This window comes from Pseudomonas oryzagri (genome assembly GCF_020831405.1).
Lineage (GTDB): Bacteria > Pseudomonadota > Gammaproteobacteria > Pseudomonadales > Pseudomonadaceae > Geopseudomonas > Geopseudomonas oryzagri.
In genome coordinates this window covers 1-55119 of sequence record NZ_JAJHPU010000025.1, presented here as the reverse complement: position 1 = coordinate 55119, position 55119 = coordinate 1, and the positions used below count along the sequence as shown (strand labels likewise).

Genomic DNA, 55119 nt, shown 5'->3' with positions numbered 1-55119 from the left:
CGGCTTCCTCGGCATGATGTACTACTTCGTGCCCAAGCAGGCCGAGCGTCCGGTCTACTCCTACCGCCTGTCCATCGTCCACTTCTGGGCGTTGATCACCCTGTACATCTGGGCCGGCCCGCACCACCTGCACTACACCGCCCTGCCCGACTGGGCCCAGTCCCTGGGCATGGTGATGTCCGTCATCCTGCTGGCTCCGAGCTGGGGCGGCATGATCAACGGCATGATGACCCTCTCCGGTGCCTGGCACAAACTGCGCCATGACCCGATCCTGCGCTTCCTGGTGGTTTCCCTGGCCTTCTACGGCATGTCCACCTTCGAAGGCCCGATGATGGCGATCAAGACCGTCAACGCCCTGTCCCACTACACCGACTGGACCATCGGCCACGTGCACGCCGGCGCCCTCGGCTGGGTTGCGATGGTGTCCATCGGCTCGCTGTATCACCTGCTGCCGAAGGTGTTCGGTCGCAAGGAAATGCACAGCACCGCCCTGATCAACGCCCACTTCTGGCTGGCCACCATCGGCACCGTGCTGTACATCGCCTCGATGTGGGTCAACGGCATCACCCAGGGCCTGATGTGGCGCGCGGTCAACGAGGACGGCACCCTGACCTACTCGTTCGTCGAAGCCCTCGAAGCCAGCCATCCGGGCTTCATCGTGCGCATGATCGGCGGTGCCTTCTTCCTCTTCGGCATGCTGCTGATGGCCTACAACACCTGGCGTACCGTGCGCGTGGCCAAGGCCTCTGAAATGACCGCTGCCGAGCAGTTCGTGGTTCAAGGAGCCCATTGATGAACAAGCACGAAATCATCGAGAAGAACATCGGTCTGATGACCCTGCTGATGGTGCTCGCCGTCAGCATCGGCGGCCTGACCCAGATCGTCCCGCTGTTCTTCCAGGACGTGGTCAACACCCCGGTGGAGGGCATGAAGCCCTACACCGCCCTGCAGCTGGAAGGCCGCGACGTCTACATCAAGGAAGGCTGCGTGAGCTGCCACTCGCAGATGGTGCGTCCGTTCCGCGCCGAAACCGAGCGCTACGGCCACTACTCCGTTGCCGGCGAGAGCGTCTGGGACCACCCCTTCCTGTGGGGTTCCAAGCGTACCGGTCCGGACCTGGCCCGCGTCGGCGGCCGCTACTCCGACGACTGGCACCGCGCCCACCTGTACAACCCGCGCAACGTGGTGCCCGAGTCGAAGATGCCCTCCTACCCGTGGCTGGTGGAGAACAAGCTGACCGGCCAGGACACCGCCGCCAAGCTGCAAGCCATGCGCACCCTGGGCGTGCCGTACACCGATGCCGACATCGAAGGTGCCCGCGACGCGGTCAAGGGCAAGACCGAAATGGACGCCCTGGTCGCGTACCTGCAGGTCCTCGGCACCAGCATCAAGAACAAGCGCTGATGCGCGGCCTTAGCCAGGAGTAAGCATCCATGACAGGCTTTTGGAGTTTTTACGTCACCCTGCTCACCGTCGGCACCCTGGTGGTGCTGTGGTGGCTGATCTTCGCAACCCGCAAGGGCCAGCGCCCGGACACCACCGACCAGACCATGGGCCACTCCTTCGACGGCATCGAGGAGTACGACAACCCGCTGCCGCGCTGGTGGTTCCTGCTGTTCATCGGCACCCTGATTTTCGGCGCCCTCTACCTGGTGCTCTACCCGGGCCTGGGCAACTGGAAGGGCGTCCTGCCGGGCTACGAGAATGGCTGGACCCAGGTCAACCAGTGGAAACGCGAGATGGATCGCGCCGATGCTGAGTACGGCCCGCTGTTCGCCAAGTACGCCGCCATGCCGGTGGCCGAGGTGGCCAAGGATGCGCAAGCCCTGAAGATGGGCTCGCGCATGTTCGCCTCCTACTGTGGCGTCTGCCACGGCTCCGACGCCAAGGGCAGCTACGGCTTCCCCAACCTGACCGACAGCCACTGGCGCTGGGGCGGCGAGGCCGACACCATCAAGACCACCATCCTCGGTGGTCGCCATGGCATGATGCCGGCATGGGGCGCCGTTATCGGCGAGGAAGGCGTGAAGAACGTCGCCGCCTACGTGCGCAGCGATCTGGCCGGCCTCAAGCAGCCGGAAGGCGCCGAAGGCGATGCCGCCGCCGGCCAGAAGATCTTCGCCGCCAACTGCGTCGCTTGCCACGGCCCGGCCGGCAAGGGCACCCCGATGATGGGCGCCCCGGATCTGACCGCCAGCACCGGCTGGATCTACGGCTCCAGCCTGAGCCAGCTGCAGCAGACCATCCGCAATGGCCGCCAGGGCCAGATGCCGGCCCAGGAGCCCTACCTTGGCAACGACAAGGTGCACCTGCTGGCCGCTTATGTGTACAGCCTGTCGCAGAAGGCTCCGCAACAGCAATAAACAGGATGGGGCCGCGCAATGCGGCCCCATCCTTTCTTCCGTCGAATTCCCCTTCCTTTTATGCGACCGAGTGTCGCACCTATCCCGAAGCTTTCTTCACAGCCACCCCTGGCGGGATTAAGCTCTCTCCAAGTCGTACGCAGTTACAAAAACAATGCGACATCACACCTTGCGGCGTCTTTCGAGACACCGTTCCGCGCCCAACCGACAATGTCGACAGGTCTGTGAAAAGTACCGCCACGATGCCGCCGAGCCCTTGACTGACAGGCGCTCGCGTTGCAATGGCCCCCTCCTTTCTCCATACTTGCCGCCGTTTTTTTGTCCCGAAAGTCCATAACCGTGGAACCCCTGAAATGAGTACAGCAATCAGTCCGACTGCTTATAACTACAAGGTGGTCCGCCAGTTCGCCGTCATGACGGTAATCTGGGGGGTCATTGGGATGGGTCTAGGTGTGCTGATCGCCGCCCAACTCGTCTGGCCGAGCCTGAACTTCGACCTGCCGTGGATGAGCTTCGGTCGCCTGCGCCCCCTGCACACCAACGCGGTGATCTTCGCCTTCGGCGGCTGCGCCCTGATGGCCACCTCCTTCTACGTGGTCCAGCGCACCAACCAGGCTCGCCTGTTCAGTGACACCCTCGCCGCCTTCACCTTCTGGGGTTGGCAAGCAGTCATCGTTCTGGCCGTGCTGACTCTGCCGCAAGGTCTCACCTCCTCCAAGGAGTACGCCGAGCTGGAGTGGCCGATCGACATTCTGCTGGCGATCGTCTGGGTTTCCTACGCCGTTGTGTTCTTCGGCACCATCCTGAAGCGCAAGACCAAGCACATCTACGTGGGCAACTGGTTCTTCGGCGCCTTCATCCTGGTGACGGCGATGCTGCACATCGTCAATAACATGGAGATCCCGGTCAGCCTGTTCAAGTCCTACTCGCTGTATTCCGGCGCCACCGACGCCATGGTGCAGTGGTGGTACGGCCACAACGCCGTGGGCTTCTTCCTGACCACCGGCTTCCTCGGCATGATGTACTACTTCGTGCCCAAGCAGGCCGAGCGTCCGGTCTACTCCTACCGCCTGTCCATCGTCCACTTCTGGGCGCTGATCACCCTGTACATCTGGGCCGGCCCGCACCACCTGCACTACACCGCCCTGCCCGACTGGGCCCAGTCCCTGGGCATGGTGATGTCCGTCATCCTGCTCGCACCGAGCTGGGGCGGCATGATCAACGGCATGATGACCCTCTCCGGTGCCTGGCACAAACTGCGCCATGACCCGATCCTGCGCTTCCTGGTGGTTTCCCTGGCCTTCTACGGCATGTCCACCTTCGAAGGCCCGATGATGGCCATCAAGACCGTCAACGCCCTGTCCCACTACACCGACTGGACCATCGGCCACGTGCACGCCGGCGCCCTCGGCTGGGTCGCCATGGTGTCCATCGGCTCCATCTACCACCTGCTGCCGAAGGTGTTCGGTCGCAAGGAAATGCACAGCATCGGCCTGATCAACGCCCACTTCTGGCTGGCCACCATCGGCACCGTGCTGTACATCGCCTCCATGTGGGTCAACGGCATCACCCAGGGCCTGATGTGGCGCGCGGTCAACGAGGACGGCACCCTGACCTACTCGTTCGTCGAAGCCCTCGAAGCCAGCCATCCGGGCTTCATCGTGCGCATGATCGGCGGTGCCTTCTTCGTCACCGGCATGCTGCTGATGGCCTACAACACCTGGCGCACCGTGCGCGTGGCCAAGGCCTCTGAAATGACCGCTGCCGAGCAGTTCGTGGTTCAAGGAGCCCACTGATGAAGAATCATGACATTGTCGAGAAGAACATCGGTCTGATGACCCTGCTGATGGTGCTCGCCGTCAGCATCGGCGGCCTGACCCAGATCGTCCCGCTGTTCTTCCAGGACGTGGTCAACACCCCGGTGGAGGGCATGAAGCCCTACACCGCCCTGCAGCTGGAAGGTCGCGACGTCTACATCAAGGAAGGCTGCGTGAGCTGCCACTCGCAGATGGTGCGTCCGTTCCGCGCCGAAACCGAGCGCTACGGCCACTACTCCGTTGCCGGCGAGAGCGTCTGGGACCATCCCTTCCTGTGGGGTTCCAAGCGTACCGGTCCGGACCTGGCCCGCGTCGGCGGCCGCTACTCCGACGACTGGCACCGCGCCCACCTGTACAACCCGCGCAACGTGGTGCCCGAGTCGAAGATGCCCTCCTACCCGTGGCTGGTGGAGAACAAGCTGACCGGCCAGGACACCGCCGCCAAGCTGCAAGCCATGCGCACCCTGGGCGTGCCGTACACCGATGCCGACATCGAAGGTGCCCGCGACGCGGTCAAGGGCAAGACCGAAATGGACGCCCTGGTCGCGTACCTGCAGGTCCTCGGCACCAGCATCAAGAACAAACGGTAACGCGCCATGGATATCGGGACTCTGCGTGGATTGGGCACAGCCGTCGTGCTGATCGCCTTCGTCGGCCTGCTGCTGTGGGTATTCAGCGGCAGGCGCAAGAAGAATTTCGACGAAGCGGCCAACCTGCCCTTTGCCGACGAGCCCAAATCCGAAAAGCGTGAAGAAGAAGCTTCTAGGAGTAAGCACGAATGACCAGTTTCTGGAATTGGTACGTCACCGTACTAAGCCTCGGCACCATAGTGGCGCTGACGTGGCTGCTGTTCGCGACCCGCAAGGGCCAGCGTCAGGACACCACGGATCAGACCGTCGGGCACTCGTTCGACGGCATCGAGGAGTATGACAACCCGCTGCCCAAGTGGTGGTTCCTGCTGTTCGTCGGCACCGTGGTGTTCGCCCTCGGCTACTTGGTGCTCTACCCGGGCCTGGGCAACTGGAAAGGCGTCCTGCCGGGTTACGAGGAAGGCTGGACCGGCGTGAACCAGTGGAAGAAGGAAATGGCCCGCGCCGACGGCCAGTACGGCCCGCTGTACGCCAAGTACGCTGCCATGCCGGTGGCCGAGGTGGCTAAGGACGCGCAGGCCCTGAAGATGGGCGGCCGTCTGTTCGCCTCCAACTGCTCCGTCTGCCACGGCTCCGACGCCAAGGGTGCCTATGGTTTCCCGAACCTGACCGACAGCCACTGGCGCTGGGGCGGCGAGGCCGACACCATCAAGACCACCATCCTCGGTGGTCGTCACGGCATGATGCCGGCCTGGGGCGAAGTCCTCGGCGAAGTGGGCGTGAAGAACGTCGCCGCCTACGTGCGTGGCGAGCTGGCCGGTCTCAAGCTGCCGGAAGGTCATGATGCCGACGTCGCCGCCGGCCAGAAGATCTTCGCTACCAACTGCGTCGCCTGCCACGGCCCGGCCGGCAAGGGCACCCCGATGATGGGCGCCCCGGACCTGACCGCCAGCACCGGCTGGATCTACGGCTCCAGCCTGCCCCAGCTGCAGCAGACCATCCGCTTCGGTCGCCAGGGCCACATGCCGGCCCAGACCGAACTGCTCGGCAACGACAAGGTGCACCTGCTGGCCGCCTACGTCTACAGCCTGTCGCAGAAGGCCCCGCAGCAGTAAGTCATTCCGCGGTACAAACGCCGCTTTCCGGTCTCCGGAAAGCGGCGTTTTCATTGGTGCATTGCCTGGCGAAAACCCTCGCCCATCTGCCTCGTCATTGACCTCGGCGACTTGCACGGAATCGCGCGACCACCCGTCGCATGCAGCAGAACGTCATTAGGCGTACCATTGCAGAAAAAGTGAAATGACCCCGGACGGCCCTTACCGCCCGCGGTTCCCACTCCCCCTGCTGTGGTAGAGCCCGATGAGCGACAAGATCCCCGTTCAGGACGTAACACCCCCTGCCTTCCCTGCCAAGAAAGGCGAAAGTGTCGACCTCTACGCCAAGCGCGAACAGATCTACACCAAGGCCTTCACCGGCCTGTTCCGCAACATCCGCCTGGTCAGCGGGGCCTTCCTCTTTCTCCTGTTCTTCGGCACTGCCTGGATCAACTGGGGCGACCGTCAGGCGGTCTGGTGGAACCTGCCGGAGCGCAAGTTCTACATCTTCGGCGCCACCTTCTGGCCGCAGGACTTCATGCTGTTGTCCTGGCTGCTGATCATCTGCGCCTTCGGCCTGTTCTTCATCACCGTGTTCGCCGGCCGCGTGTGGTGCGGCTACACCTGCCCGCAGAGCGTGTGGACCTGGGTATTCATGTGGGCGGAAAAGGTCACCGAGGGGGACCGCAACCAGCGCATGAAGCTCGACAAGCAGCCGATGAGCGGCGCGAAGTTCCTGCGCAAGACCGCCAAGCACGCCATCTGGCTGGGCGTGGCACTGCTCACCGCACTGACCTTCGTCGGCTACTTCACCCCGATCCGCCAATTGGTGGTCGATCTGTTCACCTTCAACCTCGAGGGTTGGGCACTGTTCTGGGTCGGCTTCTTCACCCTGGCCACCTACGGCAACGCCGGCTGGCTACGCGAACAGGTGTGCATCCACATGTGCCCCTACTCGCGCTTCCAGAGCGTGATGTTCGACAAGGACACCCTGATCGTCTCCTACGACGCCAGCCGTGGCGAGAACCGCGGTCCGCGCAAGAAAGGTGCCGACTACAAGGCCCAGGGCCTGGGCGACTGCATCGATTGCAAGATGTGCGTGCATGTCTGCCCGACCGGCATCGACATCCGCAACGGCCTGCAGATCGCCTGCATCGGCTGCGCCGCCTGCGTCGACGCCTGTGACAGCATCATGGACAAGATGGGCTACCCGCGTGGTCTGGTCGGCTATACCACCGAGCACAACCTCAATGGCCACAAGACCCAGATCGTCCGTCCGCGCCTGATCGGCTACGCCATCGCCCTGCTGGTGATGATGGCCGCCTTCGCCGCCGCACTGGTGATGCGCCCCCTCGCCGAACTCGACGTACTCAAGGACCGCGTGCTCTATCGCGAGAACGAGCAAGGCCGCATCGAGAACGTCTATACCCTGCGCATCATGAACAAGGACCAGCGCGAGCACGTCTATACCATCGCCGTGGAAGGCCTCGACGGCCTGGCCCTCGAAGGCCAGCGCGAAGTGAAGGCAGCGGCGGGTGAAGTGATCTCGGTACCGATCGAGCTGTCCATCGAGCCGGAACAGCTGCCTTCCAGTACCAATGAGATTCTCTTTACAATTCAGGCCGCCGACCTCCCCGGCAAGACCTTCGACGCCGAAAGCCGCTTCATCGGCCCCAGCGTCCGCTGAGAGTAGAGAAAGAACATGCAACAGCCCGAGATCACCACCCGTTGGTACAAGCAGTTCTGGGCCTGGTTCATCATCGCCATTCTGGCCTTCGCCGTGATTCTCGGCGTGGGCCTGGTGATCGTCTCCGTGCGCACGGCCGATACCCTGGTGGCCGACAACTACTATGACGTCGGCAAGGGCATCAACCAGTCGCTCGAACGCGAGCAACTGGCTGCGCGCCTGGGGATGCAGGCGACCCTCACCCTCGACGAACAGAGCGGCACCGCCGAGCTGCGTCTGACCGGTATCAGTCAGCCGGCGCAGCTGGTCCTCAACCTGATTTCACCGACCCAGCCGGAACGCGACCGTCGCGTCATTCTCCAGCCGGTGGGCGGCGAGCACGGCCTGTACCGCGGCCAGATGCAGGACGCGGTGAGCGGCCGCCGCTTCGTCGAGCTGATCGGCCAGGAGGGCGGCAAGGACTGGCGGCTGTTCGACGAGTTCGTCCTGGAAGACCGTCGCTCGATCAGTCTGGCGCCCTGACGCCCTTCGTCATGGCCACTCCCCTGCCCTGCTTCCACTGCGGGCTGCCCGTTCCCGAGGGCAGCCCGTATCACGCCCACATCCTCGGCGAATCACGCGACATGTGCTGCCCCGGCTGCCAGGCGGTGGCCGAAGCCATCGTCGCCGGCGGCCTGGAAAGCTACTATCGCCACCGCAGCGAGACCGCCGCCAACCCCGAAGCCCTGCCCAAGGTCCTCGCCGATGAACTGGCGCTGTACGACCGTACCGACGTTCAGCAGGGACTGGTTCAGCACAGCGGCGAGCAGGCGGAAACCTGCCTGCTGATCGAAGGCATCAGTTGCGCCGCCTGCGGCTGGCTGATCGAGCACCACCTCAAGAAACTGTCCGGCGTCAGCCAGGCCAGCCTCAACCTGTCCAACCACCGCCTGCAGGTGCGCTGGGACGACAGCCATCTGCCTCTCAGCCAGCTGCTCGCCGAACTGCGCCGGATCGGCTACGCCGCCCATCCCTACCAGGCCGATGCCGCCGCCGAGCAGATGCAGCGCGAGAATCGCCTGGCCCTGCGCCAGCTCGGCGTCGCCGGCCTGCTGTGGATGCAGGTGATGATGGCCGCCATGGCGACCTGGCCGGAATTCAACCTCGACCTCAGCGCCAGCTTCGATGGCATCCTGCGCTGGACCAGCCTGTTGCTGACCACGCCCATCGTCTTCTATTGCTGCGGACAGTTCTTCCGCGGCGCCCTGCGCGACCTGCGAACCCGTCACCTGACCATGGACGTCTCGGTGTCGCTGGCCATCGGCGGAGCCTACGTCGCCGGCCTGTGGTCGACCGTCACCGGCACGGGCGAGCTGTACTTCGACGCGGTGGGCATGTTCGCCCTGTTCCTGCTCGCCGGCCGCTACCTCGAGCGGCGCGCCCGCGAGCGCACCGCCCAGGTCACCGCCCAGCTGGTCAACCTGCTACCGGCCTCCTGCCTGCGCCTCGACGCGCAGGAGCACAGCCAGCGCATCCTGCTCAGCGAGCTCAAGGTCGGCGACCGCGTGCTGGTGCCGCCGGGCGCGGTGATCCCCGCCGATGCGCTGATCCTCGCCGGTCAGTCGAGCATCGACGAATCGCTGCTCACCGGCGAGTACCTGCCGCAGCCGCGCGTCGTCGGCCAGCGCGTCACTGGCGGCACGCTCAACGTCGAGGGCCCGCTGACCCTGCAGGTCGAGGCGCTGGGCGACGACACCCGCCTGTCCGCCATCGTCCGCCTGCTCGAGCGCGCGCAGACCGACAAGCCACGCCTCGCCCAGCTCGCCGACCGGGTAGCGCAGTGGTTCCTGATCGCCGTGCTGCTGGTTGCCGTCGTGGTCGGCCTGCTCTGGTGGCAGATCGACAGCGAACGGGCATTCTGGATCGTCCTCGCCCTGCTGGTCGCCACCTGCCCCTGCGCCTTGTCGCTGGCCACCCCGACCGCGCTGACCACCGCCACCGGCAGCCTGCACAAACTCGGCCTGCTGGTCACCCGCGGCCACGTGCTGGAGAGCCTCAACCAGATCGACACCCTGATCGTCGACAAGACCGGTACCCTCACCGAGGGCCGCCTGACCCTGCGCGAGATTCGCGTGCTGCGCGAGCTGGATGGCCAGGCCTGCCTGAGCCTGGCCGCCGCCCTGGAAAATCGCTCGGAGCATCCGATCGCGCGCGCCTTCGGCCGCGCCCCGCGCGCTGCCGACGAGGTACACAGCGAACCCGGCAAGGGTCTCGAAGGCCGCGTCGACGGCCGCCGCCTACGTATCGGCGCGGCCGACTTCGTCGGTCAGCTCGCCGGCCAGCCGGCACCCGCCATGCCCGACGAGCCCGGCCAATGGCTGCTGCTCGGCGACGAACAGGGCGCGCTCGCCTGGTTCTGCCTCGACGACCGTCTGCGCGGCGACGCCCGCCTGCTGATCGATACCGCGCGCAGCCGAGACTGGCAGATCCTGCTGCTCTCCGGCGACAGCTCGCCGATGGTCGCCAGCGTCGCTGCCGAACTGGGCATCAGCGACGCCCGCGGTGGCCAGACGCCGGACGACAAGCTCGCCGTGCTGCGCGAGCTGCACCATCAGGGCCATCGGGTGCTGATGCTCGGCGACGGCGTCAACGATGTCCCGGTATTGGCCGGCGCCGATATCAGCGTGGCCATGGGCAGCGCCACCGACCTGGCCAAGACCAGTGCCGATGCCGTGCTGCTATCCAATCGCCTGGACAGCCTGGTGCAGGCTCTGCAGGTGGCGCGGCGCACCCGCCGCATCATCGTCGAGAACCTCGCCTGGGCCTGTCTGTACAATGGTCTGGTGCTGCCGTTCGCCGCGCTCGGCTGGATCACTCCCGGCTGGGCGGCCATCGGCATGTCGGCCAGCTCGCTGGTGGTGGTGGTCAACGCCCTGCGCCTCAGCCGGGTGAGCGGCAGCAGCCAGCCGGTGGCGACCGCCATCGGCCACGCTCCCGAAAACCTGGTCACCAGCCGCACCTGACCCGGAGGTCATCATGTCCGCCCTCTATTTGCTGATCCCGGTTGCCGTCGTGCTGGTCGCCCTGGCCATCTGGATGTTCTTCTGGGCCGTCGACAACGGTCAGTACGACGATCTCGACAGCCCGGCGCACAGCATCCTGTTCGACGACGAGGATCCCCAGCACCAGGCCGGGATCGACGAGGCCAGCGCCAAGCCGACCGATGGCCAGGACCAGCCGACCGACCGGGAGCCGCCGCGTGGCTGACCTGCTGCCGCTGCTGCTGTCCGCCCTGATCCTCGGCCTGCTCGGCGGCGGCCACTGCATCGGCATGTGCGGTGGCCTGATGGGCGCGCTGACTCTGGCCATTCCCGCCGAACAGCGCCAGCGCCGCCTGCAGCTGCTGCTGGCCTACAACCTAGGCCGCATCGCCTCCTACGGCATGGCCGGCCTGCTCCTCGGCGCCGCCGGCTGGGCGCTGGCCAACAGCCCGGCGGCTGCCGTGCTGCGCGTGGTCGCCGGTCTGCTGCTGATTGTCATGGGGCTGTACCTGGCCGGCTGGTGGAGCGGCCTGACCCGCATCGAAGCTGCCGGCCGTCTGCTCTGGAGGCGCATCCAGCCGCTGGCCCGCGGCCTGCTGCCGGTGCGCAATGCGCCACGCGCACTGCTGCTCGGCGCCCTGTGGGGTTGGCTGCCCTGCGGCCTGGTCTACAGCACCCTGCTATGGGCCGCCAGCCAGGGCGATGCCCTCGACAGCGCGCTGCTGATGCTGGCCTTCGGCCTCGGCACCCTGCCGGTGCTGCTCGCCACCGGCCTGGCCGCCGAGCGCCTGACCGCGCTGCTGCGCCGCCAGGGCGTGCGCATCGCCGGCGGCCTGCTGGTCATCCTGTTCGGCCTGTGGACGCTGCCAGGCCCCCACCAGGCATGGCTGATGGGCCACGGCAGCGAGCAGCACGCCCACTAGAGCGCTTGATACAGGTCAACACCCCTCGGCGCGCCGGCTCCTAGACTTGGCCATAAGTCTTATTCTGCAGGGCCACCGCATGCTCGACGCCATTCGTTGGGATACCGATCTGATTCGCCGCTACGATGTGGCGGGGCCGCGTTATACCTCCTACCCTACCGCCGTGCAGTTTCACGACGGTGTCAGCCCCTTCGACCTGATCCAGGCCCTGCGCAGCAGCGCCCAGGCCAAGCGGCCGCTGTCGCTGTACGTGCACCTGCCGTTCTGCGCGCACATCTGCTACTACTGCGCCTGCAACAAGGTCATCACCAAGGACCGCGGACGCAGCGCACCCTACCTGCAGCGCCTGCTACAGGAGATCGAACAGGTCAGCCGCCACCTCGACCCCAGCCAGGAGGTCGAGCAGCTGCACTTCGGCGGCGGCACGCCGACGTTCCTCAGTCATGACGAACTGCGCCAGCTGATGGCCGGCCTGCGCCAGCACTTCCACCTGCTGGACGACGATACCGGCGACTACAGCATCGAGATCGACCCACGCGAGGCGGACTGGACCACCATGGGCCTGCTGCGCGACATCGGTTTCAACCGTGTCAGCCTCGGCGTACAGGATTTCGATCCCGCCGTGCAGCGCGCGGTCAACCGCATGCAGAGCCCCGAGGAAACCCGCTCGATCGTCGAGGCGGCGCACACCCTGCAGTTCCGTTCGATCAACATCGACCTGATCTACGGCCTGCCGCTGCAGAACGCCAAGTCCTTCGCGCGCACCGTGGACGAAGTCATCGCCATGCAGCCGGATCGCCTGTCGGTGTTCAACTACGCCCATCTGCCGGACCGCTTCCCGCCGCAGCGACGCATCAATGTCGAGGACCTGCCCAGCCCCGGCGAAAAGCTGGAGATGCTGCAACGCACCATCGAGCAGTTGGCCGCCGCCGGCTATCGCTATATCGGCATGGATCACTTCGCCCTGCCCGACGACGAACTGGCCATCGCCCAGGAGGAAGGCACCCTGCAACGCAACTTCCAGGGCTACACCACGCACGGCTACTGCGATCTGATCGGCCTGGGGGTTTCCTCGATCAGCCAGATCGGCGACCTGTACTGCCAGAACACCAGCGATATCGCCGCCTACCAGGGCAGCCTGGACAACCACCAGCTGGCCACCCGCCGCGGCCTGCATTGCGATGGCGACGACCGCATTCGCCGCGCGGTGATCCAGCAACTGATCTGCCATTTCAAGCTGGACTTCGCCGATATCGAGGAACGCTTCAACATCGACTTCCGCGGCTACTTCAAGGATGTGTGGCCGGAACTGCAGCGTTTCGCCGGCGACGGCCTGATCCGCCTCGACGACAAGGGTATCGACGTCACCGCCGCCGGACGCCTGCTGGTGCGCTCGGTGTGCATGCTGTTCGACCGCTACCTGCCGATGCTCAACACCCAGCGCTTCTCGCGAGTCATCTGAGATTCATGTTCGTTGTCACACATTGGCAGCCGCCGGCGTGCTGGGGTAACCTTGCGCACAAACTTCGCGTAGGTAGTAGCTCGATATGACCGCCGGCCAAGACAATATCAAGGTGCGCAACCTGCCCCAGGCGCACTGCAAGGAATGCAGCCTCTCCCCTCTTTGCCTGCCGCTGTCCCTGAACATGGAAGACATCAACGCGCTCGACAATATCGTCAAGCGCGGGCGACCGCTGAAGAAGGGCGAGTTCCTGTTCCGTCAGGGCGACAGCTTTACCTCCGTATTCGCCGTGCGCACCGGCGCGCTGAAGACCTTCAGCGTCACCGACGGCGGCGAGGAACAGATCACCGGTTTCCACCTGCCCAGCGAGCTGGTCGGCATGTCCGGCATGGATGCCGAGGCCTATCCGGTCTCCGCGCAGGCGCTGGAGACCACCTCGCTGTGTGAGATCCCCTACGAGAAGCTCGACGAGCTGTCGGTGCAACTGCCGCAGCTGCGGCGCCAGCTGATGCGCCTGATGAGCCGGGAAATCCGCGACGACCAGCAGATGATGCTGCTGCTGTCGAAGAAGACCGCCGACGAGCGCATCGCCACCTTCCTGGTCAACTTGTCCGCGCGATTCCGTGCCCGCGGCTATTCGGCCAACCAGTTCCGCCTGGCCATGTCGCGCAGCGAGATCGGCAATTACCTGGGCCTGGCCGTGGAAACGGTCTCCCGCGTGTTCACCCGCTTCCAGCAGAACGGCCTGCTGCAGGCTGACGGCAAGGAAGTGCAGATCCTCGACTCGGTGGAGCTGTGCGGTCTGGCCGGTGGTCGCATGGAAGGCTGACGATCAGCAATTCCGCCTGAAACAACGCCCGCGCCGGGTAACCGGGGCGGGCGTTGTCGTTTCAATGGCAGCGTTACAGGTCGAATTGCCGCCGGCCGGCCATGGCATGCGCCAGGGTGCCACCATCGACCAGCTCCAGTTCGCCGCCCAGCGGCACGCCGTGGGCGATACGCGACACCTTGAGGCCCTGCGGCGCCAGCAGCTGGGCGATGTAGTGGGCGGTCGCCTCCCCCTCCACCGTCGGGTTGGTGGCGAGGATCACTTCGCTGAAGCTTCCCTGCGCGACGCGCTCTTCCAGTTCGGGGATGCCGATGGCCTCCGGCCCCAGACCGTCCAGCGGCGACAGATGCCCCTTGAGGACGAAATAGCGGCCGCGATAGCCGGTCTGCTCGATGGCGAACACATCCAGCGGCCCCTCCACCACGCAGAGCAAACTATCGTCACGGCGTGGATCGACGCACTGCGGGCACAGCTCGTCTTCGCTGAGCGTGCGACACTGCCGGCAGTAGCCGACCCCCTCCATCGCTCGCGTCAGCGCCTGGGCCAGACGCAGGCCGCCGCTGCGATCCCGCTCGAGCAGGTGCAGCGCCATGCGCTGGGCGGTCTTCTGGCCGACTCCGGGCAGGATGCGCAGGGCATCGATCAACTGGCGAATCAGGGGGCTGAAACTCATGAGACTACCGGGGAAAACGGACGGGAGAAGGAAGGACTGCCGGATGGCGCGACTCGCCGCCCGGCCTGACTCCGACGGTGGGTTATGCCGCTGCGCGGCCAACCCACCCATCAGAGTGCGGGCAGCTTAGAACGGCATCTTGAAGCCGGGCGGCAGCTGCATGCCGGCGGTCATGCCGGCCATCTTGTCCTGATTGTTCTGCTCGATCTTGCGCACCGCATCGTTCACCGCGGCGGCGATCAGGTCCTCGAGCACTTCCTTGTCTTCCTGCATCAGGCTGTCATCCAGAGTGACGCGCTTGACGTCATGGCGGCCGGTCATCACCACGCTCACCAGGCCGGCCCCGGACTGGCCGGTCACCTCGGCGTTGGCCAGCTCCTCCTGTATCTTCTGCATCTTTTCCTGCATCTGCTGCGCCTGCTTCATCAGCGCGGCCATGCCACCTTTCATCATGGGATCACCTCAATTGTCCAGGGGTACGATTGTGCCGTCGCGGATCACCGCGGCGAACTGCTCCATCATCTGCCGAACCAGCGGGTCGGCGTGAATCGATGCCTCGGCTGCGTGCTGACGCTCGGCGCGCTGGCGGGCCGCGGCCTGGGCCGGGGTTTCCTGCTCGGGCCGGACGATATCGATCTGCAGGGTCAACGGACGGGCGTGGTAGCTGCTCAGGGCATCGGTCAATCGCCGCTGCTGGCCAGCGTTGAACAACGCACTCTGCCCGGGATCCAGATGCAGGTGCCAACGGTCGCCGTCCACCGCCACCAGGGTACAGTTGGCGGCGATGCTGGCGGTCATGCCGGCCAAACCCAGCTTGGGGAACAGCTCCAGCCATTCGGCGGCCAGGCCGGTGGCCGGCTGCGCGGCTGGCAGTGGTTCTGCAACGACCGGAACCTGCAGCGGTGCCGGATCGTCCACCGGCTGCATGTTTTCCAGATAGGCGTAGGCATCCACGTCGACGTTGTCGAAATCGTCATCCGCCTCGTCGGCGGCGACCTCCGCCGCAACGGACGGCGCCTCCGGGACCGGCTCGGGCCTGGCAGGCTCCACTCTCCGAGCAGGCGTCTGCGCCACGGAATGAGCCGGAACCGGCGGCACCCTCTCGGGCTGGCGCGGCACTGCCGGCTCGCTCACCTCGCCAGGCGATACATTGGCTGGCGCATGAGCGCTGTGCGTCACGGGCGAGGTATCCCAGGGCACGTCGACTGGCTGGGTCGGCAGCGGAACCTGCACCTCCTGGACCGCCATGCGAGGAACCGGAGCGTTCGGCGAAGCGCCCACCGCCACAGCGGTCTCGGTCACCGAGATCCGCGCTGCAATCCCGGCCACCGCTGCCTGAGAGGAATCAGTCGTGGCCTCACCGATCCCCGGGTTCTTTAGCGGCGTATCGGGTGCCTTGGCCGTATCGGCCGGACGGAACGCCAGCATGCGCAGCAGCACCATCTCGAAGCCGCTACGCGGATCGGGCGCCAGCGGCAGGTCGCGGCGACCGATCAGCCCCATCTGGTAGTAGAACTGCACATCCTCGGCCGGCAGCGCATGCGCCAGCTCAAGCACTCGCTCGCGGTCGCCCTGGCCATTGTCGACCGCCTCCGGCAGCACCTGGGCAATGGCCACGCGATGCAGCACGTTGAGCAATTCGGCCAGCACGCCGGCCCAGTCTGGCCCCTGCTCGGCCAACTGGCGCACGGCATCGAGCAGGGCGCGGGCGTCGCCGGCGAGCAGCGCCTGCAGGACGCCGTAAACCTGACCGTGGTCGAGCGTGCCGAGCATGGCGCGCACGTCGGCCGCCAGCACCTTGCCCTCGCCGAAGGCGATCGCCTGGTCGGTGAGGCTCATGGCATCGCGCATCGAGCCGTCGGCAGCACGGCCCAGCAGCCACAGCGCATCCTCCTCGAAGGGGATCCGCTCGGCGCTCAGCACGTGGGTCAGGTGTTCCACCACCCGCTCCGGCGGCATGTTCTTCAGCGAGAACTGCAGGCAGCGCGACAGGATGGTGACCGGCAGCTTCTGCGGATCGGTGGTGGCGAGCAGGAACTTGACGTGCGGCGGCGGCTCTTCAAGAGTCTTGAGCAGGGCATTGAACGAGTGCGTGGACAGCATGTGCACTTCGTCGATCAGGTACACCTTGTAGCGGCCTCGGGTCGGCGCGTACTGCACGTTGTCGAGCAGCTCGCGGGTATCCTCGACCTTGGTGCGGCTCGCCGCGTCCACCTCGATCAGGTCGACGAAACGTCCCTCGTCGATCTCTCGGCACACCGAACACTGGCCACAGGGCGTCGAACTGACTCCCTGCTCGCAATTCAGGCACTTGGCGAGGATGCGCGCGATGGTGGTTTTACCCACGCCGCGGGTACCTGTGAACAGATAGGCATGGTGCAGGCGCTGATTGTCCAGAGCGTTGATCAGGGCCTTGAGCACATGGGTCTGGCCGACCATTTCGCGGAACGAGCGCGGACGCCACTTGCGGGCAAGGACCTGGTAACTCATCGAATCTTTCGCTGCGGGCAATTGAGCGTAGGGTGTCAATGCTAGCGAAGCATGGGGCAAATTGCACCCGCCCAGGGGCTCAGGACGGGATGTCGCTCAATCAATAACGGGGAATAGGTGCTGTGCCCCGGGGACCGACGAAGCGGCGGCAAAGGTTTTCGCCGGCCGGAAATGGAGATGGCCCCGCCAGCCACACCCCGGCACACGATGTTCTCGCTATGGCTGCTTCCTTCCGGACCTGACCAGGTTGACGAGTAATCGTTGCGGGGGGACCGACAGGGCCACCATAAAGTACCCGCCTGTGAGCGGGCCGCGCCATTGTAACGAGTCGTGCGCAACTTACAACCCGCCGGGCGAAAAACTCTCCGCGCCGCCAGCGACAGCCTCGCCCTCCGGCGCTTGCAGCCGGAAGTGAAACAAAATCGATCAAGGCTTTGCCAAAGCCGTCACAATACAGGTGCATTCCATTATCATCGCCAGGCCCTGCTGCGAGTCGTGGGCGAGCGACATCCCTAAACTGCCGACCCACCACGCGATGAAGACCCAAGGGCGTACCGGTATGCACGACACCCCGAAAACCACCCTCCGCGGCTGGATGTGGCGCGCCTTCGTACAAAGCGCCCTGATCCCGCTGATCCTGGTGGAAACCGTCCTGATCGCCGCCTATCTGCTGACCAACAGTTCGATCCGCGAGGCACAGATCGAGCACCTGCGGGAAACCGCCCTCACCGACCTCAAGGGCGCCGCCCAACAGGAAGCGCACCTGGTCAGCGAACGCCTGAGCGCCATCACCCGGCTCACCGGCGTCTATCGCGAACAGATCGCCAGCGTTCTGCAGCAGGACAGCTTTGCCGACGACGCGCTCGAGCGCCGGCGACACACCCGCAGCAGCGACGGCGTGCTCTACAGCCAGACCGACGATGGCCGCGCCGCCTCCTTCTACTCCAGTGCCACACCGGCCAACCAACAGGATTTCGAGCGCGTCCTGCGCCTGGCCCAGCTCGACCCGCTGATGAAGAGCCTGCTGGGCTCCAACAAGCTCATCGCCTCGATCTATTTCAATACCTGGGACAGCTACAACCGCATCTACCCGTGGTTCCTGGCGCCCGCCCAGTATCCGCACGACATGGTGATTCCCGACTACAACTTCTATTACCTCGCTGACGCCCGCCACAACCCGCAGCGCAAGGTGGTGTGGACCGACATGTACGTCGATCCGGCCGGCCACGGCTGGATGATGTCGGCGCTGGCCCCGGTCTACCGCGGCGACTTCCTCGAAGGGGTCGCCGGCCTGGACGTCACCGTCGACACCATCCTCAGCGAGATCGCCAGCCTGCAGGTGGCCTGGAACGGCTACGCCCTGCTGGTCAGTGCCGACCAGAACATCATGGCCCTGCCGCCGCAGGGCGAGCAGGACCTCCGCCTCAGCGAACTGACCAGCCACTCCTACGACGAAGCCATCCGCAAGGAAATTTTCAAGCCCGCCGACTTCAACCTGGGCAAACGCCAGGACACCACCGCGCTGGCCCAGGCCATCGGCCTCAGCGCCACCGGCGTCGAATCCATCGAACTGGGCGGCAAGCGCAAGCTTGCCGCCTGGGCGACCATCCCGGAGACCGGCTGGAAGCTCATCACCGTGGTCGACGAAGCCGAGGTGTTCAGCAAGACCAACACCCTCGCCAGCCGTTACCAGCAGATCGGCTACCTGCTGATCGCCGGTCTGGTGGTTTTCTACCTGCTGTTCTTCGCCGCCATGTGGCTGCGCTCGCGCCAGCTCAGTCACCGCCTGCAGCAACCGATCGACGGCGTCACCTGGATGCTCGCGCAGATCGGCCAGGGCCAGTGGCTGCCCAAACGCCCCCACTCGGCCATCGTCGAATTCGACCAGATGGCCAGCGCCGCCACCGCCATGGGTCAGCAACTGGCCCACAGCGAGGCTACCCGTCAGCAGGCGCAGACCCAGCTCGGTCTGGTGCTCGACTCGACCACCGAGAGCGTCTGGGAGATCGACCTCGAGCAGCGCAGCATCCGCATCGAGGGCCGCCTCATCGAGCGCTTCGGCCTGGGCGGTCCCCTGCTGGCGCTAGACGCCTTCTACGCGCGCATCCACCCCGAAGACCTCGAACAGGCGGTCACCTGCCTGGAGCATCCGGAGCAGCACCCCAGCGACAACTACACCGTCGAATACCGCCTCGCCGACGACTGCGGCGTCTATCACTGGCTGCTCAGCCGCGGCCGTGCGATGGATACCGAAGCCGACGGCTTCATCCGCCGCCTGGCCGGCACCCATGTCGACATCGACGCGCTCAAGGCCACCCAGGAAGCCCTCAGCCATGCCGGCCAGCAGGCCCAGGCGGCCAACGTCGCCAAGACCCGCTTCCTTTCCAGCATGAGCCACGAGCTGCGCACCCCGCTCAATGCGGTGCAGGGCTTCGCCCAGATGATCCAGCTTGAGCTGGCCGAGCGCAGCGAGGAAACCAGCCTCAACCAGTACGCCGGCGAAATCCTCACCGCCAGCAACCACCTGTGCCAATTGGTCGACGACATCCTCGACCTCGCCTACATCGAGGCGCAGAAGACCAACCTGATCATGGACATCGTCGACGCCCGGCAGATCATGAGCGAATGCATCGAGCTGATCCGCCCGCAGGCCCTCGAACACCATCTGCATCTGGAGAGCCACCTGCCCGAAGGCAGCCTGCTGGTCCACGCCGAGGGGCGCCGACTGCGCCAGATCCTGCTCAACCTGCTGAGCAACGCGGTGAAATACAACCGGCCGAACGGCCACCTGTCGCTGAGCTACAAGATCACCCCCGGCAGCCTGCGCCTGATCGTCGAAGATACCGGCCACGGCATCAGCGCAGAAAAACATCCCCTGCTGTTCAAGCCGTTCCAGCGCCTGGGCCACGAGAACAGCACCATCAAGGGCACCGGTATCGGCCTGGTACTGAGCCGCGAACTGGCCGAACTGATGCACGGCAAGCTTGATTTCAGCAGCGAGCCCGGCATCGGCAGCACCTTCTGGATCGAATTGCCGTTCAGTCCGACCCTACAGAAGGACGCCCAGGACCGCTCCCGACAGCAGCGCGGCGTTCCCCTGCCCCGTGTGCTGTACGTCGAGGACAACCACGCCAGCCAGTTGCTGGTGCAAAAGGCCCTGGCCGATCTGGCCGACGTGGAAATCCTCGAGAACGGCCTCGAGGCGCTGCACTGGATCACCGAGAACCCGCCGGAGTTGCTGCTGCTCGACATCGACCTGCCAGGCCTGCAAGGCGACAGCCTGCTGCGCAGCCTGCGCAAGCATCCGCGCACCCAGCATCTTCCGGTCATCGTCATCAGTGCCGGCGCCCTGCCGGAAGACCAGGCGCTGGTCAGCGAACTCGACGTCGCCTGCTATCTGACCAAGCCGCTGAAGATCCAGGTGCTGCGCGAAGCCATCATGGAGATCGGCAACCGGCTATTTCAATCCAGCAAAGCCTGAATCTCTGCGCTGACGTTCGTCCCACCACGGCTATCGCCCGGCCGCTCATCCGCGCGTTGCTTTGACCGGCTCGCTCAGGGCGAGCCGAACAGCGCCGTCCAGTAGATCCCCGCATCGCTCTTGGGATCGGCGGCGTAGGCCGCGCCCAGTTCCCGAAACTGCGGGTTCATCAGATTGGCGCAGTGGCCGGGACTGGCCAGCCAGCCGTCGATCACCTTGCCGGCGGCGTCCAGCCCGGCGGCGATGTTTTCGCCAATCAGCGCGCCGCCATAGCCGGCCAGCTCCGCCCGGTCGCCCGGCGTGCGGCCGTCGCGATCCTTGTGGGCGAAGAAATTGCCGTTGGCCATGGCCCGGCTGTGGGCCTCGGCCGCCGCGCCCAGCGTAGCGCTCCAGGCCAGCGGCGGCGCCGCCGCGAACGCCTGCGCCCCGCACTGGCGAGGCTGCGCGCGAACGGCGTTGATCCGCTCGAGCAATTGCTGCCCTTCGACCTGCCAGTCGCCCATGCGCCCGGCCAGCAGCGGCCGCGCCACGACGATGCGCCAGTCGCGGCCGGTGTGGTTGACGCCGATATCGACGAACTGCGGATCGAGCAATACCTGACAGAAACTTTGCTGCAGCGCTGCCATGGCCGCCTGCGCGTCGCGCGGCCCGGACAGACTGATCGCCTGGGCGTTGACCAGCGGATAACCCGCGCGACTCAGCGTCCCCTGCAGGTCCCCGCCCCCGGCGGCTGGCATCACCAGCCGCGGATCGACCGCCAGCGGTGGCAGCTCCTCGGAACCCTGGCCGGCACAGTTCTGGACCTGGCCACGATAGGCATTGATCGACTCGACCAGCCGTGCCTCGTCGCCCGCCGAAGCAACGGCGGCGAACGCCAGTCCCAGCGACAACCCGGCAAGCCGCGCCACGAATGAAGCGATACGCATGGAAACCTCCTTGATCTGGATGGGTGCATGATGCGCGATTGCCGGCGGCAGATCATGTCCCGCGTGAGACCAAGCCTTTTCGTGATACGCAGGGGCCGGCGCCCGACTATCACGCCAACCCCGCAAAGCCGCGCCAGCCCGCTACAATGCACGGTTCGTTTGTTGCGCTCGCGAGCCCGCCCCATGTCTCTACCCAAGCACCACCTGGAACTGCTCAGCCCCGCGCGGGATGTCACCATCGCCAAGGAAGCCATCCTGCATGGCGCCGATGCCGTGTACATCGGCGGCCCCAGTTTCGGTGCGCGGCACAACGCCGAGAACAGCGTGGCGGATATCGCCGAGCTGGTGAAGTTCGCCCACCTGTTCCATGCGCGGGTCTTCGTCACCCTCAACACCATCCTCCACGACGACGAGCTGGAGGCGGCGCGCAAACTGATCGTTGATCTGTACGAGGCCGGTGTGGATGCGCTGATCGTCCAGGACATGGGCATCATGGAACTGGACATCCCGCCCATCGAGATCCACGCCAGCACCCAGACCGACATCCGCAGCCTGGAGAAGGCGAAGTTCCTTGCCGACGCCGGCTTCTCCCAGCTGGTGCTGGCCCGCGAGCTGAACCTCACGGAAATCCGCCAGATCAGCGACAGCGTCGACGCCGCGGTGGAGTTTTTCATCCACGGCGCGTTGTGCGTGGCCTTCTCCGGGCAGTGCTACATCTCCCACGCGCAGACCGGGCGCAGCGCCAACCGCGGCGACTGCTCGCAGGCCTGCCGCCTGCCCTACACCCTCAAGGACGACACTGGTGCGGTGGTGGCCTTCGAGAAGCACCTGCTGTCGATGAAGGACAACAACCAGAGCGCCAACCTGCGCGCGCTGATCGACGCCGGGGTGCGTTCGTTCAAGATCGAGGGGCGCTACAAGGACGTCAGCTACGTCAAGAACATCACCGCCTACTACCGCCAGCGCCTCGACGAGATCCTCGAGGAGCGCGGCGATCTGCAGCGCGCCTCCAGCGGACGCACCGAGCACTTCTTCGTGCCCGACCCGGAGCGCACCTTCCACCGCGGCAGCACCGACTACTTCGTCAACGATCGCCTGGTCGACATCGGCGCCTTCGACTCGCCGAAGTTCACCGGCCTGCCGGTCGGCGAGGTGCTCAAGGTCGGCAAGCGCGACCTGGTGGCCAACACCCGCGATCCGCTCTCCAACGGCGATGGCCTCAACGTGCTGGTCAAGCGCGAGGTGGTCGGCTTTCGCGCCAGCGTGGTCGAGCTGCTCAAGCAGTTCGAGGAGGACGGCGAGCCGCGCTGGCAGTACCGCGTCGAGCCCAACGAGATGCCGGCCGAGCTGAAGCAGCTGCGCCCGCAGCATCCGCTCAATCGTAATCTCGACCATAACTGGCAGCAGGCGCTGCTGAAGACCTCCGCCGAACGCCGTGTCGGCGTCACTTGGCAGGCCGAGCTGGACGAAGAACGCGTCACCCTCACCGCCACCAGCGAGGAAGGCATCAGCGCCTCGGCGAGCCTGACTGGCACCTTCGGGGCGGCCAACAAGCCGGAACAGGCGCTGGAACAGTTGCGCGACCTGCTCGGCCAGCTGGGCACCACCATCTACCACGCCGATGGCGTGGCGATCGACGCACCGCAGATGCCGTTCGTGCCCAACTCGCAGCTCAAGGCGCTGCGCCGCGAGGCCATCGAAGCGCTCACCGCCGCACGCCTGGCCGTGCATCCGCGCGGCAGCCGCAAGCCGGTCAACGTGCCGCTGCCGGTCTACCCGGAGTCGCATCTGAGCTTCCTGGCCAACGTCTACAACGAGAAGGCGCGCGCCTTCTACCACCGCTTCGGCGTCCAGCTCATCGACGCCGCCTACGAGGCCCACGAGGAAACCGGCGAGGTGCCGGTGATGATCACCAAGCACTGCCTGCGCTTCTCCTTCAACCTGTGTCCCAAGCAGGCCAAGGGCTATACCGGCGTGCGCAACAAGGTCGCGCCGATGCAGCTGGTGCACGGCGACGAGGTGCTGACCCTGAAATTCGACTGCAAGCCGTGCGAGATGCACGTGATCGGCAAGATCAAGGGCCACATCCTCAATCTGCCGCAGCCGGGCAGCCAGGCGAGCATCGTCGCCGAGATCAGCCCCGAGGACCTGCTGAAAACCATCAAGCGCCAGCCGCTGCACTGAGCGGCGCGAGCGCTGCCGCGAACACGGCAAAACGCTCGGGCACTCGGATAGCCGGGAAAAAAACGGGACCGCACACTGCGGCCCCGTTTGCTTGCGCCGCCTGACAGCGGCCGACCAGAGATGGCTCAGGCGATATCGGTAGTCGCGAACTCGCCCACCGTATTCACCCCGGTCAGCACGATCAGGCTATCGCCGGCGTCCACCGAACCGCTGTCGTTCTCGTCGATGACCAACCAACCGTTGCCGGAGTTCGCCGCGTTCCAGGCCAGGTAGGCATCGTTGGTCCCCACTCCCGCCGTCAGTACCGCGTTGGCGGCAGTGACGAAGGCGTCGAAGCCGGCCAGCGCCGTGCCATTGGCTATGGTGACGTTGCCCGCCAGCAGCGAGGTGGCGATGGTGTCGTCCGCCGAGCTGAAGTCGCCGATGGTGTCCGCGGTGGTCAGGGTGATGCCGGTGTCACCGGAGGCGAACACGAAGGTGTCGTTGTCGTTGCCGCCATACAGCAGGTCGACGCCGGCACCGCCGTGGATCTCGTCGTTGCCCCCCTGGCCGAACACGGTGTCGTTGCCCGAGCCGGCATAGACGATGTCAATGTTCTGCCGGCCATAGATCACGTCGTCGCCCGTGCCGAAGTCGAAGCCACTGCCGGGCAGGTTTTCCGACGAGGCGTTGGTGCCGGTGACGATGCTGAAGGTTTCGCTATAGGTCGCCAGGGCCTCTCCAGTCCCTTGGGCTACGTTGACCGTCACCTCGTAGATGCTCCCGCCAGCCAGCCCGCCTGCCGCAGTGGTGCTGAGCAGACCCGCGGCGCTGACCGAAAACAGTGCAGAGGCATCGGTGGTGATGGTCGCAGAACCCAGCGTCCCCACCTTGGCGCTGTCGAAGCTGAAGGTGTAGGCCCCGCCATTGTCCGGATCGGCACCGGCGGGCACGCTGAGCGTGCCGATTGCCGTACTGGCCCCTGGCGTGCCGTTGCCATTGGCGAACGTCGACACGGCCAGCAAGGCCATGTCCCGCGGCGCATCGTTGTCACCAGTGATATTGATGGTGATGGTCTGGCTGGGCGAGGTCACCCCATCGGCCGTGGCCGTCACGTCGTAGACCAGGCTCGGATTGCTATCCAACTGCAGGGCCTCGATGGCGCCGTCGTTGGCGACGAACTTGTAGGCACCGGTGGTGCTGTTCAGGTACAGGGTGCCGTAGGCGCTGCTGGTGTTCTGCAGGTCGTAGCCGGACTCCAGAGAAGCGCTGCTGCCGGTCAGGGCGAAGATGAAGCTGGTATCGCCGTCGCGGCTGGTCACGCTCAGGGTGCCGGTCTTGTCGCCAAAAGTGTCATCAACGGCCGTGTCGGTGTAGGACGCGACCACCGGCGCTACGTCCGGCGCATCCTGGGCACCGGTCAAGTTGATGGTCAAGGTCGCGCTGTCGGTCGCACCAGAGCCATCGGTCACCATGAGCGTGAAGCTCTCGCTGTCGTTAGCCTCGAGCGCCTCGATTGCCGTATCGAGGGGAACGAACAGATAGGCACCGGCGCTGCTCAGGTAGAGGGTGCCGTAGCTGCCGGCCAGTTTCTGCTGGTAGGTGTTCTCGCCGATGACGAAGCTCCCGGTCACCACGCCCGCAACGTCGATCGCGTAGGTCGCCGTTTCGCCGGCATCGCGATCCACCGTCGACAGACTGCCGGACACATTATTGAAAGTGTCGTTCCCGGCGGTGTCGGTATAGGTGTGCTCGGTCAGAGAGGCCGACAGTTCCGGCAAGTCGTTGACGCCTTCCAGTGCGATGCTGATGGTCTGCGTGGCGCTGTCGGCCGCGCCGTCGGTGGCGTTGACCACGAACTCCAGGGTCTGGGTGCTCTTCAGACCTTCCACTGCCGCATCATCGGCCACGAACTTGTAGGCGCCGCTGATCGTGTTCAAATAGAAGGTGCCGTAGGCCGTGCTCTTCTGCACGTCGAAGCCTGCGCCATCCCCGGTGCCGTCGGTGGCCGTGGAGTCCGCCAGCTCGAAGCTCACCGTATCGCCATCGCGGTCGCTGCCACTCAGCGTGCCGGTCACGTCGTCATAGTGGTCATCGGCGGCCGTGTCGGTCACCGTGCCGCCGCTCACCGCATTCAGCTCCGGCGTATCGTTGACGCCCTCCAACGCGATGGTGATGGTCTGCGTGGCGCTGTCGGCCGCGCCGTCGGTGGCGTTGACCACGAACTCCAGGGTCTGGGTGCTCTTCAGACCTTCCACCGCCGCGTCGTCGGCCACGAACTTGTAGGCGCCCGTCTCGGTGTTCAGGTAGAAAGTGCCGAAGTCCGTGCTCTTCTGCACGTCGAAGTCTGTATCCCCTGTATCAGTGGAGTCCGCCAGCTCGAAGCTCACCGTATCGCCGTCGGGGTCGCTCCCGGTCAGCGTGCCGGTCACGGGGGAGTAGTTGTCATCGGCCGCCGTGTCGTTGACCGTGCCGTCCCCCACGGGATCCAGGGTCGGCGCCTGGTTGACGCTCGATGCCAGCTTGGTGCCCGTGGTATCCACGAACTTGCCGTCGCCGCTGAGCGAGCTGCTACTGGTGGCGCGCACGCCGATGATCAGCGCGGTTGGGTCGCTGGCCAGCAGCGAGGCTATCGCCGGCGGCAAACCGAGCGTATCCAGCGAGAACGACATCGACTCCCCGGCGCTGAGGAAGCTGGCCTTGTCCACTCCCGCCGATCCGAGCCCGGTACTGGAAACCTTGTAGTAGTCGTCCCAGGTAATACCGGTGCCATTCAGATTGAGACTGCTGTCCGACTTGGCCAGCGTGACCGTTCCCCCACCGGTATTGCAACCATCCGAGAACCACAGCGCATTTAGATCCATATATCCCAATATGCAGGTCACCGTGAAGTTGGTGCCATCGAAAACAACCTTGAATTGCAAGCCGGACTCGACCGATCCGAAATCCCACTGATAAGACTCGCTCATGATCATTCCCTCACATCAAAGCTGAAACGCCTCAGACAACCTCTGTCCCATGCTCGCGACCGATCACTCCCGGAATAGGGAATGTACAGATTCAGGGGGCGAGCCTTTCGAGCAGTCCATGGGGGCGGCAAGCAGTTTGATCGGTGAGGTCAGTGCCGATGGATATTTCGTCGCCAAAAAATCCTTGCACCGAACGATGCCAACGCTCATTCGAACCTCCCATCCATGCAACCATTACGGTTATTACTTTCTTGATGCTCCACTTCGTTTCAAACCAGTTCAGGTGTGTAATTACTTCGCCTCGTTAACAAGCAATCGGCATAAGCGATATTCGCCAAATAACTCGATTGCCCCACCAGTTGTTTCTTTGGCTTTACACCTGAAGCACGTTTGTACGTCCATTGAAAAAGTAGCTCAGTGCCATCAGCGCGCCCGGGATTCCGACGGATACTTGACGGTTTTCGAGAGGGGTTCAGACGAACGGCATTCCCCGTCAATTTCCGCACAGGAGTACTGTGACGGAGTTCTCAGTGGTGCGAGGACTGCGCCCCAGGGCGCCGCGACGCATGGGGAAACAATCTGGCGTAGCCATCGCCTGATGACAGGCAAGACGGCGGCCCCCACCCCATTCAGCGCAACCGAACTAGACTTAAAGCGCCCCACAAACGGGGCGATGCCAGGGAGGTAGCGATGCTCGAGATGCGCACTCGCCACCGATCCATTCACCTTCTGCGGAGACCGCAGCCATGAGCAAGAGCCACGAGACGCACAAGGAAACCAGGAAGAAGCCGCAGAAGAATGCCCAGGAAAAGCGCCAGGCCAAGCGCATCAAGAAATCCGGCAACACTTTGCTGGGCAGCCATGCCGCGCCCTGAGGCGGCGCCTCAGGCGCCGAGCGCGATGGAGGCGAAAATCAGCGCCACGCCCGGCACGGTGAACACCCGCGCGGTGAGCCAGGGACGGCGGGCACCGGCAAAACGGCCATAGCAGAACCCGATGACGAACAGCATGGCCAGGGCGACTGCGTGGGAGATGCGCAGAGCGTGCCGGGGTTCGCCGAGCACCATGAACGGCGGCACCACCGGCAGGGTGGAGAGAAACACCAGCAGGAACACCGCCAGCGCGGCGCGCAGATCGCGCCAGCCGATCAGCAGGCTGGTCGGCGGCATTGGCTGCTCGAGAAGACGGCGGTGCAGGCTCTGTATCTCTTCGGCGGGCATCACTTGGCTGAGCAGCGGAGGCATCGCCTCGCTCAACAGGCCGCTGGCCTTGCGCGCCCCCCACCGCCGCCTTACGCGGGCTCTGCCACAGACTCCAGCGTGGCCACGCTCGGCCAGGCGGTTGAGCCGCAGCATGCAGCCGCCCACCATGCCCCAGGCCAAGTTGCAGCCGATACTGGCGACCAGCACTGCACCGAGCTTTCCCCGGCGTGGGCCACGCTGAAGGAACCCGTGAAGGTCAGCACCATAAGCAGACCGAAGAGGGTTTCCGAGATGCGCGAATCCGGATCGGGGATTTCCTGTCTCACCGGCGGGTTGTCACCCTGCACCTCGCTCGCCAGGGCTGCGCTCCCATATCCCTGGCCAATCCCTACCTAAAAGCCAGCAGGGGGATAAAACACTCGTCTCCCAGCCGCCAGCCGAAATTTCCGCCGGGCCGGCCGCCGCGCCGCGGCGTTTCCCTGCCCGGCCGATTGCGGTAGGCTCGGTGACTTCTTCAAGAGGAGCAACTCCCCATGGCCCGAGCCACTGCCCGTCACATCCTGGTCTCCAGCGAAGCCAAGTGCCTGGAACTGAAAGCCGCCATCGAAGCCGGTGCCGACTTCGCCCAGGTCGCCCGCGACAACTCCACCTGCCCCTCCAGCCGCGATGGCGGCAACCTCGGCTCGTTCGGCCGTGGCCAGATGGTCCGCGAGTTCGACCAGGTGGTGTTCAGCGCCCCGCTCAACGTGGTGCAGGGCCCGGTGAAGACCCAGTTCGGCTACCACCTGCTGGAAGTCACCAGCCGCCAGGATTGATCCGGCGCACATGAAAAAGGGGCTGCCAGATGGCAGCCCCTTTTTGTTTGCCCGTTCCCCGCTCAGTTCTGCAACTGGCGGGCGATGCGCTCGGCAGTGGCGGTGAGACGCGCCTCCAGGGCCTCCAGCTGCTGGCGCTGCTCGAGCAGCGGTACGCACAGGTTCAGCGCCGACAGCACCAGCAACTCGTGGCTGCCGGCCAGGGGAAAGCGCTGGTGGTTCTCGTCCAGACGCGCCTGCAGCAGGGCGATGGCCTGCTCCAGCACCGCCTCTTCGCCGGCGCCGGCCTTGATCGAGTAGTCGCGGCCGAGGATCTTCAGCGCACGGACGACGTTGTCGGTCATGCGGCGCTGCTGCTGACGCCGGCGCGCTGCACCAGCGCCTGCAGACGGGCCAGGGTGGCGGTCTGCTGTTCTTCCTGCTCCAGGGCGGCCATTTGCAGGTTTTCGTTCTCTTCCCGAGCCTGGCGCAGTTGCCCTTCGAGCTGCCGGCAGTGGTCGTTCAGCGCCTGGTTCTGTTGCAGCAGGTCGGCCACGAGGCTTTCAAGTTGCGCGAGGGTTGCTTCAAGCATGGGAGTCATCCGAGGGTCGTGAAAGCGCGTGAGCATAATTAAACGTGAAAGCCTTCACAACCACGCCCAGGGGGGCTCGAGAGGATTGGCAGGTGCCGGCGGGTCAGCAAGCCGTTAGAATCGCCTGATTCCCGTTCCCGGCCCGGCCCGGGACCCAACAGCCGCAGCGAGAGAACCGATATGGGCGCCCAGTGGAAAGCCAAACCGAAAGAAGCCGCCGCCAATGCCAGGGGCAAGATCTTCGGCAAGCTGGTGAAGGAAATCATGATTGCCGCACGCAACGGCGCCGACCCGGACATGAACCCCAAGCTGCGCCTGGCCGTGCACCAGGCCAAGAAAGCGTCGATGCCCAAGGACACCCTAGAGCGCGCGATCAAGAAAGGCGCAGGCCTGTCCGGCGAGGTGGTCAACTACGAGCGTACCGTCTATGAAGGCTTCGCTCCGCACCGCGTACCGGTGATCGTCGAGTGTCTGACCGACAACCTGAACCGCACCGTGGCCGAGATCCGCGTGCTGTTCCGCAAGGGCCAGCTCGGCACCTCCGGCTCGGTGAGCTGGGACTTCGACCACCTAGGGATGATCGAGGCGACCCCGGAAGGCGACGCCGATCCGGAACTGGCCGCCATCGAAGCCGGCGCTCAGGACTTCGAGCCCGCCGAGGATGGCGCCACCCTGTTCTACACCGAGGCCACCGACCTCGACGCGGTGTGCAAGGCGCTGCCGGAATTCGGCTTCACCGTGCAGTCGGCCAACCTCGGCTACAAGGCCAAGAACCCAGTCAGCCTGTCCGGCGCCGAGCTGGAGGAAGTCGAAGCCTTCCTCGAAGCGCTCGACAACCACGACGACGTGCAGAACGTCTACGTCGGCCTGGCCGGCTGACGTCCCGCTCTCCCTCCAAGGCCGCGCCGACGCCCGACGTCGCCGCGGCCTTGTCGTTTGTGGGCCGCGCCGGCCCACGCCCTAATCCTGGCCGAGGATATCGTCCGCCCAGCTCAGCGCGGCGGCCACCGTGGGGAAGCCGAGCGTACTGGTCAGCGCGAGCAGGGCATGGCGGATCTCCGCGGCGTCGGCCCCGGCATCCCGCGCACGCAGCACGTGGCTGTGCACCGCGCCCTCGGAGCGGATCGCCGCCGCGGCACCGAGTCGAATCAGGTGGAGAGTGCGCTCGTCCAGCGGACCGGCGTTGTGGGCGGCGCTGCCCAGCGCCTCCACGGCGGCGAAGTAGTCCGGATAGTTCTGCTGGATGCGCGAATAGACGTTCTGCGCGGGCTTGCGGTCCATGACGGGCTCCTCACCTGGCCGACCGAACCCCTTCATTGTCGGCGCAAACCCGGCACCCCGCCAGAAAGCGGCCGGTCAGGCGCTGGCACGATATCTGCTGGATCACTCGCAGCGGCGGCCCCACTCCCCAGCCACGGCGCGTACCCTCGCCGCCCCTGGGCCAAGCGGTCCGCCACCATTCCTCCCAGCCAAGCCAGCAGGATCAGAAGATGACCCAGACCGTAGACATGGCAATTTTCGACATGGCCGACGAATTCATCGACGTTGCCAACCGGTTGCTCGAAGATGAGCACAAGGATCTCGGCAAGATCAGCGCCGCGATCCGCTACGCCGCCGCCCGTTTCAGCGCCCACGAGGCGGCCTGCCGCTCGGCCGACCTGGCCGCCGACAAGGACAAGGCGCGTATCTGGTACACCGAGCAGTTCGAGCGGATGGTGACGGAGAACCTCGACCAGCACGTCGAGATGTCGCAAAGCTGACAAGCGGGACGGTCAGCGAAAGGACGAGCAGGAAGGACAAGGTGGAAGGACTTCCCGCGCCGGGCGCGGGAAGCATCGAGGGACGTAATCGCCTGACTCAGACGAAGTCCTCGTCCTCGCCACCGTCGAAGAAGCCACCCCCGTCGTCGCCGCCGAAGAAGCCGTTGTCGGCGTAGTTCTCTTCCGGCGCGACCTCCTGCTCATGGGCCGCCGGCTGCTCGCTCGCCTCGGCCGGGGTCTGCTCGGCGACCTTTTCGGCCTCGTCGCCTTGGAACATGTCCATCAGCAGATTGCCCAGCACCATGCCACCGGCCACACCGGCCGCGGTCTGCAGGGCACCGGAGAGGAAGCCGCCGCCCTGCTGGGCATAGGCGCCGCGCTGACCGAAGCCCGGCTGCTGGCCAAAACCCGCGGACTGACCGAAGCCCGCCGGCTGGCCGAAGCCATTGCGATTGCCCACGGCCGGCTCGTGCCAGCCGGAGCGAGCCGGCTGCGCGCTGGCCGCCGCGCTAGCCGGTTGTACCTGCGCCTGGCTGCGGCTGCCGAACAGGCCGGCGAGAAAGCCGCCGCTGCCCTGCTGCGGTGCGCTCTGCACGCGCTTGAGGGATTCGATCTGCGCTTCCAGCTCCTTGACCCGCGCATCCAGCTGCTGGATGGCGTTTTCCTGCACGATGATCGCCTGGGCCATGTAGTACGGGGCGGCCGGCTGACGGGCGACGTGCTCGTTGATCAACGCTTCGGCCTGGGCCTCGCGCGGGGCGGATTGCCCTTCGGCATCGCGCAGGCGGGAAAACAGGCCATCGATCAGGTTTTTCTCTTCAGCGTGCATGCTTGACTCTTCTGTGGTTGCCGCAAGATGGTTGGCATCTTCGGAATCCGCCCGGACGATGTCAAAAGCGAGCTTTTGCAAATCGTTACGCGCCGGATTCCCGTCCCAGAGCGCCCGCCCGGCCCGCTCTCGGACCGCCGGCGAACCCTCGACGCTCCACCTTTGGTCAGCCGCTGACCAACAACCTGCAAAAACCTTATATAATTCGTGCTCTTTAGTATTTTTCGAACATGAGGTTTCGTCATGAGCTCCCTGCCGCCCTGCCCCAAATGCGCTTCCGAATACACCTACGAGGACGGCGCGCTGCTGGTCTGCCCGGAGTGCGCCCATGAGTGGTCGGCCGACGCCGCCGAAGCGCCGGTCGAAGGCGAGAAGGTGATCCGCGACTCGGTCGGCAATGTCCTCGCCGACGGCGATACCGTCACCGTCATCAAGGACCTCAAGGTCAAGGGCTCCTCGCTGGTGGTCAAGGTCGGCACCAAGGTCAAGGGCATCCGCCTGTGCGATGGCGACCACGACATCGACTGCAAGATCGACGGCATCGGCGCTATGAAGCTCAAGTCCGAGTTCGTCAAGAAGGTCTGATCCCTCTGTGCCGGGGCTGACATCGGCGTGACATTGGAATAGGTTTTGCTGGATAGATCCTCCATCTGCGGCAGCCACAGGGTCACGCCATGCTCTTTCGCTCGCGCAAGCAGCCCCCGCTCAACCTCGCCCTGCAAGGCGGCGGGGCACACGGCGCCTTCACCTGGGGCGTGCTCGACGCCCTGCTGGAGGACGGACGCCTCGACTTCGAAGGTATCAGCGGCACCAGTGCCGGCGCGATGAACGCCGTGGTGCTGGCCCACGGCCTGCTGCAGGGCGGTCGCGACGGTGCCCGGCAGGCGCTGGCAGACTTCTGGCAGGCAGTGGCCGGCAGTGCACCGCTGATCAGCGCCGCCGCCGATGCCGAGAACGGCAGCCTGCCGGCCAATGTGCGGATGATGCTGTACTGGATGCAGCAGCTCTCGCCGCAGCAGTTCAACCCGTTGGACATCAACCCGCTGCGCGACATCGTCAGTGCGCAGATCGACTTCGAACGCCTGCGCGCCGCCTGCCCGCTCAAGCTGTTCATCGCCGCCACCCATGCCAACAGCGGCCGCCTGCGCCTGTTCCGTACCCAGGAGCTGAACGCGGCCAGCGTGCTGGCATCGGCCTGTCTGCCGCACCTGCACCATGCCGTCGAGATCGACGGCGAGCCCTACTGGGACGGCGCCTACGCGGCCAACCCGGCGGTGTTCCCGCTGTTCTACGAGTGCGCCTGCGCCGACATCCTGCTGGTGCTGCTCAGTCCCTCCGCCCAGGACGCCTGGCCGCACACGACCCAGGAAATCCGCCGCCGCTCCCAGGAGCTGGCCTTCACCTCGACCTTCCTGCGCGAGATGCACAGCCTGGCCCGCGCCCGCGCCTATACCGGCGGCACGCTGCTGCCCCTGGGCCGCCTCGAACGCCGCCTGCAGCAAGCCAGATTCCACCTGATCGCCGCCGACGAACTGATCGGCCGCCTGGCCGCCGAATCCAAGCTGACCACCTGCCTGCCGTTCCTCGAAATGCTTCGCGACCAGGGCCGCATCCACGCCCAGGCCTGGCTGGCCGAGCACCATGGCGCCGTGGGCCGGCGCTCGTCGGTGGATATCGGCCGACTGTTCTGAGGCATGCCCTGCCGGCAACCGCGCACGTCGTGGTCTATGCTCCCTGACTCCCATCCCCACCACAGGAGAGCACCGCCATGGGCCTGTTCAGCAAGATTCTGGAAAAGCTCGGCTTTGGCGACGAGGCACAGGCCGCACCGGCCACTCCAACCACACCAGCCCAGCCAACCGCTCCGGCAGGCGGCGCCGCCTCCAGCCCGGCCCCTGCAGGCAGCACGACGCAGGCACTGCCACTGGTCGACGTGGAGGCCAAGCTGGAAAGCCTCGCCGCCGCCCATCCGGAACAACTCAACTGGAGAGTGTCGATCGTCGACCTGCTCAAGCTGCTGGGAATGGACAGCAGCCTCAGCGCGCGCAAGGAGCTGGCCAGCGAACTGGGCTGCCCGGCGGACAAGCTGGCTGACTCGGCGCAGATGAACATGTGGCTGCACAAGGCCGTGCTGCAGAAACTGGCCGCCAACGGCGGCAACGTGCCGAAGGAACTGCTCGACTGAAGTTCGGCGCCACCAGTCCGGCGCACGCACGAGCTGCCAGCACCCCATGGCGGCATGGGTATAATGCGCTACCGTGCGCCGAGGCCTGGCGACGCAGAACCTCTCAACCGCTATTCCGGATCCACCATGACGTCAGAAACCCAAGCCCCCGAGGCCACCCCGGCCGCCCAGGACGAGCAGACCACCGCTGCCGCGGCTCCCGCCGAAGCCGGCACCCCCGAGGTGCCGGCCTTCCGCTTCCCCTTCTCGCCTGCCACCTACGCGCCGAAGAACGGCGACGACCAGCCCTGGCATCAACGCGGCAACAAGAGCAATCACGACAAGCGCCCGCACACCCCGCCGCGCGGGACGCGACGGTCGATGGGCAAGCGCTGAGGGCTCTGTTCAAGCGCCCCTATGCGGAGGGTTGCAAGCGGCGCGCCTGCGTAGGGCGCGAGCGGCGGCACGCTCGTCGGTCTGACGCCGGTGTTGTTTCAATTCACGCGCCCGCCGGGGGCGCGCGCGCTCTTGGGGCCGCCGCCAAGGCCATGGCAGAACGGCCAGTTCCCCCTGTCTGAAGTGCTCGCAGAGCAACTGCCAGTCGCAGCAGTCAGAATTGGTCGTGGAATGGGCGAAAGACTGCCGCATGGGGAAAATCCTTTTCCGAGAAGCGCCTGCAGGTCGCGGAATACGGCGCAGCCGCCGCTACATACCGATCAGCGATGGCAGGCTCTCTGCTGCGCAGAAGGCCAAAAGATGCCGGACCAGACGTTCAGTAGTGATACCGGCACATGACGATCTGCAGCGCATCGCCATCGACCGTGTAGACCAGCCGATGCTCCTCGCTGATGCGTCGCGACCAGAAGCCGCTGAGGTTGTGCTTGAGGGGTTCCGGCTTGCCGATGCCGCTGAACGGAGTGCGCTGGGCGTCACGGATCAGCAGGTTGATCCGCTTGAGTCCCGCCTTGTCGTTTTGCTGGAACCACAGGTAGTCGTCCCAGGCATCGGGCGTGAAGAGGACGTTCAAGCCCGATCACTCTTCGTCGATCAGTTGCTGCGCCTGGGCCTTGCCAGCCCGCAGGCTGTTGATCGACTTGATCAAACGCTCGGCATTGGCCGGCGAGCGCAGCAGATAGGCGGTTTCCTCGAGTGCGTTGTAGTCAGCCAGGGAAATCATCACCACCGGCTCGCCCTTCTGCCGGGTCACCAGGATAGGGGTACGGTCGCTGTTCACGCGATCCATGGTTTCCGCCAGATGCTGGCGGGCAGCGGTGTAGTTGATGGTCTGCATGCTTGTCTCCTGTAGAGCCATATCAATGTACAGAAATACGTACAGAATAGACAATGAGCTCGGCAGACGACAACCAGCGACCCGCTACAAACACGCCCCCACCACCCTTGCCAGCCGTTGCGCCCGCGGATCCATCAGCACGTACGGCCCCAGGGTGTTGACGACGAAGCCGAAGGCCAGTTCGCGTTCGGGGTCGGCGAAGCCGATGGAGCCGCCGGCACCAGGGTGGCCGAAGGCGTGGCGGCCGAGGCCATAGGTGGCGTTGGCCACGTGCGGCTGGTCGAGCATCAGGCCCAGCCCCAGCCGAGTTGACGTCAGCAGGGTGCGGTCGTCGCCCAGGCTGTGCTCGCGAGTCATCTCGGCGAGCAGGGCGCTGTCGAGCAGGCTGCCGTCGAGCAGGCCCGCGTAGAAGCCGGCCAGGCTGCGCGCGTTGCCGTGGCCGTTGGCCGCTGGCTGCGCCATGCGCCGCCACTCCGGCTTGTTGGTGCTGGTCATAATCGACGGCGGGTTGGTGAAGGCGCGGGTGGTCATGGCCTGTGGCTCGCGCATCATGGCGTTGAGCACGCGCTGGGCAGCCGCGTCACCCAGATTGCCCTTGCCGCGCGAGATATGGGCGACGCGATGGAATTCGCTGTCCGGGAGGCCGATGTGGAAATCGAGGCCCAGCGGCTTGGCGACGCGCTCGACGATCGCCGCACCGGGATCACGTCCGCTGGCGCGGCGGATCGGCTCGCCGACCAGCCAGCCATAGGTGATCGGCGCGTAGCCGTGGCCGTCGCCCGGCGTCCACCAGGGCTGCTCGGCGGCCAGCGCGGCGGTCATGGCGTCCCAGTCAAAGAGGGCTTCCGGTGGCAGCGACTGGCGGATCGCCGGCAGTCCGGCGCGGTGGCTGAGCAGCTGGCGCAGGGTGATGTGCTGCTTGCCGGCGGCGGCGAACTCCGGCCACAGCCGGGCGAGCGGCGCGTCCAGCTCCAGCTTGCCTTCGCCGACCAGCTGCAGGGCGGCCACCGCGGTGAACGCCTTGGTGCAGGAATACAGGTTGAGGATAGTGTCGCTGTGCCAGGGCTCGAGCCCTTCCTTGTCGGCCATGCCGGCCCACAGATCGACCACGGTCTCGCCGCCGACCTGCACGCACAGCGCGGCACCACGCTCCTGCGGGTCGGCGAACAGTTCGGCGAAGGCCTCGCGGACCGCCTCGAACCGCAGGTCGAAATAGCCGTGGATGTGCATGGGTAACTCCTGTCTGGCTGATTCGCTTGGCGCCGGGCAGCGCTCTTCCGGCGTGCGCCGGCAAGCGCAGGGCTTCGTCTGTCTGGCGCCGCGAGCGCCCCGCCCACGGCGTGCCGTCGCTTCGCTCAGTCGATCTGTCGGCGGAACGGCGGCAGGGTATTGAGGATGGCCTTGCCGTAGCGCTGGGTCACCACCCGGCGGTCGAGCAGGCTTACGGTGCCGGTGTCCTGCTCGGTGCGCAGCAGGCGGCCACAGGCCTGGATCAGGCGCAGCGAGGCGTCGGGCACGGCGATCTCCATGAACGGGTTGCCGCCGCGCGCCTCGATCCACTCCGACAGCGCCGCCTCGACCGGATCGTCCGGCACGGCGAAGGGAATCTTGGCGATCACCACGTGCTCGCACCAGGCGCCGGGCAGGTCGACGCCCTCGGCGAAGCTGGCGAGGCCGAACAGCACGCTGGGCTCGCCGTCGTCGACGCGCGCCTTGTGCTTGTTCAGCGTCTCCTGCTTGGACAGGTTGCCCTGGATCAGCACGCGCTTGCGCCAGTCGCGCTCGAGGCCGTCGAACACGTCCTGCATCTGCTTGCGCGAGGAGAACAGCACCAGGCTGCCGCGCGCGCCTTCGAGCATCGCCGGCAGCTCGCGGACGATCGCCGCGGTGTGCGCGGCCGCGTCGCGCGGGTCGGCCTTGAGGTCGGGCACGTGCAGCAGGCCGGCCTCGGTGTAGCGGAACGGGCTGGGCACCACGGCGGTGGCGGCGTTCTTCGGCAGGCCCGAACGCATGCGGTAGCGGTCGAAGCTGCCCAGCGCGGTGAGCGTGGCCGAGGTCACCAGGGCGCCGTAGGCGACGTTCCACAGGTTGCGGCGCAGGGTCTCGGCGGCGAGGATCGGGCTGGCGTTGACCTCGATGTCGTGGTAGCTGCCGCTCTCGGCCAGGGTCAGCCAGCGCGCCATCGGCGGGCTGTCCTCGGGGTCTTCGACGGTGAAGGCGGTCCACAGCTCCCAGTTGCTCTGCGCACGCGCCAGCAGGCTGCCGAACAGCGGGTACCACTCCTCGGCCTGGTAGCTGGTCACCCCGGCGCTGCCGTCGCCGTCCATCGCTTCCTTGAGGATGTCGCTCATCCGGGTGAACTGGTCGGTCAGGCGATTGAAGCCCTTCTTCAGCTCGATGCCCATCTCGCGCAGGTGCTCGGGCACCACTCCGCCGACGAAGCGGTGGCGCGGGCGGTCGCGGCCTTCCATGTCCTCGCCGGCGCGGAAGTCGCCGAGCTCCTCGCAGGCGCTGTAGACGAACTGCTGATGGGTACGCAGCTCGCGGGCCAGCTCCGGCACGCTCTCGACCAGGCGACCGAACTCGCCGGGCAGCGGGTTCTGCGCCAGCAGCTTGGTCAGGTTGCGGGCGATCTGCTCCAGCCAGTCGGCGGTGGAGCGCAGGCGGGTGAAATGGGCGAAGTGGCCGATGGCCTTGTCCGGCAGGTGGTGGCCCTCGTCGAACACGTAGAGGGTCTCGCCGGGCGCCGGCAGGATGGCGCCGCCACCGAGGGCCAGGTCGGCCAGCACCAAGTCGTGGTTGGTGACGATGACGTCGACCTTGGTCATGCCCTCGCGCGCCTTGTAGAAGGCGCACTGCTGGAAGTTGGGGCAGTGGCGGCCGGTACACTGGGTATGGTCGGTGGTCAGCCGCGCCCACTGGGCGTCGTCGACGGCCTCCGGCCAGGCGTCGCGGTCGCCGTCCCAGCGGCTGGCGGCGAGGTGCTCGATCATCTTGTTGAACAGCTTCTGGCTGTCCTCGTCGACGTCGATGCGAAAGCCTTCTTCCTCGAACAGCTGGGCGGTGGCGCCCTGCGCGGCGCCTTCCTGCAGCAGCAGGTCGAGCTTGGACAGGCACAGGTAGCGGCCGCGCCCCTTGGCCAGGGCAAAACTGAAGGACAGGCCGCTGTTGCGCGCGAGGTCGGGCAGGTCCTTGAAGACGATCTGCTCCTGCAGGGCGACGGTGGCGGTGGCGATCACCAGGCGCTTGCCGGCGGCCTTGGCCGCCGGAATCGCCGCCAGGGCGTAGGCCACGGTCTTGCCGGTACCGGTGCCGGCCTCGACCGCCACCACGGCCGGTTCGCCCTGGCGCTTGCCCTCGTCGTCGACCGGAATGGCACCGAGGCCCTTGGCCACCTCGGCGATCATCAGGCGCTGGCCGTAGCGCGGCTTGAGGCTCTTGGCCTCGAGGAAACGGCTGTAGGCGCCCTGGATCTGGGACTTGAGTTCGGTGCTGAGCATGGCGGGCGCGCGCTGGATATACGTTCAGTGATCGAAATGGCGGCTATGATAGCGCGCCGCTCGCCTGCGCGCTGAACGGATGTCCGGATCAGGCAGGGATGCTGTCGACGACGCGCTCGGCGGGACTATCGGCGGTTGCCTCGATGCTCGTCTCGGAAGCAGGTTCGCAACTGGCTTGCACCGGTTGCTCGACTACCGTTGCAAGCACAGGCGCGGGCAACGCATCCAGGTAGAAGGCGCCGAACAGCAGCACCAGCAGGCGGTCGCGGGTCGGCCGCGGGCTGGCCAGCAGGCGCTCGTGACACGCCCAGAGGTGCAGCAGATGCACGCCGAGCACGGCCGCGCCGGCGAGGTCGAGCAGCAGGGCGAACGGCGCGGCGAAGGGCGTGATCAGGTTGACCAGTACGCCCAGCCAGAACGGCACGGCCAGCAGGCGACCGAGGGTGGTCAGCAGTTTCATCGTCTTGGGATGTCCGCGGGAATCAGCGCGCACCATAGCGGCAGCCATCGGGGCTGCCAAGAGCGTCTCGTCACGCGGCAGGCAACGAGGGAGCCTCACGCCCCCTCGTCACGACCCAGCTCACGTTCAACGATCCACGTAGATTTCCACCCGGCGGTTCTGCGCCCGCCCTTCCGGGGTGCCGTTGTCCGCAACCGGCTTGCTCTCGCCGAAGCCTTCGGAGGACAGCTTGTCGGCCGGTACGCCCTTGCTGCTCAGATAGTCCGTCACGCTGGCCGCGCGCCGTTCGGAAAGGCCCTGGTTGTAGGCATCGCTGCCGGTACTGTCGGTATGGCCGGCGACCTTGATCGCCACCACGTCGGCACCCGAGAGTTTGGCGACCACGGTGTCGAGGGTATCCATCGAGGCCGGAGTCAGGTTGGCGGAGTTGGTGGCGAACTGCACTTCGCCCAGGTCGCTGAGCACGATGACCTCGTCCTGCGGCGCGGGCGCCGGAGGCGTCGCCACCGGCTCGGGATACTGCGGCAGCGGGCAGCCGTTGTGGCGCACCGGGGTATTGGGCGGAGTGCCCTGGCAGCGGTCGCGGCGGTCGAACACGCCGTCGTCATCCTCGTCGCCATCCTGGGCGTAGCACAGCAGGCCACCGATGATGACACCGGCCGCAGCGCCGCCGCCCGCCGCGGTCGCGCTTTCCGTGGCGCCGATGCCACCGCCGACCAGGCCGCCGAGCAAACTGCACCAGGGCCAGTTCTTCTGGTTGAGCGGGGCATCACCGGTGCTGGTGGTGGACGCGCAACCGGCCAGAACACTGCTGACCAGAAGAAGGGGTAACGCCGTGCTTGAGAATGAGTTTCCCATGTCGTCTTTCTCCTTTTGCATCGGCCTTGATATACCGATTAGCAGCAAGTAAAGACGGGGCGTCACATCTCCGCCAACTGGCATCGGTAGCGCCGTTGCGGCTAGGCTAGCGCCTCCTTTTTGACAGGCCCGCTCCATGACCGCCACTCCCTGCCCCTGCGGCAGCACCCTCGTCCTGGCCGACTGCTGCGGCTGCTATCACGCCGGCGCCCTGCCCGAAACGGCCGAGGCGCTGATGCGCTCGCGCTACAGCGCCTATGTGCTCGGGTTGATCGACTACCTGATCGCCACCACCCTGCCCGCCCAGCAGAGCGGTCTGGACCGCGCCGCCATGGCGCAGTGGAGCGCGCAGAGTCGCTGGCTGGGGCTGAATGTGGAGGAGCATCAGGCACTCGGCGGCACGCCGGAGCGCGCGCGGGTGACCTTCGTCGCCCGCTGGCAGGATGCGAGCGGCGAGCATAGCCATCGCGAGTGTTCGGATTTCGTCAGGGCGAACGGCCGCTGGTATTTCGTCGACCCGACCGTGACGCTCAAGGCCGGGCGCAACGATCCCTGCCCGTGCGGCAGCGGGCAGAAGTTCAAGAAGTGCTGCGCGGCGTTGCTGTAAGGCGCCGTACGACCCGCCTCACAGCAGCTTGAGGTGCGAGGTGTCCGGCGGCGGAGCGGCCGGCGCGGCCTTGGCCTGGCCCATGTCGCTGCCCACCGGCGCCACGCTGAGCTGACTCAGATCGAGGTTCGGTGCAGCCGGAGCGGGACGGGCGTCCTGCAGATCGACGCCGACCGGTGCCAGACCGAAATCCGGAGCGCTGACGTCGCGGAACGCCGCCATGTACTCGTCACGCGGCGCCACCTTGAGGGCAGGAAACTCGCCGCCGAACGCCGAAGCGCTCGCGGCCGGCGCGGGGGCCGGACGGGGTGCAGCCGCGACCGGCACCGCCGCCGGCGCAGGAGCGGGAGTTGCGGCCGAAGCGACCGCCGCCTGGGCCTGGCCGACCGGGCAGACCTCGACCCGCGCGCCGGCGCGCTCGAGGGTCTGCCGGTACTTGTCGGCGCTCGCGGCGTCCAGATTGCTCTTGATCACCACGCGCCGGCCGGAGAACAGCGCGGCGATGCGCTGCGGGTCGGCCTGGAACAGCCGGGCCAGATTGGCCTTGACCTGCTCCAGCTCGGCGCCCGGCATCAGTTCGCCGGCGAAGGCCACTTCAAGAAGATTGCTCAACCGTCACACTCCTGTCCTTTTTCCCGCGCAGTATGACGCGGATTTTTTCTGCAACATGCCAGTAACAACAATACGTTGCAGCGCCGTACACGATTGTTACACTCGGGTCATCCATTGGAGTGATGGCATGTTTTACCCCAAATCGACAACAAGAAACCTGGGCCTCCTGCTCCTCCTGTTCGCCGCCTCCCTGTCGAGCGGCTGCGCCACCTGGCTGGGGGGCGACTTCAAGGCCCCCGACGTCCGACTGCTCAACGTCGACGTGGTCCGTGCCCGTCTGCTGGAACAGGAGTTCATCCTCAGCTTCCGCATCGACAACCCCAACGGCACCAATCTGCCGGTGCGCGGCCTCGATTACACCGTTTTTCTCAATGACGTGAAGCTGGCAAGCGGCGAATCCTCCACCTGGTTCACGGTTCCGGCGCATGGGCACGAGGAATTCACCGTGCCGGTCAACACCAATCTCTGGCGGCACATGAAATACATCGTCAAACTGTTGGAGAAGCCCGACAAGCCCATCCAGTACCGTCTGGAAGGCGCGGTGAAAACCGGGCTGATGTTCGGCCGTCGCATCAAGCTGGTGCGTGTCGGCCAGATAGTTCCCGGCGAATACATTCCGGAGTGATTGATGAATCAGCAAGCCCACGTGCATGGTCCCGACTGCAACCACGACCACGACCATGACCACCACGAACCCCACGTCCACGGCCCGCACTGCAACCACGGCCACCAGGAGCCGGTGCGCAACCCGCTGAAGGACGTCGGCCGCAACGATCCCTGCCCGTGCGGCAGCGAAAAGAAATACAAGAAGTGCCACGGCGCCTGAGCCGCCGATGAGCGCCCTGTCCATCGGTCTGCTGCTGGCCGGCGCGGTCGTGGTGCTGGTGCTGGGCAGTTACGCCCTGCACCTGTGGCGCCGGGTGTGGGCCCAGCAGAAAGCCTATTCGGCGGCCGAAAGCGAGCGCCAGCACCGCCTGCACGACGACCTGCGCGTCCTCGCCGCTAGCCTGCTCGACGAACAGATGCCGCTGATCGAAGGCGCCATCCGCATCAAGGTCCTGCTCGACAACTACGACATCGCGCTCAGCAGCGACGAGCACTGCCAGGTCTTCCACACGCTGTTCGACGCCACCTCCGGCATCCCCACCCACGCCGCCTGGAAGCAGCTCAGCGCCGCCGAGCGGCGCGCGCACGAGCGGCACTTCAGCGAGCTGGAGCTCAAGCACAAGGCCGCCGCCCGCAAGGGCGCCCGCTGGCTGCTCGACGAAGGTCTGCAGCAGCCGCTCGCCAAGGCGAGCTGACCGTCGCCCGCCCCGCCCGGCATCTTGTCAGGCGCCGGCGCGCCCCCTAACGTAGCGCCTTTTTCCGGCACGGCCCGCGCCGCCGTGCTGAACTGGTCCTGCCTGCCCGCCTCCGGAGCCCCGTCATGTCCTCGCGTTCGTTTCGTCCTCTCGCCCACCTGGCGGGCGCCGCAGCCCTGACCTCGCTGGTCAGCCTGAGCGGCTGCCAGACCTGGCTGGACAACCGCTACCAGGACAGCCTGCCGCCCGCCTCCGGGGTGCAGCCGCTCAAGGGGCTGGCCGACACCGTGTCGGTACGGCGCAACGCGCTGGGCATGCCGCTGATCGAGAGCCGCAACTACCACGACGCACTGTTCGCCATGGGCTACGTGCACGCCAGCGACCGCATCGGCCAGATGGTCGGCCTGCGCCTGATGGCCCAGGGCCGCCTGGCCGAGATGACCGGCCCCGGCGTGCTGGAGATCGACCGCTTCATGCGCGCGGTCGATCTGCGCCAGAGCGCCGACATCCTCTACAAGAACGCCTCGCCGCGCCTGCGCAAGTTCTTCGAGGTCTACGCCCGCGGCGTCAACGCCTGGCTGTACCGCCACCGCGACGCCCTGCCGATGGACCTCGCCGCCTCCGGCTACCGCCCGGAATACTGGAAGCCGGAAGATTCGGTGCTGGTGTTCTGCCTGCTCAACTTCGCCCTGTCGGTCAACCTGCAGGAAGAGGTCGCCAGCCTGGCGCTGGTGCAGAAGGTCGGCGCCGACAAGCTGGCCTGGCTGCTGCCGACCTACCCGGACGAGCCGCTGCCGGTGGACGAGACCGACAAACTCAAGGGCCTCAAGCTCGGCGGACAGATCCCCGGCCTGGCCGCCCTCGACGGCGCCGCCGGCCAGCTCGCCGCGCTCGGCCTCACCGGCTTCGCCGCCTCCAACAACTGGGCGATCGCCCCGCAGCGCAGCCGCAGCGGCAAGACCCTGCTGGCCAACGACCCCCACCTGCCGCTGGCGCAGCCCGCGCTGTGGAGCTTCGTGCATCTGCGCACGCCGAAATACCAGGCCGCCGGCGCCTCGGTGCCCGGCATCCCGGCGGTGGTCGCCGGCTTCAACGGCAAGCTCGCCTGGGGCATGACCATGGTGATGGGCGACACCCAGGATCTGTTCCTCGAGCAGGTACGCCGCCAGGGCAACCGCCTCGAATACCTCGCCGACGGCAAGTGGCAGCCGGTCCGCGAGCGCCAGGAGACCTTCTTCGTCAAGGGCGAGCGCCCGCTGCGCGAGACCATCCTGGCCACCCGCAACGGCCCGCTGCTCAACAGCGTGCTCGGCGAGCGCAAGGACCCGCGCCAGCCGATCGCCCTCGCCAGCGGCTACGGCCTGGCGCTGAAGACCGGCATGTTCGAGGCCGACCGGAGCCTCGACGCCTTCTTCGACCTGTCCCGCGCGCAATCGGTGGAGGACGCCCACGAGCCGGTGCGCAATATCCGCGCCCTCGGCCTCAACATGCTGTACGCCGACGCCCAGCACATCGCCTGGCAGGTCACCGGCCGCTATCCCAACCGCAAGGGCGGCCGCGGCCTGGTGCCCTCGCCCGGCTGGGACGGCCAATACGGCTGGGACGGCTATGCCGATACCATGCTCCATCCCTACGACCAGGACCCGATGCAGGGCTGGCTGGGCACCGCCAACCAGCGCACCGTGCCCGGCGGCTACGGCGTGCAGTTGTCCAACTCCTGGTACTACCCGGAGCGCGCCGAGCGCATCGCCGAACTGGCCGGCGCCGGCAGCCGCCACGACGCGCGCAGCATGATCGCCATGCAGTACGACCAGCAGACGCCGTTCGCCGCCAAGCTCAAGGCGATGTTCGCCGACCCGGCCATCGCCCAGCCGCTCGCCAAGGCCATCGACGCCCTGCCCGGCGGCGAGCGCGACAAGGCGCGCGAGGCCCTCAAGCGCCTGCAGGCCTTCGACGGCCGACTGAGCGCGCAATCCGCCGACGCCGCGCTGTACGAGATGTTCCTCCAGGAGAGCGCGCGGCAGACCTTCCTCGATGAGCTGGGTCCGGAAGACAGCGCGGCCTGGCAGGGCCTGGTGGAGATCGCCAAGCTCAGCTATTCGGCGCAGGCCGACCACCTGCTCGGTCGCCAGGACAGCCCGTTCTGGGACGACGTGCGCACGGCGCAGAAGGAAGACAAGCCGGCGATCCTCGCCCGCAGCCTGGCCGGCGCGGTGGCGCGCCTGGAAAGCGAGCTGGGCGGCAACCGCAGCGCCTGGCAGTGGGGCAAGCTGCACCGCTACCAGTGGAACAGCGACGCCACCCGCCTGGCGCCGTACATGGGCGCCAGCCAGCGCGCCAGCCTGGCCACCATCAAGGACTACCTGGACCGCGGCCCCTACCCGGCCGGTGGCGATCACAGCACCCTCGACGTCTCCGCCTGGCTGTGGGGCAAGGACTTCGACACCTGGCTGGTGCCGTCGATGCGCATGGTGGTGGACTTCGGCCAGGAGGAGCCGCTGCAGGCGGTCAACAGCTCCGGCCAGTCCGGCAATCCGGCGAGCAAGCACTACGCCGACGGCATCGACGCCTGGCTCAAGGGGCGCTACCAGACCTTCCCGTTCCAGAGCCGCAACCTCGACCGCGCCTACGGCAACCAGCGCCTGCTGCTGACGCCGAGTCGGTAAGGCGCGGCAGGGGCCAATGCATTCGACCAGCGGCCACCGACCTGTCTTTGGCAACCTCCGGGGCCGCGTTACGGCCCATGGCGAATGAATTCGCCCCTACGGCCCTTCGGGCGCGCCCACGCAGCCGGGAGGGAGCGCCTTCCGGCCGCCGGGCTGGCTAAACTTCGGGGATATACCCGGATCGCCGAGGCAGCCCCATGTCCAGCGCAAGCCAGGCCCAGCTCGAACGCTACCGCCGCAACCTGCAGGGCGAGATCGACAGCGCCGCGCTGTACCGGGCCCTCGCCCAGTGCGAGCAGCGTCCGGAGCTGAGCGAACTGTACCGCCGCCTGGCCGCCATCGAGGAACGTCACGCCAACTTCTGGCGCCAGCAATTCCAGCAGCTCGGCGCGACCCCGCCCACCCTGCCGGCCGGCTGGCGCATCCGCGTGCTGATCCGCATCGCCCGCCTGTTCGGCCCTGACTGGGTGGTCGGCGCCGCCGCCTCGCTGGAGCAGATCGACCGCTGCCAGTACGACGACCAACCGGAAACCTGCGATACTGGCATGCCCGGCCAGGAGCGCTCGCACGCCCGCCTGCTCAGCGAGCTGGCCCGCGGCCGGCGCAACACCTGGAACGGCCGCCTGTTCGCCAGCCTGGAGGGTCGCCACGGAGCCGGGGGCGGCAACGCCCTGCGCGCCGCGGTGCTCGGCGCCAACGATGGCCTGGTGTCCAACCTCAGCCTGGTGATGGGCGTGACCGGCGCCGCCTTCAGCGCCGACGCCCTGCTGCTCACCGGCCTGGCCGGCCTGCTCGCCGGCGCCTGCTCGATGGCGCTCGGCGAATGGCTGTCGGTACAGAACGCCCGCGAGCTGTACGAGCTGCAGATCGCCACCGAGCGCGACGAGCTGGAAATGGTGCCCGACGAGGAGGCCGAGGAACTGGTGCTGATCTACCGCGCCAAGGGCCTCGACGAGCAACGCGCACGGGCGATGGCCGAGGGCATCATGGCCGACAAGGGGCGTGCGCTGGACACCCTGGCGCGCGAGGAGCTGGGCGTCGATCCGGACGACCTCGGCGGCTCGGCCTGGCTGGCGGCGATCACCTCCTTCGTAGTGTTCAGCCTCGGCGCGCTGCTTCCGGTGCTGCCCTTCCTGCTCCTCGAAGGCCCGGTCGCGGTGTTCGCCTGCGTCCTGCTCAGCGCCACCGGGCTGTTTCTGATCGGCGCGCTGGTCACCCTGTTCACCGGCCGCGGCCTGCTCGCCTCGGGCGTGCGCCAGATGGCCTTCGGCCTCGGCGCGGCGGTGATCACCTACGGCCTGGGGCACTGGCTGGGGGTAACGGTGGGCGGCTGAGTCGTGAAATACTCAGAACACCGTGAAGATAACTATCCTTATTGCAAGAAGGCATCATGGATCGATCCAAAATCGCACTATTCATCGACGTTGAAAATCTGACTCACTGGCTAAAAAACAATGGCCCTGACCTGCTGATCACCGAGCTCAGCGCAATCGGCCAACTCATCGTTCGACGCGCCTATGGCAACTGGGGCAACCCTTGTGTGCAGGGCTTTCAGAGCGAACTTAACCGCTTGGGCTTCGAGCTGATCCATAATTTCCATCCGGTCAGCAAGAAGAACTCCTCGGACATTCAGCTGACAATCGACGTCATCGACTACGCCCACAATCTGCCGGGCATTCAATGGTTCGTTCTTGCGACTGGTGATTCAGACTTCTCTCCACTATTTCGCAAACTCCGCGAAATGGGTAAGGAAGTTATTGGCGTCGGCCCGAAATCACCTCTCAGCGAAAGCGTGAAAACCTCCTGTTCGAAGTACATTTATACCAACGCCGAACAAGCGACCAGCAAGAAGGAGCTGCGCTCGAATACCGACGACGCCATGGATCTGGCGGAAAAAATCCTCCGCGCCGCCGACCAGACGCTACCGCTCTCCACCCTGAAAAACGGCATGCTTAGCGTCGACAGTGCCTTCAACGAACGCGACCTCGGTTATCGTTCGTTCATCGAATTCCTCAAGGCCATCGACTCGATTGAGGTCGCTCAAGACGGCAAGAACAAATCTTGGACTGCAACGCTGAAAAATAGCGACCTGACTGCAGAAACCAGGGAAGAAAACCCCCAGGACGCGCTGGTAAAGGTCTACGAGAGACTGCTGAGAAGAAAGCAGTGGCGCCTCGTCTCCAGTAAGGCTCTCAACGAGGTTTACCAGATAACACGCACCTATCCGAACCAGAGCAAGGAACGCATTGCCGAAGAAATCCAGAAGCGTAGCGAGACAATTACCAGCGTCGAAATCAACAAAGCGTTGACCATTCTGGTTCGCTCCCGCGTTCTCAAGATCAGCGGTTTTAGCGAGTCGGGGGAAAAGCTGTGGCAAATAGACCAGGACCTGGATCTAGCGCGAACAGTTGATGTCGCCATGCTTTCCCGACTTTTCTCGGCCTGCCGGGAAAACCACACCAAGATCGACAAACTTTCACTACGAGACCTGCTTTACGGGAAGTATGACAACGCTGTTCTCGAACCCCTTATCGAGCAGGCATCGGCCCACATGGAAAAAACCGAAGCCTGAGATCTGCGCCCGATACTCGTCTCAGCCCCCAACGATTGAGCCTGAAGCACTGACCTGCGACATTCCGAAGGCTACGCTTTCCCTGACGCGCCGCTACCGTGGCGCGTCGGGAGGTCCCATGAAAGAGCATGTGCACCGGGCAAGCGACGCCGAGCGCCTGGCGCTGCTGCGCCGTCACGCCGAGCCATTGCCGCCGGCGGATAGCGACGAATTCGCCGCGCTGTTCGACCGCTACGCCGACGCCCGCGTGGTGCTGATCGGCGAGGCCAGCCACGGCACGTCCGAGTTCTACCGCATGCGCGCGGCCATCACCCGCGCACTGATCGTGCGCCACGGCTTCGCCATCGTCGCCGTCGAGGCCGACTGGCCGGACGCCGCGCAGATCGACCGCCAGGTGCGCGGCCAGCAACCGCCCAGCTGGCAGACGCAGGCCTTCCAGCGCTTCCCGACCTGGATGTGGCGCAACCAGGAAGTCGCCGAGTTCTGCACCTGGCTGACCGGACACAACGCAGCGCTGCCCGCCGAGCAACGCGTGGAGTTCCGCGGCCTCGACGTGTACAGCCTGAGCGCCTCGATCGGAGCGGTGCTCGCCTATCTGGAGCGCACCGCCCCCGACGAGGCGCAGGCGGCGCGGCGCCGCTACGACTGTCTGAAGCCCTGGGAAAACGCCCCCACGCTGTATGGACGCAACGTCCTGCACGGCCAGCACTCCTGCGAGGATGCGGTGGTCGAGCAGCTGCGCGCGCTGCTCGAACAGCGCCTCGCGCATCTCGGCGAGGGCGGCGAGGCGTTCTTCGACGCCACCCAGAACGCCCGCGTGGTGCAGGCCGCCGAGCAGTACTACCGGGCCATGTACCACGGCTCGGTGGCCTCCTGGAACCTGCGCGACCAGCACATGTTCGACACCCTCGAACGCCTGCTCGAGCACCGCGGCCCGGCCGCCAGGGCGGTGGTCTGGGCGCACAACTCGCATATCGGCAACGCCAGCGCCACCGCCATGGGCTGGGCCGGCGAGTTCAACATCGGCGAGCTGAGCCGCGACGCCTGGGGCCGCGAGGCGGTGCTGATCGGCATGGGCACCGACCGCGGCACAGTGGCGGCGGCCGACAACTGGGACGAGCCGATGCGCATCAAGCAGGTGCGCCCCTCGCGCTCCGACAGTTGGGAGCAGGTGTTTCTGCAGGTCGGGGTTCCCGCCTCGCTCACCGACTGGCGTGAGGACGCCCCGCGTGAGGGCGCCCGACGTGACGACGCCCGCGACGAGCTGCGCGACGCGCTGGCCGACACCCTGCTGCAACGCGCCATCGGCGTGATCTACCGGCCGCAGAGCGAGCGGCAGAGCCACTACTTCGAGGCGGTGCTGGCCGAGCAGTTCGACGCCTGGCTGTGGCTGGAGGAAACCCGCGCAGTCACCCCGCTGGATGGCGAAGCGCCGTGCAGCGGCGAGGAAGACACCTATCCTTTTGGAGAGTAGGGGGAAACGCTGCGCACTTCCCCTGCCCATGCCGAGACGGGCCGCCCCAGCCCTCCCGACCTGCCGTTATCCGACCTCTTCGCAAGGGAACCGCCATGTCGAATACCCCCTCCCAGGCCTGGTCCGGCCCGCTGCTCACCGTGCTGATCCGCGGCGGGCTGATCGTTGTGCTGACCCTGTTCTGCTTCCGGGTCACCCGCCCGTTTCTCGACCTGCTGCTGTGGTCGCTGATCCTCTCGGTCACCCTCTATCCGCTGCACTGCCGGCTGCGGGACAAGCTGGGCAACCGCGAGGGTCGCGCCGCCACCCTGGTGGTGCTGCTGTGCATCGCCGTGCTGCTGGTTCCGGTCTACCTGCTCGGCGCCTCGCTGGCCGAGTCGGTGCAGAACGCGGTGACGGCCCTGAAGGGCGGCGACATCCACATCCCGCCGCCGGACGCCTCGGTCGCCGGCTGGCCGCTGATCGGCGAGCGCCTGTACGCCGTCTGGCAGCAGGCGGCGGTCGACCTGGCGGGACTGGTCCAGCAGCTGATTCCGAAGATCCGCGAGCACGCCCTGGGCATCCTCGGCGCGCTGGCCGGCATGGGCGCCGCCTTCCTGGTCTTCATCGGCTCGCTGATCATCGCCGGGATCATCATGGCCTTCGGCCGCGAGGGCCATCGCAGCGCCCAGCGCATCGCTTCACGCATCATCAGCACGCAGAGCGAACGGGTGGTGGTGCTGTGCACCGCCACCATCCGCGCCGTGGCCCTCGGGGTGATCGGCATCGCCTTCATCCAGATGCTGCTGATCGGCGTGGCCTTCGTGATGATGGGCATTCCCGGCGCCGGCCTGCTGGCGTTGGCGATCCTGCTGCTGGGCATCATGCAGGTGCCGGTGACCATCCTCACCGTGCCGGTGATCGCCTTCGTGATCGTCACCCAGGGCGCCAACTTGGAAACCATCGTGTTCGCCGTCTGGACCCTGATCGCCGGCCTGTCCGACAACGTGCTCAAGCCGCTGCTGCTCGGCCGCGGTCTTGAGGTGCCGATGCCGGTGGTGCTGATCGGCGCCCTCGGCGGCATGGTGGACAGCGGGGTGATCGGCCTGTTCGTCGGTCCGGTGATCCTCGCCGTCGCCTACAAGCTGTTCTGGGAGTGGGTGGAGAATCCGGCCCATGGCGATCCACCGGTCATCGCCACCGGCGCGGCGCCCGCCGAACGGCAGGCATGAAAAAGCCGGACACGAGGTCCGGCTTCTGGTGACGGGGGGCAGGCCTCAGGCCTTGGGCAGGGTCACCCCGGTCTGCCCCTGGTACTTGCCGCCGCGGTCCTTGTAGGACACCTCGCACTCCTCGTCGGACTGCAGGAAGAGCATCTGCGCCACGCCCTCGTTGGCGTAGATCTTCGCCGGCAGGGTGGTGGTGTTGGAGAACTCCAGGGTCACGTGGCCCTCCCACTCGGGCTCGAGCGGGGTGACGTTGACGATGATGCCGCAGCGCGCGTAGGTGCTCTTGCCCAGGCAGATGGTCAGCACGTCGCGCGGGATGCGGAAGTACTCGACGGTACGCGCCAGGGCGAAGGAGTTCGGCGGGATGATGCAGACGTCGCCCTTGACGTCGACGAAGCTCTTCTCGTCGAAGTTCTTCGGATCGACGGTGGCCGAGTGGATATTGGTGAACACCTTGAACTCGTCGGCGCAGCGCACGTCGTAGCCGTAGCTGGACACCCCGTAGGAAATCACCCGATCGGAATCGGCACCGCGCACCTGGCGCTCGACGAAGGGCTCGATCATGCCGTGCTCGAGGGCCATGCGGCGAATCCACTTGTCCGATTTGATGCTCATGGCGGGTGTCCTGATTAGGCTGTGCGGAAAAATCGAGCGCGCATCTTACCGGGGCGGGCCGCCCGGTTCAAAGGCCTGCCGATGGCGGGCGAACGGGCGAATGCGCCCCTGCTGCCGGTCGGCCGATGCGAGAAAATACAAATTAAAGCTCGTATCTTGGAAAAAAAGGCGTATGGTGGCCACGCTGCTGCTGCATGTGTCACCGTGAATCGCTACATGTTTAGATTTCGATCCAACCATCGCTACGACTCCTAACTCCTTGCGCTCAGTTCCCGGTTCGGGACTTCCCCGTGCCTCTTTCACCTCATTCACTGCAAGGAGACATTCCATGTCCAATCGCCAAACCGGTACCGTCAAGTGGTTCAACGATGAGAAAGGCTTCGGCTTCATCACCCCGCAATCCGGTGACGACCTCTTCGTGCACTTCCGCGCCATCCAGGGCAACGGCTTCAAGACCCTGAAGGAAGGCCAGGCCGTTTCCTTCGTCGCGACCCGCGGCCAGAAAGGCATGCAGGCCGAGGAAGTTCAGGTTATCTAACCTGTTCCATCCCGCAAAAAGCCCCGCTCAGGCGGGGCTTTTTTATGCCTGCGATTTCTCGCCGCTGCCCGCGCTTGCGGATCAATCCTCGCTGATGCTGATGCTCGGCATCGCCGGCGCGGCGGCGGCCAGGCGGGCGATGCGCGCGCCGACCTTGCGCGCCAGCTGCTGGTAGAGCATGGCGATCTGACCGTCCGGCTCGGCGATCACGCTCGGCTTGCCGTTATCGGCCTGCTCGCGGATGGTCATGGCCAGCGGCAGCGAGGCCAGCACCTCGACGCCGTACTGCTCGGCCAGCCGGGCGCCGCCGCCTTCGCCGAACAGGTGCTCGGCATGCCCGCAGTTCGAGCAGACGTGCACCGCCATGTTCTCCACCACGCCGAGCACCGGGATGTTGACCTTGTGGAACATCTCCACGCCCTTCTTGGCGTCGATCAGGGCCAGGTCCTGCGGCGTGGTGACGATCACCGCGCCGGCCACCGGCACCTTCTGCGCCAGGGTCAGCTGCACGTCGCCGGTGCCCGGCGGCATGTCGACCACCAGGTAGTCGAGGCGGTCCCAGGCGCTCTGGGTGATCAGCTGCAGCAGCGCGCCGGAGGCCATCGGCCCGCGCCAGACCATCGGCGTGCGCTCGTCGGCGAGGAAGGCCATCGACATCACCTGCACGCCGTACGCCTCGAGCGGCACGAACCACTGCTGGTCCTTGACCTGCGGGCGGGTGCCGTCGGCGATGCCGAACATCAGCCCCTGGCTGGGGCCGTAGATGTCGGCGTCGAGGATACCGACCCGCGCGCCCTCGCGGGCCAGCGCCAGCGCCAGGTTGGCGGCGGTGGTCGACTTGCCGACGCCGCCCTTGCCGGAGGCCACGGCGATCACGTTCTTCACCCCGGCCAGCGCCTGCACCTGCGCGGGCACCTGGTGGGTGGGAATCACGCAGTCGACCTGCACGGCGGCCTCGGTCACCCCGGCCAGGTTCTCCAGCCCGGACTTGAGCAGCTCGGCCCAGCCGGCCTTGAACAGCCCTGCGGCGTAGCCCAGCTCCAGGCGCACGCGCACGCGGCCGCCGTCGATGCTGACATCGCGCAGGCAGCCGGCGCTGACCGGGTCCTGATCGAGATGCGGATCAAGGTACTGACGCAGGACCGCCTCGACGGCGGCGCGGGTGACGGCACTCATGGGTGACTCCCGGGGCAATGGTTGAGCGAAACAGGTGGCTATCCTACCCGACGACGGGCCCACGCGGAGCCATAGGGTGGAAAACTCGCGCAGCGATTTTCCACGCGGTGATCACCGACCATGCCGCTGCGCCATGGTGGGAAAGGCCTACGGCCATTTCCCACCCTGCGCATACCCCGCACGCAGCGCAGCCAGCCCCACGGATGAAAAAAACCCTCCGGCCCGATATAGTTGCCGACTTCCCTCGTTTTGCCAGTGCAGCCGATCATCATGTCCGAGCCCCGCCAGATTCTCGTTACCAGCGCCCTGCCCTACGCCAACGGCTCCATCCACCTGGGCCACATGCTCGAGTACATCCAGACCGACATCTGGGTGCGCTTCCAGAAGCAGCGCGGCAACCAGTGCGTCTACGTGTGCGCCGACGACGCCCACGGCTCGGCGATCATGCTGCGCGCCGAGAAGGAAGGGATCACCCCGCAACAGCTGATCGACGGCGTGCAGGCCGAGCACAGCAGCGATTTCGCCGACTTCCTGGTGAACTTCGACAACTTCCACTCGACCCACTCGGAAGAGAACCGCGCGCTGTCCGAGCTGATCTACACCCGCCTGCGCGACGCCGGGCATATCGCCACCCGCTCGGTGACCCAGTACTTCGACCCCGAGAAGGGCATGTTCCTCGCCGACCGCTTCATCAAGGGCACCTGCCCGAAGTGCGCCGCCGAGGACCAGTACGGCGACAACTGCGAGAAGTGCGGCGCCACCTACGAGCCGACCGAGCTGAAGGACCCGCGCTCGGCGATCTCCGGCGCCACCCCGGTGCTCAAGGACTCCAAGCACTTCTTCTTCAAGCTGCCCGACTTCGAGGCGATGCTGAAGGAGTGGACCCGCAGCGGCACCCTGCAGGACGCGGTGGCCAACAAGATCGCCGAGTGGCTGGACGGCGGCCTGCAGGAATGGGACATCTCCCGCGACGCGCCCTACTTCGGCTTCGAGATCCCCGACGAGCCGGGCAAGTACTTCTACGTCTGGCTGGACGCGCCGATCGGCTACATGGCCAGCTTCAAGAACCTCTGCGCGCGCCGTCCGGAGCTGGACTTCGATGCCTTCTGGCAGAAGGATTCCAAGGCCGAGCTGTACCACTTCATCGGCAAGGACATCGTCAACTTCCACACCCTGTTCTGGCCGGCGATGCTCGAAGGCGCGGGCTTCCGCAAGCCGACCGCGGTCAACGTGCACGGCTACCTGACCGTCAACGGCCAGAAGATGTCGAAATCGCGCGGCACCTTCATCAAGGCGCGCACCTACCTCGACCACCTCAATCCCGAGTACCTGCGCTACTACTACGCCAGCAAGCTGTCGCGCGGCGTGGATGACCTCGACCTCAACCTCGAGGACTTCGTGCAGAAGGTCAATTCCGACCTGGTGGGCAAGGTCGTCAATATCGCCAGCCGCTGCGCCGGCTTCATCCACAAGGGCAACGCCGGGGTGATGGTCGACGCCAATCCCGAGCCCGAGCTGTGGGACGCCTTCCAGGCCGCCGCCCCGACCATCGCCGAAGCGTACGAGCAGCGCGACTTCGGCCGCGCCATGCGCGAGATCATGGCCCTGGCCGACTGCGCCAACGCCTGGATCGCCGACAAGGCGCCGTGGGCGCTGAACAAGGTCGAGGGCAAGCAGGCCGAAGTGCAGGAAATCTGCGCCTTTGGCGTCAACCTGTTCCGCCAGCTGGTGATCTTCCTCAAACCCGTGCTGCCGAACCTGGCCGGCGCCGCCGAGGCCTTCCTCAACGTCGCCCCGCTGACCTGGCAGGACCACGCGCTGCGCCTGGCCGACCACCCGCTCAACCCGTTCACCCCGCTGATGACCCGTATCGAAACCGCGAAGATTGACGCCATGATCGAAGCCTCCAAGGAAGACCTCGCCGCCCAAAGCACCCAGGCCGCCGCCCCCACCGGCAATGGCGAACTGGTCAAGGAGCCGCTGGCGGCGGAAATCAACTTCGACGCCTTCGCGGCGGTGGACCTGCGTATCGCGCTGATCGAGAAATGCGAGTTCGTCGAGGGCGCCGACAAGCTGCTGCGCCTGACCCTGGACATCGGCGACGCCAAGCGCAACGTGTTCTCCGGCATCAAGAGCGCCTACCCGGACCCGAGCAAGCTGGAAGGCCGCCTGACCCTGTACGTGGCGAATCTCGCGCCGCGCAAGATGAAGTTCGGCCTGTCCGAAGGCATGGTGCTGGCCGCCGGCCCCGGCGGCGAGGAGATCTTCCTGCTCAGCCCGGACGCCGGCGCCAAGCCGGGCCAGCGCGTGCACTGATCGCTGCTCGACATTGATGGCTCCCACGCCCCGCGCTCGGCGTTATACACAACCGCCATCCAGCGCTGATCGAGCTGCCAGAGCTGTCACAAATTCC

At 66.1% G+C, this 55119-nt stretch carries 54 protein-coding genes and 1 other RNA gene (1 of these 55 only partly in view); 35 read left to right on the top strand and 20 right to left on the bottom strand.

What is annotated here, in order from left to right; translation table 11 throughout:
* The 14 genes from ccoN (LMJ29_RS10095) to fnr all read left to right on the top strand — a co-directional run.
* Positions 1 to 793, top strand: partial view of a cytochrome-c oxidase, cbb3-type subunit I gene (gene ccoN / locus LMJ29_RS10095; RefSeq protein ID WP_229605393.1) — the 3' portion only. The gene continues 650 nt to the left of window position 1, outside the view; the window shows 793 of its 1443 coding nt (coding positions 651–1443); the start codon falls outside the window, past its left edge; its stop codon occupies positions 791 to 793.
* Positions 793 to 1404 carry a cytochrome-c oxidase, cbb3-type subunit II gene (gene ccoO / locus LMJ29_RS10090; protein WP_229605392.1) on the top strand — a complete coding sequence of 204 codons (612 nt, stop codon included), beginning with the start codon at positions 793 to 795 and terminating at the stop codon, positions 1402 to 1404. Before ccoN (LMJ29_RS10095) ends, ccoO (LMJ29_RS10090) begins: the two co-directional genes overlap by 1 nt.
* 29 nt (positions 1405 to 1433) lie before the next feature.
* Complete coding sequence (gene ccoP / locus LMJ29_RS10085; RefSeq protein WP_229605391.1) at positions 1434 to 2363, top strand: cytochrome-c oxidase, cbb3-type subunit III; 930 nt, start codon at positions 1434 to 1436, stop codon at positions 2361 to 2363.
* 353 nt (positions 2364 to 2716) lie between these two features.
* Complete coding sequence (gene ccoN, locus LMJ29_RS10080) at positions 2717 to 4159, top strand: cytochrome-c oxidase, cbb3-type subunit I (RefSeq protein ID WP_229605390.1); 1443 nt, start codon at positions 2717 to 2719, stop codon at positions 4157 to 4159.
* The gene (gene ccoO / locus LMJ29_RS10075; RefSeq protein WP_229605389.1) at positions 4159 to 4770 is read left to right on the top strand and encodes a cytochrome-c oxidase, cbb3-type subunit II; all 612 of its coding nucleotides are present in this window, start codon (positions 4159 to 4161) and stop codon (positions 4768 to 4770) included. Before ccoN (LMJ29_RS10080) ends, ccoO (LMJ29_RS10075) begins: the two co-directional genes overlap by 1 nt.
* Positions 4771 to 4776: 6 nt before the next feature.
* Positions 4777 to 4962: a cbb3-type cytochrome oxidase subunit 3 gene (locus LMJ29_RS10070; RefSeq protein WP_229605388.1), complete on the top strand. Its 186-nt coding sequence runs from the start codon at positions 4777 to 4779 to the stop codon at positions 4960 to 4962.
* Positions 4959 to 5885 carry a cytochrome-c oxidase, cbb3-type subunit III gene (gene ccoP, locus LMJ29_RS10065; RefSeq protein ID WP_229605387.1) on the top strand — a complete coding sequence of 309 codons (927 nt, stop codon included), beginning with the start codon at positions 4959 to 4961 and terminating at the stop codon, positions 5883 to 5885. The genes LMJ29_RS10070 and ccoP (LMJ29_RS10065) overlap by 4 nt, the downstream gene beginning before the upstream one ends.
* A 244-nt stretch (positions 5886 to 6129) precedes the next feature.
* Positions 6130 to 7551 carry a cytochrome c oxidase accessory protein CcoG gene (gene ccoG / locus LMJ29_RS10060; RefSeq protein ID WP_229605386.1) on the top strand — a complete coding sequence of 474 codons (1422 nt, stop codon included), beginning with the start codon at positions 6130 to 6132 and terminating at the stop codon, positions 7549 to 7551.
* Between the two features lie 15 nt (positions 7552 to 7566).
* Positions 7567 to 8073 carry a FixH family protein gene (locus LMJ29_RS10055; protein WP_229605385.1) on the top strand — a complete coding sequence of 169 codons (507 nt, stop codon included), beginning with the start codon at positions 7567 to 7569 and terminating at the stop codon, positions 8071 to 8073.
* A gap of 11 nt (positions 8074 to 8084) precedes the next feature.
* Complete coding sequence (locus tag LMJ29_RS10050; protein ID WP_229605384.1) at positions 8085 to 10553, top strand: heavy metal translocating P-type ATPase; 2469 nt, start codon at positions 8085 to 8087, stop codon at positions 10551 to 10553.
* A 13-nt stretch (positions 10554 to 10566) separates the two neighbouring features.
* On the top strand, positions 10567 to 10797 hold the full coding sequence (ccoS, locus tag LMJ29_RS10045; protein ID WP_229605383.1) for a cbb3-type cytochrome oxidase assembly protein CcoS: 231 nt from the start codon (positions 10567 to 10569) through the stop codon (positions 10795 to 10797).
* On the top strand, positions 10790 to 11494 hold the full coding sequence (locus LMJ29_RS10040; RefSeq protein ID WP_229605382.1) for a sulfite exporter TauE/SafE family protein: 705 nt from the start codon (positions 10790 to 10792) through the stop codon (positions 11492 to 11494). Before ccoS ends, LMJ29_RS10040 begins: the two co-directional genes overlap by 8 nt.
* Before the next feature lie 79 nt (positions 11495 to 11573).
* Entirely contained in the window at positions 11574 to 12956 is a 1383-nt protein-coding gene (hemN, locus tag LMJ29_RS10035) for an oxygen-independent coproporphyrinogen III oxidase (RefSeq protein WP_229605381.1), read from the top strand.
* An 85-nt stretch (positions 12957 to 13041) separates the two neighbouring features.
* Positions 13042 to 13785 carry a fumarate/nitrate reduction transcriptional regulator Fnr gene (gene fnr / locus LMJ29_RS10030; RefSeq protein ID WP_229605380.1) on the top strand — a complete coding sequence of 248 codons (744 nt, stop codon included), beginning with the start codon at positions 13042 to 13044 and terminating at the stop codon, positions 13783 to 13785.
* Positions 13786 to 13858: 73 nt separating this feature from the next.
* Here fnr and recR read toward each other — a convergent pair whose 3' ends face one another.
* The 4 genes from recR to ffs all read right to left on the bottom strand — a co-directional run bounded on the left by recR (position 13859) and on the right by ffs (position 17226).
* Complete coding sequence (gene recR, locus LMJ29_RS10025) at positions 13859 to 14458, bottom strand: recombination mediator RecR (RefSeq protein ID WP_229605379.1); 600 nt, start codon at positions 14456 to 14458, stop codon at positions 13859 to 13861.
* Positions 14459 to 14584: 126 nt separating this feature from the next.
* The gene (locus LMJ29_RS10020) at positions 14585 to 14911 is read right to left on the bottom strand and encodes a YbaB/EbfC family nucleoid-associated protein (RefSeq protein WP_229605378.1); all 327 of its coding nucleotides are present in this window, start codon (positions 14909 to 14911) and stop codon (positions 14585 to 14587) included.
* Between the two features lie 9 nt (positions 14912 to 14920).
* Positions 14921 to 16948, bottom strand: a complete 2028-nt coding sequence (gene dnaX / locus LMJ29_RS10015) for a DNA polymerase III subunit gamma/tau (protein ID WP_229605377.1) — start codon at positions 16946 to 16948, stop codon at positions 14921 to 14923.
* Positions 16949 to 17129: 181 nt separating this feature from the next.
* Positions 17130 to 17226, bottom strand: an RNA gene (ffs, locus tag LMJ29_RS10010) — signal recognition particle sRNA small type.
* Between the two features lie 281 nt (positions 17227 to 17507).
* On the opposite strand from ffs, the gene LMJ29_RS10005 reads away from it, so the two are divergent.
* Complete coding sequence (locus LMJ29_RS10005) at positions 17508 to 20429, top strand: ATP-binding protein (protein ID WP_229605376.1); 2922 nt, start codon at positions 17508 to 17510, stop codon at positions 20427 to 20429.
* Positions 20430 to 20503: 74 nt separating this feature from the next.
* Here the strand turns inward: LMJ29_RS10005 and LMJ29_RS10000 are convergent, their stop codons facing one another.
* Positions 20504 to 21355: a CAP domain-containing protein gene (locus tag LMJ29_RS10000; RefSeq protein ID WP_229605375.1), complete on the bottom strand. Its 852-nt coding sequence runs from the start codon at positions 21353 to 21355 to the stop codon at positions 20504 to 20506.
* A 183-nt stretch (positions 21356 to 21538) separates the two neighbouring features.
* Between LMJ29_RS10000 and LMJ29_RS09995 the strand changes: the two genes are divergently transcribed.
* Positions 21539 to 23539 (top strand): peptidase U32 family protein, encoded by a 2001-nt coding sequence (locus LMJ29_RS09995; protein ID WP_229605374.1) that lies wholly within the window; start codon positions 21539 to 21541, stop codon positions 23537 to 23539.
* A gap of 125 nt (positions 23540 to 23664) precedes the next feature.
* Here the strand turns inward: LMJ29_RS09995 and LMJ29_RS09990 are convergent, their stop codons facing one another.
* Complete coding sequence (locus LMJ29_RS09990; RefSeq protein ID WP_229605373.1) at positions 23665 to 26487, bottom strand: beta strand repeat-containing protein; 2823 nt, start codon at positions 26485 to 26487, stop codon at positions 23665 to 23667.
* 746 nt (positions 26488 to 27233) lie between these two features.
* Here LMJ29_RS09990 and LMJ29_RS20950 point away from each other — a divergent pair.
* Positions 27234 to 27362, top strand: coding sequence for a hypothetical protein (locus LMJ29_RS20950; protein WP_264758841.1), 129 nt, complete (start codon positions 27234 to 27236; stop codon positions 27360 to 27362).
* Between the two features lie 9 nt (positions 27363 to 27371).
* Here the strand turns inward: LMJ29_RS20950 and LMJ29_RS09985 are convergent, their stop codons facing one another.
* Positions 27372 to 27731, bottom strand: coding sequence for a VIT1/CCC1 transporter family protein (locus LMJ29_RS09985; protein ID WP_229605372.1), 360 nt, complete (start codon positions 27729 to 27731; stop codon positions 27372 to 27374).
* Between the two features lie 491 nt (positions 27732 to 28222).
* Here LMJ29_RS09985 and LMJ29_RS09980 point away from each other — a divergent pair, with 491 nt between their 5' ends.
* Positions 28223 to 28504: a peptidylprolyl isomerase gene (locus LMJ29_RS09980; RefSeq protein ID WP_229605371.1), complete on the top strand. Its 282-nt coding sequence runs from the start codon at positions 28223 to 28225 to the stop codon at positions 28502 to 28504.
* Between the two features lie 62 nt (positions 28505 to 28566).
* Here LMJ29_RS09980 and LMJ29_RS09975 read toward each other — a convergent pair whose 3' ends face one another.
* Positions 28567 to 28848: a cell division protein ZapA gene (locus tag LMJ29_RS09975; protein ID WP_229605370.1), complete on the bottom strand. Its 282-nt coding sequence runs from the start codon at positions 28846 to 28848 to the stop codon at positions 28567 to 28569.
* Positions 28845 to 29075 carry a hypothetical protein gene (locus LMJ29_RS09970; protein WP_229605369.1) on the bottom strand — a complete coding sequence of 77 codons (231 nt, stop codon included), beginning with the start codon at positions 29073 to 29075 and terminating at the stop codon, positions 28845 to 28847. Before LMJ29_RS09970 ends, LMJ29_RS09975 begins: the two co-directional genes overlap by 4 nt.
* Before the next feature lie 180 nt (positions 29076 to 29255).
* On the opposite strand from LMJ29_RS09970, the gene LMJ29_RS09965 reads away from it, so the two are divergent.
* Positions 29256 to 29954 (top strand): YebC/PmpR family DNA-binding transcriptional regulator, encoded by a 699-nt coding sequence (locus tag LMJ29_RS09965; protein ID WP_229605368.1) that lies wholly within the window; start codon positions 29256 to 29258, stop codon positions 29952 to 29954.
* Between the two features lie 81 nt (positions 29955 to 30035).
* On the opposite strand, the gene LMJ29_RS09960 is transcribed toward LMJ29_RS09965, so the two are convergent.
* Positions 30036 to 30356, bottom strand: coding sequence for a carboxymuconolactone decarboxylase family protein (locus LMJ29_RS09960; protein WP_229605367.1), 321 nt, complete (start codon positions 30354 to 30356; stop codon positions 30036 to 30038).
* A gap of 209 nt (positions 30357 to 30565) precedes the next feature.
* Between LMJ29_RS09960 and LMJ29_RS09955 the strand changes: the two genes are divergently transcribed.
* Positions 30566 to 30835 (top strand): DUF3144 domain-containing protein, encoded by a 270-nt coding sequence (locus LMJ29_RS09955; protein ID WP_229605366.1) that lies wholly within the window; start codon positions 30566 to 30568, stop codon positions 30833 to 30835.
* Positions 30836 to 30932: 97 nt separating this feature from the next.
* Here the strand turns inward: LMJ29_RS09955 and LMJ29_RS09950 are convergent, their stop codons facing one another.
* A complete protein-coding gene (locus LMJ29_RS09950) occupies positions 30933 to 31664 on the bottom strand; it encodes a DUF2076 domain-containing protein (RefSeq protein ID WP_229605365.1) in 732 nt (243 codons plus the stop codon).
* A 243-nt stretch (positions 31665 to 31907) separates the two neighbouring features.
* On the opposite strand from LMJ29_RS09950, the gene LMJ29_RS09945 reads away from it, so the two are divergent.
* From LMJ29_RS09945 to LMJ29_RS09930, 4 genes are all read left to right on the top strand, one after another.
* A complete protein-coding gene (locus tag LMJ29_RS09945; RefSeq protein ID WP_229605364.1) occupies positions 31908 to 32249 on the top strand; it encodes a zinc ribbon domain-containing protein YjdM in 342 nt (113 codons plus the stop codon).
* 89 nt (positions 32250 to 32338) lie between these two features.
* Positions 32339 to 33355: a patatin-like phospholipase family protein gene (locus LMJ29_RS09940; RefSeq protein WP_229605363.1), complete on the top strand. Its 1017-nt coding sequence runs from the start codon at positions 32339 to 32341 to the stop codon at positions 33353 to 33355.
* Positions 33356 to 33432: 77 nt separating this feature from the next.
* Entirely contained in the window at positions 33433 to 33849 is a 417-nt protein-coding gene (locus tag LMJ29_RS09935) for a DUF3597 domain-containing protein (RefSeq protein ID WP_229605362.1), read from the top strand.
* A gap of 126 nt (positions 33850 to 33975) precedes the next feature.
* Positions 33976 to 34224: a hypothetical protein gene (locus tag LMJ29_RS09930; protein WP_229605361.1), complete on the top strand. Its 249-nt coding sequence runs from the start codon at positions 33976 to 33978 to the stop codon at positions 34222 to 34224.
* A gap of 376 nt (positions 34225 to 34600) precedes the next feature.
* On the opposite strand, the gene LMJ29_RS09925 is transcribed toward LMJ29_RS09930, so the two are convergent.
* The 6 genes from LMJ29_RS09925 to LMJ29_RS09900 form a co-directional block, all read right to left on the bottom strand.
* Complete coding sequence (locus LMJ29_RS09925) at positions 34601 to 34855, bottom strand: Txe/YoeB family addiction module toxin (protein ID WP_229605360.1); 255 nt, start codon at positions 34853 to 34855, stop codon at positions 34601 to 34603.
* 6 nt (positions 34856 to 34861) lie between these two features.
* Complete coding sequence (locus tag LMJ29_RS09920; RefSeq protein WP_201485412.1) at positions 34862 to 35119, bottom strand: type II toxin-antitoxin system Phd/YefM family antitoxin; 258 nt, start codon at positions 35117 to 35119, stop codon at positions 34862 to 34864.
* A gap of 84 nt (positions 35120 to 35203) precedes the next feature.
* Positions 35204 to 36349, bottom strand: coding sequence for a serine hydrolase domain-containing protein (locus LMJ29_RS09915; protein ID WP_229605359.1), 1146 nt, complete (start codon positions 36347 to 36349; stop codon positions 35204 to 35206).
* Between the two features lie 125 nt (positions 36350 to 36474).
* Entirely contained in the window at positions 36475 to 38619 is a 2145-nt protein-coding gene (gene dinG, locus LMJ29_RS09910; protein ID WP_229605358.1) for an ATP-dependent DNA helicase DinG, read from the bottom strand.
* An 88-nt stretch (positions 38620 to 38707) separates the two neighbouring features.
* Positions 38708 to 39079, bottom strand: coding sequence for a DUF1145 domain-containing protein (locus LMJ29_RS09905; RefSeq protein ID WP_229605357.1), 372 nt, complete (start codon positions 39077 to 39079; stop codon positions 38708 to 38710).
* A gap of 126 nt (positions 39080 to 39205) precedes the next feature.
* Positions 39206 to 39937, bottom strand: coding sequence for an OmpA family protein (locus LMJ29_RS09900; protein WP_229605356.1), 732 nt, complete (start codon positions 39935 to 39937; stop codon positions 39206 to 39208).
* Positions 39938 to 40073: 136 nt separating this feature from the next.
* On the opposite strand from LMJ29_RS09900, the gene LMJ29_RS09895 reads away from it, so the two are divergent.
* Positions 40074 to 40544 (top strand): YchJ family protein, encoded by a 471-nt coding sequence (locus LMJ29_RS09895; RefSeq protein WP_229605355.1) that lies wholly within the window; start codon positions 40074 to 40076, stop codon positions 40542 to 40544.
* 18 nt (positions 40545 to 40562) lie between these two features.
* Here LMJ29_RS09895 and LMJ29_RS09890 read toward each other — a convergent pair whose 3' ends face one another.
* The gene (locus tag LMJ29_RS09890; RefSeq protein WP_229605470.1) at positions 40563 to 41117 is read right to left on the bottom strand and encodes a hypothetical protein; all 555 of its coding nucleotides are present in this window, start codon (positions 41115 to 41117) and stop codon (positions 40563 to 40565) included.
* A gap of 166 nt (positions 41118 to 41283) precedes the next feature.
* Between LMJ29_RS09890 and LMJ29_RS09885 the strand changes: the two genes are divergently transcribed.
* From LMJ29_RS09885 to LMJ29_RS09850, 8 genes are all read left to right on the top strand, one after another.
* Positions 41284 to 41781 carry an LEA type 2 family protein gene (locus tag LMJ29_RS09885; RefSeq protein ID WP_229605354.1) on the top strand — a complete coding sequence of 166 codons (498 nt, stop codon included), beginning with the start codon at positions 41284 to 41286 and terminating at the stop codon, positions 41779 to 41781.
* A 3-nt stretch (positions 41782 to 41784) separates the two neighbouring features.
* The gene (locus LMJ29_RS09880) at positions 41785 to 41982 is read left to right on the top strand and encodes an SEC-C metal-binding domain-containing protein (RefSeq protein WP_229605353.1); all 198 of its coding nucleotides are present in this window, start codon (positions 41785 to 41787) and stop codon (positions 41980 to 41982) included.
* 7 nt (positions 41983 to 41989) lie between these two features.
* Positions 41990 to 42457: a DUF2489 domain-containing protein gene (locus LMJ29_RS09875; RefSeq protein ID WP_229605352.1), complete on the top strand. Its 468-nt coding sequence runs from the start codon at positions 41990 to 41992 to the stop codon at positions 42455 to 42457.
* A gap of 125 nt (positions 42458 to 42582) precedes the next feature.
* On the top strand, positions 42583 to 45123 hold the full coding sequence (locus tag LMJ29_RS09870) for a penicillin acylase family protein (RefSeq protein ID WP_229605351.1): 2541 nt from the start codon (positions 42583 to 42585) through the stop codon (positions 45121 to 45123).
* Between the two features lie 197 nt (positions 45124 to 45320).
* Entirely contained in the window at positions 45321 to 46457 is a 1137-nt protein-coding gene (locus tag LMJ29_RS09865; protein ID WP_229605350.1) for a VIT1/CCC1 transporter family protein, read from the top strand.
* A 56-nt stretch (positions 46458 to 46513) separates the two neighbouring features.
* Positions 46514 to 47695, top strand: coding sequence for an NYN domain-containing protein (locus LMJ29_RS09860; RefSeq protein ID WP_229605349.1), 1182 nt, complete (start codon positions 46514 to 46516; stop codon positions 47693 to 47695).
* A gap of 118 nt (positions 47696 to 47813) precedes the next feature.
* Positions 47814 to 49169, top strand: coding sequence for an erythromycin esterase family protein (locus LMJ29_RS09855; RefSeq protein WP_229605348.1), 1356 nt, complete (start codon positions 47814 to 47816; stop codon positions 49167 to 49169).
* Positions 49170 to 49264: 95 nt separating this feature from the next.
* Positions 49265 to 50380 (top strand): AI-2E family transporter, encoded by a 1116-nt coding sequence (locus LMJ29_RS09850; RefSeq protein WP_229605347.1) that lies wholly within the window; start codon positions 49265 to 49267, stop codon positions 50378 to 50380.
* Positions 50381 to 50425: 45 nt separating this feature from the next.
* On the opposite strand, the gene dcd is transcribed toward LMJ29_RS09850, so the two are convergent.
* Complete coding sequence (gene dcd / locus LMJ29_RS09845; protein WP_136489228.1) at positions 50426 to 50992, bottom strand: dCTP deaminase; 567 nt, start codon at positions 50990 to 50992, stop codon at positions 50426 to 50428.
* Between the two features lie 328 nt (positions 50993 to 51320).
* Here dcd and LMJ29_RS09840 point away from each other — a divergent pair, with 328 nt between their 5' ends.
* Entirely contained in the window at positions 51321 to 51530 is a 210-nt protein-coding gene (locus tag LMJ29_RS09840) for a cold-shock protein (protein WP_229605346.1), read from the top strand.
* 81 nt (positions 51531 to 51611) lie between these two features.
* On the opposite strand, the gene apbC is transcribed toward LMJ29_RS09840, so the two are convergent.
* The gene (gene apbC, locus LMJ29_RS09835; RefSeq protein ID WP_229605345.1) at positions 51612 to 52706 is read right to left on the bottom strand and encodes an iron-sulfur cluster carrier protein ApbC; all 1095 of its coding nucleotides are present in this window, start codon (positions 52704 to 52706) and stop codon (positions 51612 to 51614) included.
* Positions 52707 to 52976: 270 nt separating this feature from the next.
* Between apbC and metG the strand changes: the two genes are divergently transcribed.
* Entirely contained in the window at positions 52977 to 55022 is a 2046-nt protein-coding gene (metG, locus tag LMJ29_RS09830) for a methionine--tRNA ligase (protein WP_229605344.1), read from the top strand.
* Positions 55023 to 55119: the final 97 nt, after the last annotated feature.

Bases quoted from the DNA above. Each gene is read 5' to 3' on its own strand.
- ccoO (WP_229605392.1), top strand. From the start codon at position 793: ATGAACAAGCACGAAATCATCGAGAAGAACATCGGTCTGATGACCCTG.
- ccoP (WP_229605391.1), top strand. From the start codon at position 1,434: ATGACAGGCTTTTGGAGTTTTTACGTCACCCTGCTCACCGTCGGCACC.
- ccoN (WP_229605390.1), top strand. From the start codon at position 2,717: ATGAGTACAGCAATCAGTCCGACTGCTTATAACTACAAGGTGGTCCGC.
- ccoO (WP_229605389.1), top strand. From the start codon at position 4,159: ATGAAGAATCATGACATTGTCGAGAAGAACATCGGTCTGATGACCCTG.
- LMJ29_RS10070 (WP_229605388.1), top strand. From the start codon at position 4,777: ATGGATATCGGGACTCTGCGTGGATTGGGCACAGCCGTCGTGCTGATC.
- ccoP (WP_229605387.1), top strand. From the start codon at position 4,959: ATGACCAGTTTCTGGAATTGGTACGTCACCGTACTAAGCCTCGGCACC.
- ccoG (WP_229605386.1), top strand. From the start codon at position 6,130: ATGAGCGACAAGATCCCCGTTCAGGACGTAACACCCCCTGCCTTCCCT.
- LMJ29_RS10055 (WP_229605385.1), top strand. From the start codon at position 7,567: ATGCAACAGCCCGAGATCACCACCCGTTGGTACAAGCAGTTCTGGGCC.
- LMJ29_RS10050 (WP_229605384.1), top strand. From the start codon at position 8,085: ATGGCCACTCCCCTGCCCTGCTTCCACTGCGGGCTGCCCGTTCCCGAG.
- ccoS (WP_229605383.1), top strand. From the start codon at position 10,567: ATGTCCGCCCTCTATTTGCTGATCCCGGTTGCCGTCGTGCTGGTCGCC.
- hemN (WP_229605381.1), top strand. From the start codon at position 11,574: ATGCTCGACGCCATTCGTTGGGATACCGATCTGATTCGCCGCTACGAT.
- fnr (WP_229605380.1), top strand. From the start codon at position 13,042: ATGACCGCCGGCCAAGACAATATCAAGGTGCGCAACCTGCCCCAGGCG.
- recR (WP_229605379.1), bottom strand. From the start codon at position 14,458: ATGAGTTTCAGCCCCCTGATTCGCCAGTTGATCGATGCCCTGCGCATC.
- LMJ29_RS10020 (WP_229605378.1), bottom strand. From the start codon at position 14,911: ATGATGAAAGGTGGCATGGCCGCGCTGATGAAGCAGGCGCAGCAGATG.
- dnaX (WP_229605377.1), bottom strand. From the start codon at position 16,948: ATGAGTTACCAGGTCCTTGCCCGCAAGTGGCGTCCGCGCTCGTTCCGC.
- LMJ29_RS10005 (WP_229605376.1), top strand. From the start codon at position 17,508: ATGCACGACACCCCGAAAACCACCCTCCGCGGCTGGATGTGGCGCGCC.
- LMJ29_RS10000 (WP_229605375.1), bottom strand. From the start codon at position 21,355: ATGCGTATCGCTTCATTCGTGGCGCGGCTTGCCGGGTTGTCGCTGGGA.
- LMJ29_RS09995 (WP_229605374.1), top strand. From the start codon at position 21,539: ATGTCTCTACCCAAGCACCACCTGGAACTGCTCAGCCCCGCGCGGGAT.
- LMJ29_RS09990 (WP_229605373.1), bottom strand. From the start codon at position 26,487: ATGAGCGAGTCTTATCAGTGGGATTTCGGATCGGTCGAGTCCGGCTTG.
- LMJ29_RS20950 (WP_264758841.1), top strand. From the start codon at position 27,234: ATGAGCAAGAGCCACGAGACGCACAAGGAAACCAGGAAGAAGCCGCAG.
- LMJ29_RS09985 (WP_229605372.1), bottom strand. From the start codon at position 27,731: ATGCCTCCGCTGCTCAGCCAAGTGATGCCCGCCGAAGAGATACAGAGC.
- LMJ29_RS09980 (WP_229605371.1), top strand. From the start codon at position 28,223: ATGGCCCGAGCCACTGCCCGTCACATCCTGGTCTCCAGCGAAGCCAAG.
- LMJ29_RS09975 (WP_229605370.1), bottom strand. From the start codon at position 28,848: ATGACCGACAACGTCGTCCGTGCGCTGAAGATCCTCGGCCGCGACTAC.
- LMJ29_RS09970 (WP_229605369.1), bottom strand. From the start codon at position 29,075: ATGCTTGAAGCAACCCTCGCGCAACTTGAAAGCCTCGTGGCCGACCTG.
- LMJ29_RS09965 (WP_229605368.1), top strand. From the start codon at position 29,256: ATGGGCGCCCAGTGGAAAGCCAAACCGAAAGAAGCCGCCGCCAATGCC.
- LMJ29_RS09960 (WP_229605367.1), bottom strand. From the start codon at position 30,356: ATGGACCGCAAGCCCGCGCAGAACGTCTATTCGCGCATCCAGCAGAAC.
- LMJ29_RS09955 (WP_229605366.1), top strand. From the start codon at position 30,566: ATGACCCAGACCGTAGACATGGCAATTTTCGACATGGCCGACGAATTC.
- LMJ29_RS09950 (WP_229605365.1), bottom strand. From the start codon at position 31,664: ATGCACGCTGAAGAGAAAAACCTGATCGATGGCCTGTTTTCCCGCCTG.
- LMJ29_RS09945 (WP_229605364.1), top strand. From the start codon at position 31,908: ATGAGCTCCCTGCCGCCCTGCCCCAAATGCGCTTCCGAATACACCTAC.
- LMJ29_RS09940 (WP_229605363.1), top strand. From the start codon at position 32,339: ATGCTCTTTCGCTCGCGCAAGCAGCCCCCGCTCAACCTCGCCCTGCAA.
- LMJ29_RS09935 (WP_229605362.1), top strand. From the start codon at position 33,433: ATGGGCCTGTTCAGCAAGATTCTGGAAAAGCTCGGCTTTGGCGACGAG.
- LMJ29_RS09930 (WP_229605361.1), top strand. From the start codon at position 33,976: ATGACGTCAGAAACCCAAGCCCCCGAGGCCACCCCGGCCGCCCAGGAC.
- LMJ29_RS09920 (WP_201485412.1), bottom strand. From the start codon at position 35,119: ATGCAGACCATCAACTACACCGCTGCCCGCCAGCATCTGGCGGAAACC.
- LMJ29_RS09915 (WP_229605359.1), bottom strand. From the start codon at position 36,349: ATGCACATCCACGGCTATTTCGACCTGCGGTTCGAGGCGGTCCGCGAG.
- dinG (WP_229605358.1), bottom strand. From the start codon at position 38,619: ATGCTCAGCACCGAACTCAAGTCCCAGATCCAGGGCGCCTACAGCCGT.
- LMJ29_RS09905 (WP_229605357.1), bottom strand. From the start codon at position 39,079: ATGAAACTGCTGACCACCCTCGGTCGCCTGCTGGCCGTGCCGTTCTGG.
- LMJ29_RS09900 (WP_229605356.1), bottom strand. From the start codon at position 39,937: ATGGGAAACTCATTCTCAAGCACGGCGTTACCCCTTCTTCTGGTCAGC.
- LMJ29_RS09895 (WP_229605355.1), top strand. From the start codon at position 40,074: ATGACCGCCACTCCCTGCCCCTGCGGCAGCACCCTCGTCCTGGCCGAC.
- LMJ29_RS09890 (WP_229605470.1), bottom strand. From the start codon at position 41,117: ATGCCGGGCGCCGAGCTGGAGCAGGTCAAGGCCAATCTGGCCCGGCTG.
- LMJ29_RS09885 (WP_229605354.1), top strand. From the start codon at position 41,284: ATGTTTTACCCCAAATCGACAACAAGAAACCTGGGCCTCCTGCTCCTC.
- LMJ29_RS09880 (WP_229605353.1), top strand. From the start codon at position 41,785: ATGAATCAGCAAGCCCACGTGCATGGTCCCGACTGCAACCACGACCAC.
- LMJ29_RS09875 (WP_229605352.1), top strand. From the start codon at position 41,990: ATGAGCGCCCTGTCCATCGGTCTGCTGCTGGCCGGCGCGGTCGTGGTG.
- LMJ29_RS09870 (WP_229605351.1), top strand. From the start codon at position 42,583: ATGTCCTCGCGTTCGTTTCGTCCTCTCGCCCACCTGGCGGGCGCCGCA.
- LMJ29_RS09865 (WP_229605350.1), top strand. From the start codon at position 45,321: ATGTCCAGCGCAAGCCAGGCCCAGCTCGAACGCTACCGCCGCAACCTG.
- LMJ29_RS09860 (WP_229605349.1), top strand. From the start codon at position 46,514: ATGGATCGATCCAAAATCGCACTATTCATCGACGTTGAAAATCTGACT.
- LMJ29_RS09855 (WP_229605348.1), top strand. From the start codon at position 47,814: ATGAAAGAGCATGTGCACCGGGCAAGCGACGCCGAGCGCCTGGCGCTG.
- LMJ29_RS09850 (WP_229605347.1), top strand. From the start codon at position 49,265: ATGTCGAATACCCCCTCCCAGGCCTGGTCCGGCCCGCTGCTCACCGTG.
- dcd (WP_136489228.1), bottom strand. From the start codon at position 50,992: ATGAGCATCAAATCGGACAAGTGGATTCGCCGCATGGCCCTCGAGCAC.
- LMJ29_RS09840 (WP_229605346.1), top strand. From the start codon at position 51,321: ATGTCCAATCGCCAAACCGGTACCGTCAAGTGGTTCAACGATGAGAAA.
- apbC (WP_229605345.1), bottom strand. From the start codon at position 52,706: ATGAGTGCCGTCACCCGCGCCGCCGTCGAGGCGGTCCTGCGTCAGTAC.
- metG (WP_229605344.1), top strand. From the start codon at position 52,977: ATGTCCGAGCCCCGCCAGATTCTCGTTACCAGCGCCCTGCCCTACGCC.